This window comes from Pseudomonas sp. FYR_2 (assembly GCF_043106425.1).
Lineage (GTDB): Bacteria > Pseudomonadota > Gammaproteobacteria > Pseudomonadales > Pseudomonadaceae > Aquipseudomonas > Aquipseudomonas monteilii.
The window spans coordinates 229,504-286,271 of record NZ_JBICMM010000048.1; the positions used below are offsets into that span (position 1 = coordinate 229,504).

At 63.3% G+C, this 56,768-nt stretch carries 50 protein-coding genes, 2 tRNA genes, 1 pseudogene and 1 riboswitch (2 of these 54 only partly in view); of the genes and pseudogenes, 17 read left to right on the forward strand and 36 right to left on the reverse strand.

All coding sequences use genetic code 11. The features are described 5' to 3' along the window. Positions 1 to 345, reverse strand: partial view of a ribonuclease R gene (gene rnr / locus ACF8R4_RS21980; protein ID WP_060500392.1) — the 5' end (the start) only. The gene continues 2,241 nt to the left of window position 1, outside the view; only the first 345 of its 2,586 coding nucleotides appear in the window; its start codon is at positions 343 to 345; its stop codon lies off the left edge, out of view. Positions 346 to 616: 271 nt separating this feature from the next. On the opposite strand from rnr, the gene ACF8R4_RS21985 reads away from it, so the two are divergent. The 4 genes from ACF8R4_RS21985 (at position 617) to ACF8R4_RS22000 (ending at position 3,676) form a co-directional block, all read left to right on the forward strand. Then, positions 617 to 703 (forward strand) — tRNA-Leu (locus tag ACF8R4_RS21985). An 87-nt stretch (positions 704 to 790) separates the two neighbouring features. Beyond that, positions 791 to 877, forward strand: a tRNA-Leu gene (locus tag ACF8R4_RS21990). A gap of 220 nt (positions 878 to 1,097) precedes the next feature. Beyond that, complete coding sequence (locus ACF8R4_RS21995) at positions 1,098 to 2,111, forward strand: extracellular solute-binding protein (RefSeq protein ID WP_164525133.1); 1,014 nt, start codon at positions 1,098 to 1,100, stop codon at positions 2,109 to 2,111. Next, positions 2,111 to 3,676 carry an iron ABC transporter permease gene (locus ACF8R4_RS22000; RefSeq protein ID WP_060500388.1) on the forward strand — a complete coding sequence of 522 codons (1,566 nt, stop codon included), beginning with the start codon at positions 2,111 to 2,113 and terminating at the stop codon, positions 3,674 to 3,676. The genes ACF8R4_RS21995 and ACF8R4_RS22000 overlap by 1 nt, the downstream gene beginning before the upstream one ends. Positions 3,677 to 3,788: 112 nt before the next feature. Here the strand turns inward: ACF8R4_RS22000 and ACF8R4_RS22005 are convergent, their stop codons facing one another. From ACF8R4_RS22005 to ACF8R4_RS22070, 14 genes and pseudogenes are all read right to left on the reverse strand, one after another. After that, on the reverse strand, positions 3,789 to 4,259 hold the full coding sequence (locus tag ACF8R4_RS22005; protein WP_060500386.1) for a DUF2867 domain-containing protein: 471 nt from the start codon (positions 4,257 to 4,259) through the stop codon (positions 3,789 to 3,791). A gap of 58 nt (positions 4,260 to 4,317) precedes the next feature. Then, positions 4,318 to 5,202, reverse strand: coding sequence for a methyl-accepting chemotaxis protein (locus ACF8R4_RS22010; protein ID WP_371257696.1), 885 nt, complete (start codon positions 5,200 to 5,202; stop codon positions 4,318 to 4,320). A gap of 21 nt (positions 5,203 to 5,223) precedes the next feature. Further along, positions 5,224 to 6,342 (reverse strand): annotated as a pseudogene (locus ACF8R4_RS22015) (methyl-accepting chemotaxis protein); the annotation flags it as partial. A gap of 106 nt (positions 6,343 to 6,448) precedes the next feature. Then, a complete protein-coding gene (locus tag ACF8R4_RS22020; protein WP_016712316.1) occupies positions 6,449 to 7,741 on the reverse strand; it encodes an adenylosuccinate synthase in 1,293 nt (430 codons plus the stop codon). A 56-nt stretch (positions 7,742 to 7,797) separates the two neighbouring features. Next, entirely contained in the window at positions 7,798 to 8,985 is a 1,188-nt protein-coding gene (locus ACF8R4_RS22025) for an ATP phosphoribosyltransferase regulatory subunit (RefSeq protein ID WP_003249540.1), read from the reverse strand. A 301-nt stretch (positions 8,986 to 9,286) separates the two neighbouring features. Then, entirely contained in the window at positions 9,287 to 10,156 is an 870-nt protein-coding gene (gene hflC / locus ACF8R4_RS22030) for a protease modulator HflC (protein WP_060500380.1), read from the reverse strand. Beyond that, positions 10,156 to 11,337 carry an FtsH protease activity modulator HflK gene (gene hflK / locus ACF8R4_RS22035; RefSeq protein WP_060500378.1) on the reverse strand — a complete coding sequence of 394 codons (1,182 nt, stop codon included), beginning with the start codon at positions 11,335 to 11,337 and terminating at the stop codon, positions 10,156 to 10,158. The genes hflC and hflK overlap by 1 nt, the downstream gene beginning before the upstream one ends. 96 nt (positions 11,338 to 11,433) lie before the next feature. After that, a complete protein-coding gene (hflX, locus tag ACF8R4_RS22040) occupies positions 11,434 to 12,735 on the reverse strand; it encodes a ribosome rescue GTPase HflX (RefSeq protein WP_016712319.1) in 1,302 nt (433 codons plus the stop codon). A 12-nt stretch (positions 12,736 to 12,747) separates the two neighbouring features. Next, positions 12,748 to 13,008 carry an RNA chaperone Hfq gene (gene hfq / locus ACF8R4_RS22045; protein WP_003258160.1) on the reverse strand — a complete coding sequence of 87 codons (261 nt, stop codon included), beginning with the start codon at positions 13,006 to 13,008 and terminating at the stop codon, positions 12,748 to 12,750. 94 nt (positions 13,009 to 13,102) lie between these two features. Beyond that, on the reverse strand, positions 13,103 to 14,074 hold the full coding sequence (gene miaA / locus ACF8R4_RS22050) for a tRNA (adenosine(37)-N6)-dimethylallyltransferase MiaA (protein WP_060500376.1): 972 nt from the start codon (positions 14,072 to 14,074) through the stop codon (positions 13,103 to 13,105). Between the two features lies 1 nt (position 14,075). Continuing rightward, positions 14,076 to 15,974, reverse strand: a complete 1,899-nt coding sequence (mutL, locus tag ACF8R4_RS22055) for a DNA mismatch repair endonuclease MutL (protein WP_392493449.1) — start codon at positions 15,972 to 15,974, stop codon at positions 14,076 to 14,078. After that, the gene (locus tag ACF8R4_RS22060) at positions 15,971 to 17,401 is read right to left on the reverse strand and encodes an N-acetylmuramoyl-L-alanine amidase (protein ID WP_016712322.1); all 1,431 of its coding nucleotides are present in this window, start codon (positions 17,399 to 17,401) and stop codon (positions 15,971 to 15,973) included. Before ACF8R4_RS22060 ends, mutL begins: the two co-directional genes overlap by 4 nt. A gap of 11 nt (positions 17,402 to 17,412) precedes the next feature. Continuing rightward, entirely contained in the window at positions 17,413 to 17,877 is a 465-nt protein-coding gene (gene tsaE / locus ACF8R4_RS22065) for a tRNA (adenosine(37)-N6)-threonylcarbamoyltransferase complex ATPase subunit type 1 TsaE (RefSeq protein ID WP_373690385.1), read from the reverse strand. After that, positions 17,874 to 18,734, reverse strand: coding sequence for an NAD(P)H-hydrate dehydratase (locus ACF8R4_RS22070; protein WP_392493450.1), 861 nt, complete (start codon positions 18,732 to 18,734; stop codon positions 17,874 to 17,876). Before ACF8R4_RS22070 ends, tsaE begins: the two co-directional genes overlap by 4 nt. 64 nt (positions 18,735 to 18,798) lie before the next feature. Here ACF8R4_RS22070 and queG point away from each other — a divergent pair, with 64 nt between their 5' ends. Continuing rightward, a complete protein-coding gene (gene queG / locus ACF8R4_RS22075; protein WP_392493452.1) occupies positions 18,799 to 19,863 on the forward strand; it encodes a tRNA epoxyqueuosine(34) reductase QueG in 1,065 nt (354 codons plus the stop codon). A gap of 45 nt (positions 19,864 to 19,908) precedes the next feature. On the opposite strand, the gene ACF8R4_RS22080 is transcribed toward queG, so the two are convergent. Then, positions 19,909 to 20,520, reverse strand: coding sequence for a trimeric intracellular cation channel family protein (locus tag ACF8R4_RS22080; protein WP_020193322.1), 612 nt, complete (start codon positions 20,518 to 20,520; stop codon positions 19,909 to 19,911). A 91-nt stretch (positions 20,521 to 20,611) separates the two neighbouring features. After that, positions 20,612 to 21,154 (reverse strand): oligoribonuclease, encoded by a 543-nt coding sequence (gene orn, locus ACF8R4_RS22085; RefSeq protein ID WP_392493454.1) that lies wholly within the window; start codon positions 21,152 to 21,154, stop codon positions 20,612 to 20,614. 152 nt (positions 21,155 to 21,306) lie between these two features. Between orn and rsgA the strand changes: the two genes are divergently transcribed. Further along, the gene (gene rsgA, locus ACF8R4_RS22090) at positions 21,307 to 22,338 is read left to right on the forward strand and encodes a small ribosomal subunit biogenesis GTPase RsgA (RefSeq protein WP_060500365.1); all 1,032 of its coding nucleotides are present in this window, start codon (positions 21,307 to 21,309) and stop codon (positions 22,336 to 22,338) included. Between the two features lie 119 nt (positions 22,339 to 22,457). Here rsgA and motB read toward each other — a convergent pair whose 3' ends face one another. Continuing rightward, positions 22,458 to 23,492 carry a flagellar motor protein MotB gene (motB, locus tag ACF8R4_RS22095; protein WP_060500363.1) on the reverse strand — a complete coding sequence of 345 codons (1,035 nt, stop codon included), beginning with the start codon at positions 23,490 to 23,492 and terminating at the stop codon, positions 22,458 to 22,460. 3 nt (positions 23,493 to 23,495) lie between these two features. Beyond that, positions 23,496 to 24,347, reverse strand: coding sequence for a flagellar motor stator protein MotA (gene motA, locus ACF8R4_RS22100; protein WP_016712329.1), 852 nt, complete (start codon positions 24,345 to 24,347; stop codon positions 23,496 to 23,498). 130 nt (positions 24,348 to 24,477) lie between these two features. Between motA and ACF8R4_RS22105 the strand changes: the two genes are divergently transcribed. From ACF8R4_RS22105 to asd, 3 genes are read left to right on the forward strand one after another with little or no spacing between them, the layout of a single operon-like run. Next, positions 24,478 to 26,013: an HDOD domain-containing protein gene (locus ACF8R4_RS22105; protein ID WP_392493457.1), complete on the forward strand. Its 1,536-nt coding sequence runs from the start codon at positions 24,478 to 24,480 to the stop codon at positions 26,011 to 26,013. Positions 26,014 to 26,057: 44 nt separating this feature from the next. Next, on the forward strand, positions 26,058 to 26,867 hold the full coding sequence (locus ACF8R4_RS22110) for a rhodanese-like domain-containing protein (protein ID WP_060500359.1): 810 nt from the start codon (positions 26,058 to 26,060) through the stop codon (positions 26,865 to 26,867). Positions 26,868 to 26,876: 9 nt separating this feature from the next. Then, on the forward strand, positions 26,877 to 27,740 hold the full coding sequence (asd, locus tag ACF8R4_RS22115) for an archaetidylserine decarboxylase (RefSeq protein WP_016712332.1): 864 nt from the start codon (positions 26,877 to 26,879) through the stop codon (positions 27,738 to 27,740). A gap of 72 nt (positions 27,741 to 27,812) precedes the next feature. Here asd and serB read toward each other — a convergent pair whose 3' ends face one another. Next, complete coding sequence (gene serB, locus ACF8R4_RS22120; protein WP_060500357.1) at positions 27,813 to 29,027, reverse strand: phosphoserine phosphatase SerB; 1,215 nt, start codon at positions 29,025 to 29,027, stop codon at positions 27,813 to 27,815. Positions 29,028 to 29,161: 134 nt separating this feature from the next. Between serB and ACF8R4_RS22125 the strand changes: the two genes are divergently transcribed. Further along, entirely contained in the window at positions 29,162 to 30,619 is a 1,458-nt protein-coding gene (locus ACF8R4_RS22125; protein WP_164525138.1) for an AhpA/YtjB family protein, read from the forward strand. An 85-nt stretch (positions 30,620 to 30,704) separates the two neighbouring features. Here the strand turns inward: ACF8R4_RS22125 and ACF8R4_RS22130 are convergent, their stop codons facing one another. From ACF8R4_RS22130 to ACF8R4_RS22170, 9 genes are all read right to left on the reverse strand, one after another. Beyond that, positions 30,705 to 31,415: a membrane integrity-associated transporter subunit PqiC gene (locus ACF8R4_RS22130; protein ID WP_060500352.1), complete on the reverse strand. Its 711-nt coding sequence runs from the start codon at positions 31,413 to 31,415 to the stop codon at positions 30,705 to 30,707. 172 nt (positions 31,416 to 31,587) lie between these two features. Continuing rightward, a complete protein-coding gene (gene parC, locus ACF8R4_RS22135; RefSeq protein WP_016712337.1) occupies positions 31,588 to 33,846 on the reverse strand; it encodes a DNA topoisomerase IV subunit A in 2,259 nt (752 codons plus the stop codon). A gap of 10 nt (positions 33,847 to 33,856) precedes the next feature. Then, entirely contained in the window at positions 33,857 to 34,375 is a 519-nt protein-coding gene (locus ACF8R4_RS22140; RefSeq protein ID WP_019097697.1) for a TIGR02281 family clan AA aspartic protease, read from the reverse strand. Further along, on the reverse strand, positions 34,372 to 35,358 hold the full coding sequence (locus ACF8R4_RS22145; RefSeq protein WP_019097696.1) for an esterase-like activity of phytase family protein: 987 nt from the start codon (positions 35,356 to 35,358) through the stop codon (positions 34,372 to 34,374). The genes ACF8R4_RS22140 and ACF8R4_RS22145 overlap by 4 nt, the downstream gene beginning before the upstream one ends. Beyond that, on the reverse strand, positions 35,355 to 37,259 hold the full coding sequence (gene parE, locus ACF8R4_RS22150; protein ID WP_104833857.1) for a DNA topoisomerase IV subunit B: 1,905 nt from the start codon (positions 37,257 to 37,259) through the stop codon (positions 35,355 to 35,357). Before parE ends, ACF8R4_RS22145 begins: the two co-directional genes overlap by 4 nt. A 35-nt stretch (positions 37,260 to 37,294) precedes the next feature. Beyond that, on the reverse strand, positions 37,295 to 37,903 hold the full coding sequence (locus ACF8R4_RS22155; RefSeq protein ID WP_060500346.1) for a YqiA/YcfP family alpha/beta fold hydrolase: 609 nt from the start codon (positions 37,901 to 37,903) through the stop codon (positions 37,295 to 37,297). 166 nt (positions 37,904 to 38,069) lie between these two features. Further along, positions 38,070 to 38,867, reverse strand: a complete 798-nt coding sequence (gene cpdA, locus ACF8R4_RS22160; protein ID WP_060500344.1) for a 3',5'-cyclic-AMP phosphodiesterase — start codon at positions 38,865 to 38,867, stop codon at positions 38,070 to 38,072. A gap of 1 nt (position 38,868) precedes the next feature. Continuing rightward, entirely contained in the window at positions 38,869 to 39,321 is a 453-nt protein-coding gene (locus ACF8R4_RS22165) for a DUF1249 domain-containing protein (RefSeq protein WP_016501905.1), read from the reverse strand. Further along, positions 39,312 to 39,929, reverse strand: coding sequence for an NUDIX domain-containing protein (locus ACF8R4_RS22170; RefSeq protein WP_060500343.1), 618 nt, complete (start codon positions 39,927 to 39,929; stop codon positions 39,312 to 39,314). Before ACF8R4_RS22170 ends, ACF8R4_RS22165 begins: the two co-directional genes overlap by 10 nt. 196 nt (positions 39,930 to 40,125) lie before the next feature. Here ACF8R4_RS22170 and ACF8R4_RS22175 point away from each other — a divergent pair, with 196 nt between their 5' ends. Next, positions 40,126 to 40,872 carry an RsiV family protein gene (locus ACF8R4_RS22175; RefSeq protein ID WP_060500340.1) on the forward strand — a complete coding sequence of 249 codons (747 nt, stop codon included), beginning with the start codon at positions 40,126 to 40,128 and terminating at the stop codon, positions 40,870 to 40,872. On the opposite strand, the gene cytX is transcribed toward ACF8R4_RS22175, so the two are convergent. Continuing rightward, entirely contained in the window at positions 40,841 to 42,124 is a 1,284-nt protein-coding gene (cytX, locus tag ACF8R4_RS22180; RefSeq protein WP_104833855.1) for a putative hydroxymethylpyrimidine transporter CytX, read from the reverse strand. The two genes, ACF8R4_RS22175 and cytX, sit on opposite strands and share 32 nt — an antisense overlap. Before the next feature lie 144 nt (positions 42,125 to 42,268). Next, positions 42,269 to 44,149, reverse strand: a complete 1,881-nt coding sequence (gene thiC / locus ACF8R4_RS22185) for a phosphomethylpyrimidine synthase ThiC (RefSeq protein ID WP_060500337.1) — start codon at positions 44,147 to 44,149, stop codon at positions 42,269 to 42,271. Between the two features lie 154 nt (positions 44,150 to 44,303). Beyond that, positions 44,304 to 44,410, reverse strand: a riboswitch (TPP riboswitch). 160 nt (positions 44,411 to 44,570) lie between these two features. On the opposite strand from thiC, the gene ACF8R4_RS22190 reads away from it, so the two are divergent. After that, positions 44,571 to 46,004, forward strand: a complete 1,434-nt coding sequence (locus tag ACF8R4_RS22190; RefSeq protein ID WP_060500335.1) for a TolC family outer membrane protein — start codon at positions 44,571 to 44,573, stop codon at positions 46,002 to 46,004. A gap of 114 nt (positions 46,005 to 46,118) precedes the next feature. Here ACF8R4_RS22190 and waaA read toward each other — a convergent pair whose 3' ends face one another. Next, positions 46,119 to 47,390, reverse strand: a complete 1,272-nt coding sequence (gene waaA / locus ACF8R4_RS22195; protein WP_060500332.1) for a lipid IV(A) 3-deoxy-D-manno-octulosonic acid transferase — start codon at positions 47,388 to 47,390, stop codon at positions 46,119 to 46,121. 11 nt (positions 47,391 to 47,401) lie between these two features. Beyond that, positions 47,402 to 48,292: a LysR family transcriptional regulator gene (locus tag ACF8R4_RS22200; RefSeq protein WP_104833853.1), complete on the reverse strand. Its 891-nt coding sequence runs from the start codon at positions 48,290 to 48,292 to the stop codon at positions 47,402 to 47,404. A gap of 87 nt (positions 48,293 to 48,379) precedes the next feature. Here ACF8R4_RS22200 and ACF8R4_RS22205 point away from each other — a divergent pair, with 87 nt between their 5' ends. The 4 genes from ACF8R4_RS22205 to ACF8R4_RS22220 are packed head-to-tail and all read left to right on the forward strand — an operon-like array spanning position 48,380 to position 51,764. Further along, positions 48,380 to 48,712, forward strand: a complete 333-nt coding sequence (locus ACF8R4_RS22205) for a multidrug efflux SMR transporter (RefSeq protein WP_008095055.1) — start codon at positions 48,380 to 48,382, stop codon at positions 48,710 to 48,712. A 46-nt stretch (positions 48,713 to 48,758) separates the two neighbouring features. Continuing rightward, positions 48,759 to 49,934, forward strand: coding sequence for an FAD-binding oxidoreductase (locus ACF8R4_RS22210; RefSeq protein ID WP_060500328.1), 1,176 nt, complete (start codon positions 48,759 to 48,761; stop codon positions 49,932 to 49,934). Beyond that, complete coding sequence (locus tag ACF8R4_RS22215; RefSeq protein WP_186722959.1) at positions 49,931 to 50,743, forward strand: aldo/keto reductase; 813 nt, start codon at positions 49,931 to 49,933, stop codon at positions 50,741 to 50,743. The genes ACF8R4_RS22210 and ACF8R4_RS22215 overlap by 4 nt, the downstream gene beginning before the upstream one ends. Before the next feature lie 52 nt (positions 50,744 to 50,795). Next, positions 50,796 to 51,764, forward strand: a complete 969-nt coding sequence (locus tag ACF8R4_RS22220; protein ID WP_060500324.1) for a hypothetical protein — start codon at positions 50,796 to 50,798, stop codon at positions 51,762 to 51,764. A 126-nt stretch (positions 51,765 to 51,890) separates the two neighbouring features. Here the strand turns inward: ACF8R4_RS22220 and hldE are convergent, their stop codons facing one another. The 3 genes from hldE to ACF8R4_RS22235 all read right to left on the reverse strand — a co-directional run bounded on the left by hldE (position 51,891) and on the right by ACF8R4_RS22235 (position 56,442). Further along, the gene (hldE, locus tag ACF8R4_RS22225) at positions 51,891 to 53,312 is read right to left on the reverse strand and encodes a bifunctional D-glycero-beta-D-manno-heptose-7-phosphate kinase/D-glycero-beta-D-manno-heptose 1-phosphate adenylyltransferase HldE (protein WP_019097686.1); all 1,422 of its coding nucleotides are present in this window, start codon (positions 53,310 to 53,312) and stop codon (positions 51,891 to 51,893) included. 130 nt (positions 53,313 to 53,442) lie between these two features. After that, entirely contained in the window at positions 53,443 to 55,251 is a 1,809-nt protein-coding gene (gene msbA / locus ACF8R4_RS22230) for a lipid A export permease/ATP-binding protein MsbA (RefSeq protein ID WP_164525141.1), read from the reverse strand. Between the two features lie 15 nt (positions 55,252 to 55,266). Next, positions 55,267 to 56,442 carry an O-antigen ligase gene (locus tag ACF8R4_RS22235; protein WP_223623486.1) on the reverse strand — a complete coding sequence of 392 codons (1,176 nt, stop codon included), beginning with the start codon at positions 56,440 to 56,442 and terminating at the stop codon, positions 55,267 to 55,269. Between the two features lie 100 nt (positions 56,443 to 56,542). Here ACF8R4_RS22235 and ACF8R4_RS22240 point away from each other — a divergent pair, with 100 nt between their 5' ends. Continuing rightward, positions 56,543 to 56,768, forward strand: the 5' portion of a protein-coding gene (locus ACF8R4_RS22240; protein ID WP_016712356.1) for a hypothetical protein. Its footprint extends 380 nt past the window's final position; 226 of the gene's 606 nt are visible here — the first part of the coding sequence; it begins with the start codon at positions 56,543 to 56,545; its stop codon lies off the right edge, out of view.

The window sequence follows — 56,768 nt, forward strand, 5'->3', positions numbered from 1 at the left end:
GCTGAGGAACAGGTCTTCGCTGCCGTCATCGGGAATAAGGAAGCCAAAGCCATCGCGGTGGCCGGAGACGCGACCACAGATCAGGTCCAGTTTGTCTACCGGGGCATAAGTGCCGCGCCGGGTATAGATAAGCTGGCCGTCACGCTCCATGGCACGCAGGCGGCGGCGCAGGGCTTCGATCTGGTCTTCTTCGTACAGACCGAACTCGGCCGCCAGCTCCTCACGCGCGGCCGGTTCGCCACGGTCGGCGAGGCGCTGCAGGATCAGCTCACGGCTGGGGATAGGGTTGTCGTATTTTTCCGCTTCGCGAGCGGCCTCGGGATCGAGGGATTGCCAATCGGCCATCAGAAGGGGTTCACCTTGGGGTATATAGATAGGAATTCTGGCATAGGCGTATTGAAACCGGAAATGTCAGCCTTGGACAGCCCCACCGGCGCTTCCGGCGAACAGGAATAGGCCTGCGGAATCAACAAGTTGAATTTTTTGAAATTTTTTTCGCTTGGGGGGTTTACAGCCCCCCGGACCGTCCGTATAGTGCGCACCACAACGACGGACAACCCCGAAGTTGTAGTAGAGATGAACGACGCTGTAAAGCATCAAGTAACCTCAAATGTGTGCCCAGGTGGCGGAATTGGTAGACGCGCTGGTTTCAGGTATCAGTGGCTTAACGGCCGTGGAAGTTCGAGTCTTCTCCTGGGCACCAAATATTTTCAAGTAATAGATGACCAAGGATCTGTTACTACTGTGTGAAGCTGACAATAGTCGCCTTCTGCAGATGATGTAAAGCTTTGCCCAGGTGGCGGAATTGGTAGACGCGCTGGTTTCAGGTATCAGTGACTTAACGGTCGTGGAAGTTCGAGTCTTCTCCTGGGCACCATACAAAAACCCACTAGCTTGCTAGTGGGTTTTTTCTTGCCTGCGATTTTTGCATCCCTCCTCTTTCGGTCATAGGTACAAACCTTTGCCGGCCTCTTCGCGGCTAAATCATCCTCTTGCACCATGGTCTGACCATGAATTTCTCGTCACCCGGCCACTTGAGAAACGATTTCGTTTACCATTGTTTCCAAATATGTAGCCGTAAGCGAGGAAGTACCCGCATGACGATCCGCCCGCAACCGCTGATGCGTACCTTGGCCGCCGCCGTGCTGAGCCTGGTCATCGGCGCTCCGGCCGCCATGGCAGACGCACCGGTCACCCTGACCATGTACAACGGTCAGCACAAGGAAATCGGCGAAGCCATCGCCAAGGCCTACGAGGCCAAGACCGGTATCCACATCGATATCCGCAAGGGCAGCAGCAACCAGCTGGCCAGCCAGATCATCGAGGAGGGCGACCGTTCGCCAGCCGACCTCATCTACACCGAAGAGTCCCCGCCCCTGAACAACCTGGGCGAACTGGGCCTGCTGGCGAAGATCGACGACGCCACCGCAAACATGATGCCCAAGGAGTACGTAGGCGCCAACGGTACCTGGATGGGTATCACCGCGCGCACGCGCATCGTGGTGTACAACCCGAAGAAGGTCGATGAAAAAGACCTGCCGACCACGGTGATGGACTTCGCCAACCCTGAGTGGGAAGGCCGCGTCGGCTACGTACCCACCAGCGGTGCATTCCAGGAGCAGGCCGTGGCCATCCTGAAGATGCACGGCCGTGAAGCCACCGAAGAATGGCTGACTGGCCTGAAAGCCTTCGGCAAAACCTACACCAACAACATGGTCGCCCTCAAAGCCGTGGAAAGAGGTGAAGTGGCTGCGGTACTGGTGAACAACTACTACTGGTATGCACTTGAACGCGAACGCGGCAAGCTCGACACCAAGCTCTACTACCTGGCCGATGGCGATGCCGGCAACCTGGTGACCATCTCTGGCGCTGCTGTAGTCAAGGCCAGCAAGCACCCGAAAGAAGCCCAGGCCCTGCTCAACTGGATGGCCAGCGAAGAAGGCCAGCGGGTGATCACCCAGACCACCGCCGAGTACCCGCTGCACAAGGGCATGGTTTCCGACCGGGGCCTGAAGCCGTTCGAAGATCTGCGCCCGCCGAAAATCTCGCCGGCCGACCTGGGCAATGCCGAGGAAGCCATCGAGCTTGAACGCGAGGTCGGCCTGCTCTGATGACCGCTGCCTTGACCGAGCCGGTGCCGGTACGCTTCGTGCCGCGCCGCAAGCGCCCCTCCATCTGGGTGGTGCTGCCTGTGCTGTTCCTGGTGGCGATGAGCTTGCTGCCGCTGCTGTATGTCGCCATCAAAGCCTGGGAAGCCGGCTGGCGTGAAGCCTTGCACCTGCTGTGGCGCCCCTTTGTCTGGGGACTGATGCGCAATACCCTGATGCTTATGGTCGGGGTGACGCTGGCCTGCATGGTGGTCGGCCTGGCCCTGGCCTGGCTGCTGGAGCGCAGCAACCTGGCTGGCCGACGCCTGTGGGGCGTGGTGCTTTGCCTGCCCTTCGCGGTACCGTCGTTCGTCAGCAGTTTCACCTGGGTATCGCTGAGCTCGGACTTCGAAGGGCTGGGCGGGGCCATCCTGGTCATGGCCCTGTCCAAGTACCCATTGGTGTTTCTGCCGGTGGCCGCCACCCTGCGCAACCTCGACACCTCGCTGGAGGAGTCGGCGCGCACCCTGGGTTGCAGCCGCTGGGGTGTGTTCATCAAGGTCACCTTGCCGCTGCTGTGGCCCTCGATGCTCGGCGGAGCGCTATTGATCGCACTGCACATGCTGGTGGAGTTCGGGGCGCTGTCGATCCTCGGCCTGCAGACCTTCACCACGGCGATCTACCAGCAGTTCGAACTGGAATTCAGCAATGCCAACGCGGCCATGCTGTCTGCCGTGCTGTTGGCGATGTGCCTGGTGATGCTGTGGCTGGAATTGCGTGTACGCGGCAAAGCCCGCCATGTGCGCATCGGCCAAGGCGTGGCACGCCGCGCGCAACCCGTGCGGCTGCGTGGCTGGGCCGTACCGGCGCAGCTACTCTGCGTGGCTCTGGCAGTGCTGGGCAGCGGTATCCCGCTGGCCATGCTCGGCTACTGGCTGAGCGTGGGTTCGTCGGCAGCATTCCCGGTGGGGGCTATCTCCAAGGCGCTGTTCACTTCGCTGTCGGTGTCGCTTGGCGGTGCCGGTTTCTGTGTGCTGCTGGCGCTACCGATCAGCTTCCTGGTGGTGCGCTACAAAGGCCGCCTGGCGATCTGGGCCGAGCGCTTGCCGTACCTGCTACACGCCCTGCCCGGCCTGGTGATTGCCCTGACGCTGGTGTTCTTCGCCCTGCACTACGTGCCGGCGCTGTACCAGACCACGGCGTTGCTGCTGTTGGCGTATGCGCTGCTGTTCCTGCCATTGGCGCAGTCACCGGTGCGCACCGCGCTGAACAAGGCCTCGCCAACACTGGAGGAAGCCGCGCGCACCCTGGGCGCCAGCAGCTTCACGGCATTCTGCCGGGTGACCCTGCCGATCATCTTCCCGGCCATGGCGGCAGCGTTTGCGCTGGTGTTCCTGGATGCCATGAAAGAGCTGACAGCTACCCTGCTGCTCAGCCCGACCGGGATGACCACCCTGGCTACCGAGGTGTGGGCGCATACGGCCAACGTCGAGTTCGCCGCAGCGGCGCCTTACGCGGCATTGCTGATCGTGGTGTCGGGGCTGCCGGTTTATCTGCTGACTACGCGGATGTACCTGAACAAGGCATAAAGCGCGAAGCCCTCATCGCCGGCAAGCCAGCTCCCACAGGTACCGCGTCGCCTTCAAGGCCTGCGCAGTACCTGTGGGAGCTGGCTTGCCGGCGATGAGGCCATCACAGACATCACGCGATGTTGCGCAGCATACGCCGCACGATTGGCCCATGTGCCTTGCCAACCGGCAGCATGTAGAGCCGGCCAAAACGGTTGAAGCACTGCACCGACGTGGTGACGCTCAAGTGCTGCCGGCCCTGCCCCTCTTCATCCAGATCCATGCTCACCATGACCGCAAGGTGCGTGTCACGCGAAGTCAGGACCAGTTGCTGGTCGCTGATAGCCTCGACGGCAAAGAAATCCAGACGCTCACCCACTGCCGGAACCCGCTCAGGATTACGCGATGAGAAACCGTCAATAGTGGCAACGTTGAACCAGCGAGAGATGAAGTCGCGTAGGCGAAAGGCCATGGCCAGCCAGCCCGGAACGTCCGAAGTCATGGCACAATAGGCCTGCAGGGCGGTCATGGGCGCAGTGACGGAAATGCCATCGCGATGAAGAAAGTCCAGTTCAGCCGGAGCGGCGACCAGTCGGGCGGACATGAGCAACTCCCTTTGTCATGTTTCTCCGCCATCATAGCACCGCCCCACACGATTCGCGTCAGGCCCTGAACTGCCCCAGGCTCGCCCGAAGCTGTGCAGCCAGATCATCCAGCACCTTGCTACTGGCCGTGGTCTGCATCACCACCTCGGCCGAGCGCTCGGCCTGGGCATGGATAGTCTCCACCCGCCCACGCACCGCCTGCGCGCCGCTCGCCTGCTGCTCGGCCGCGCGGGTAGCCAGGCCGATAGCTGCGTGAACTTGCTCCACCGCCGCCTGCACAGACTGCTGACGGCGCTCGTTGTCACGCAGCACCAGCAGCCCTTCACTGGCCTTCAGCCCGGCCTGGCTGATCGTCGCCACAGCCTCCTTGGCGCCCTTCTGCAGCGCAGCGATATGCGCCTGGATATCCCCTGTGGAGCTTTGCGTCTTGCTCGCCAACGCCCGCACCTCATCCGCCACCACGGCAAAGCCGCGCCCGGTCTCACCGGCCCGGGCCGCTTCGATGGCCGCATTCAAAGCCAGCAGGTTGGTCTGCTCGGCGATGCCGTGGATCACCGTCAGCACCACTTCGATCTGCTCACTCTGCTTGGCCAGGCGCTCGATCACCTGAGAACCTGTCTCCACCTGGCCAGCCAGGTTTTCGATCAGCCCTGCGAGCTGGGTCGAGGTGCGGCTGTTTTCGTCGGTGGCCTGGCGGATATCCACCACCTGTTTCAAGGCCGCCTGCATCGCATGGCTTTCGGCCTGGGCTTCATCGGCCATGCTCGAAAGGTCGCGCAGGCTGGCTGCCACTTCATCGCGCTGTAGCGCAGCAGCAGCATCGGCACCGGCATTGCGCTGGGCCATCGCGCCAATTTCCACACCGGTACGCTGGGCCACCTCGCCCGCTTCGCGCACAATCGGTTGCAACTTGTCGACAAAGCGGTTCACGGCCGAAGCCATGTCGCCGATCTCGTCTCGGCTGTCGAGGGGCACACGCTTGGTCAGGTCGCCCTCGCCTGCCGCCAGGTCGTCAAGGGCAGTAATCAGCAGGCGCAGCTTGCTCAGCACACGACGACCTAGCACCATGGCCACCACCAGCAACACACCCAGACCAACCAGCACCAGGCCCAGACCAATGCGCCAGCGCAGCTCGCCGGCAGCATCGCGAACGGTTTGCGCGGTGTTGGCCTGCATGGCAGCGGCACTGCCCTGAGCTTTTTCCAGCCGCTCACGCAGGGTTTTGCCGCTGTCAGCAGCAGCGCCGACTAGGCTGTCGCCTACCAGTTGCTCGCCACTGGCGATCAGGGCCGCGAAGCGCTGATCGAGGGCCTTCAGTTCCTGCTCGATACCCGCTGTGGAAACCCCCATCACCACCTTGCCGATTTCTGCGCCATTGGGGCTGATCGAAGCCTCGACGAAGTAAACGGCAGGATCGCGCCGGGCTGCATCGATCACTTTGTCCAGCGCTCGCTCGCCCTGGCCTTTTTCCATCAACGCCTGGTTGATCGGGTTTTGCCGGTTCAGATAGCGGGTCAGGTGCTGGCCCTGGGCGTCGTCGTACACCACGAATAGCACGTTGGGATTGCGCTGGGCACGCCGTGCAAAGTCTGAAAGCACAGGCACATCGTTGTCCCAGATGGCACGCGGGGCAACCGAGGCCAACAGCTCTGCCATATCGTTGGCGGAGTCCTTCAGGTTCTTTTCCAGGGTGCCGCGCAGTTGCTCCTGTTCGCTTTGCAGCCGTGCCGACAACCCTGCGCTCAGGCGCTGACGGGTGCTGCTGGATAGACCGTCCAGGCCCGAGCGCACATCCTGCCCGGCTTGCTCCAGTTCGCCGGCCAACTGACGGCTGTCATTGCCCAAGCGCTCGCCAAGGTCGGCCTCCAGGGCAGTGACCGTGCTTCGGGTAAGCGCAACGGCAACCAGCACCTGCACCAAAAGAGCGATACCAAGGGCAACAAACACAGGCCGCAAAAGGCGGCTTCGTAACAGTGAGAGGATGGCAGACACGGTGTAACCCTCGTGTATTCTGGCGCCACTATTTTGATGGCATCTACAGAAACTTCTTACAGCAAGGGTTGTGCCGGAGACAGCAGGCATAAACGCCAAGGTTCAGCCAGGTGGTTGACTGATCTCGCTCGACGCAGAAATGAAAACGCCGCAGCCCCTTTCAGGGCCACGGCGTCAGATCAGCCTGGAGGGCAGATCAGGCGAACGGATGACGCAGTACGATGGTCTCGTTGCGGTCCGGGCCGGTCGAAATGATGTCGATCGGCGCGCCGATCAGGTCTTCGATGCGCTTGATGTAGGCGCGAGCGTTGGCCGGCAGCTCTTCCAGGGTTTTAACGCCCACGGTCGACTCGCTCCAGCCTGGCATCTCTTCGTACACCGGCTCCAGGCCGATGTAGCTGTCGGCATCGGAAGGCGCGTCGATGACGGCACCGTTCTCGTTCTTGTAGCCAACGCAGATGTTGATGGTTTCCAGGCCGTCCAGTACGTCCAGCTTGGTCAGGCAGATACCCGAGATGCTGTTGACGTCGATAGCGCGACGCAGGATCACGGCATCGAACCAGCCGCAACGACGGGCACGGCCAGTGGTGGAACCGAACTCGTGGCCACGCTTGGCCAGGGTGGCGCCGGTTTCGTCGAACAGTTCGGTCGGGAACGGACCGGAGCCTACGCGCGTGGTGTAGGCCTTGGTGATACCCAGGATGTAGTCCAGGTACATCGGGCCAACGCCGGAGCCGGTGGAGATACCGCCAGCAGTGGTGTTGGAGCTGGTGACGTACGGGTAGGTACCGTGGTCGATGTCCAGCAGCGAGCCCTGGGCGCCTTCGAACATGATGTCCTTGCCGGCGCGACGCAGGTTGTGCAGCTCGGCGGTGACGTCGAGCATCATCGGTTTGAGCTGTTCAGCGTAGGCCATGCACTCGTCCAGGGTTTGCTGGAAGTCGATGGCCGGCTCTTTGTAGTAGTTCACCAGCTGGAAGTTGTGGTAGTCCAGCAGCTCACCCAGCTTGGCCGCGAAACGCTCGCGGTGGAACAGGTCGCCTACGCGCAGGCCGCGGCGCGCAACCTTGTCTTCGTAGGCTGGGCCGATACCACGGCCGGTGGTGCCGATCTTGGCTTCGCCACGGGCTTTTTCGCGGGCCTGGTCCAGGGCCACGTGGTACGACAGGATCAGCGGCGCAGCCGGGGAGATGCGCAGGCGCTCGCGCACCGGTACGCCCTTCTCTTCCAGCTTGGTGATTTCACGCATCAGCGCATCCGGGGCAACGACCACGCCGTTGCCGATCAGGCACTGTACGCCTTCACGCAGGATGCCGGACGGAATCAGGTGCAGAACAGTTTTTTCACCGTTGATCACCAGGGTGTGACCCGCGTTGTGGCCACCCTGGTAGCGCACTACGGCGGCAGCATGTTCGGTCAGCAGATCGACGATCTTGCCTTTGCCCTCATCACCCCACTGGGTGCCCAGGACGACGACATTCTTACCCATTACATTGGTCCTCATTCACGCAAACTTGGTTGCCGGCCTACTGCCGACGCAGAAACTCACTGGGCCAGCGGCAGAACCTGCCAGCGCCCGTCTTGCTGAATCAATTGCCGATCACAATCCGCCTCGAGAGCAGCACTCAACGGCTGGCCAGGCAGGGCCTGGACCACACGCTGGCCCTCGTTGCGCAACTGGCAGACTTGCTGCCAGAGGGCCGCATCACCACTGTCCGGCATCCAGATGCCGCCCGTTGGCAATACGACCTCCGCTCGCCCCAGTGTGACCAGGGTCTTCAAATCCGTGGAGAAACCGGTGGCCGGGCGCGCCCGGCCAAAGTCGGCGCCGATGTCGTCGTAACGCCCGCCCTGGGCGATCGACTGACCTTCGCCTGGCACGAACACGGCGAACACCACGCCCGTGTGATAGTGGTAACCGCGCAATTCGCCGAGGTCGAAGTACAGCGGCAGGTCCGGGTAGCGCGACGCCAGGCGGTCAGCGATCGCCAGCAGGTCGTCCAGCGCTGCCAGCACGCTGGCCGGGGCACGGCCCAGGCGCACGCGGGCTTCGGCCAGCACTTCACGGCCACCGCACAGCTCGACCAGGGCGCGCAGCATGTTGCCCAGGTCTTTCGGCAAGTCGGCGGTCAGCGCCTGCACTTCATCGACAGCCTTGCGTTGCATGGCGTCGAACAACTGCTGCTCCACCGCACCGGACAGGCCAGCGGCACGGGCCAGGCCACGGTAGATACCAACGTGGCCCAGGTCCATGTGCACATCCGGCACATCGGCCAGCTGCAGCGTGGCGAGCATCAGGCTGATGACTTCGACATCACTGGTAGGGCTGGCATCGCCATACAGCTCGGCACCCAGCTGGATCGGGCTGCGCGAGGTCGACAGTGCACGCGGCTGGGCGTGCAGCACGCTACCGGCATAGCACAGGCGGCTCGGGCCTTCACGGCGCAGGGTGTGGGCGTCGATGCGCGCCACTTGCGGGGTGAAGTCGGCGCGGAAGCCCATCAGGCGGCCGGACTGCGGGTCCACCACCTTGAAGGTGCGCTGATCCAGGTCCTGGCCGGCGCCGGTGAGCAGCGACTCCAGGTACTCGATATGCGGGGTGACGACCAGCTCGTAGCCCCAACTCTGGAACAGGTCCAACACCTGGCGGCGCGCGATCTCGATGCGCGCAGCTTCAGGTGGCAGTACTTCCTCGATGCCATCTGGCAGCAGCCAGCGGTCTACCGTTGCCATTACGCCATTTCCCCTCTGGTCCGGGCGGCTTGCCAGCAGGCGAGCCGTCAGTAAAGCCGGTATCGCGCACAGCAGCGGGCAGCACTGATCCCAGCGCAGCCACCGTACCCGATACCCTCAAATTGCCTTGCGACCTGACCAAACCGTCAACTGGCGCGTTGCCAATCAACCTTGCAGACGCAAAAAAGCCGGGAAATTTCCCGGCTGCCTCATCATACACCCCTTTTCATTCAGGATGCACCCCGCCTGGTGTTTTAGCTGCCAGGCGGGGCGCCGCTGCATGAAGATCAGGGCCTGAGCATCACGGCTTGCTCTTGTCCAGGAAGCGGAAGAACTCGTTCTTCGGGTCCAGGACCAGCACGTCGCTCTTGTTCGAGAAGCTCTCGCGGTACGCCTGCAGGCTACGGTAGAACGCGTAGAAATCGGCGTCCTGGGTGTAGGCCTTGGCATAGATGGCGGCCGACTGGGCGTCGCCGTCACCGCGGGTTTCTTCTGCTTCGCGATAAGCTTCGGCCAGCAGTACACGGCGCTGACGGTCGGCATCGGCACGGATACCTTCAGCCAGTTCGTTACCTTTGGCGCGGTGCTCACGAGCCTCACGCTCACGCTCGGTGCTCATGCGGTCGAACACGCTGCGGTTGACTTCCTTCGGCAGGTCGATGGCTTTGACGCGCACATCAACCACCTCGATACCCAGCTCCTTGTTGGCCATGCGGTTCAGCGATGCGGTGATGTCAGCCATCAGCGCGTCACGTTCACCGGAAACCACCTCGTGCAGGGTACGTTTACCGAACTGGTCACGCAGTCCGCTTTCCAGACGACGTGAGAGACGCTCGTCGGCGATCTGCTTCATGCCGGAGGTGGCGGTGTAGAAGCGCTCGGCATCCTTGACGCGCCACTTGGCATAGGCGTCGACCATCACCGCTTTCTTCTCCAGGGTCAGGAACCGCTGGGTCGGGGCGTCGAGGGTCATCAGGCGGGCGTCGAACTTGCGTACCTGGTTCACGTACGGAATCTTCACGTGCAGGCCTGGCTGAACATCCGCCTGGACTACCTTACCGAAACGCAGCAGTACCGCACGCTCGGTCTGGGACACGATGTAGAAGCTGTTCCAGGCCACGATGGCCAGCACCACGGCGGCGATCAGGGCGATCAGCGATCTGTTGCTCATCAGCGGCTCTCCCTAGTGCGCAGCGGCTGCTGTTGCTGTTGCAGGTCCTGCGCCGCACGTGCGGCCGCATCGTTGACCGATGGCGACACGCTGCCAGTTGGCGCGGACGGGTTGCGGCTGCCTTCGACCATCTTGTCCAGTGGCAGGTAGAGCAGGTTGTTCTGCCCGTCCTTGGTGGCCACCATGACCTTGCTGGTGTTGCTGTAGACCTCTTGCATGGTCTCCAGGTACAGGCGCTGACGGGTCACGTCAGGTGCCTTGCGGTACTCGGCGACCAGCTTGGTGAAGCGGTCGGCCTCACCCTTGGCCCGGGCGATGACTTCGTCGCGGTAACCGTTGGCGTCCTCGATGATGCGCTGGGCCTGACCACGGGCTTCCGGCACCACGCCATTGGCGTAGGACTCGGCCTGGTTGCGGGCACGCTGCTCGTCTTCGCGGGCACGGATCACGTCGTCGAAGGCTTCCTGCACTTCACGCGGGGCTGCCGCGCTCTGTACGTTGACCTGGGTAACGGTGATACCGGTACGGTAGTTGTCGAGGAAGCGCTGCAGGCGTTCGCGGATATCCACGGCCATCTGCTCACGGCCTTCGGTGAGCACCTGGTCCATCGAGGTGGAACCCACCACGTGGCGCAGGGCACTGTCGGTCGCGTGCTGCAGGCTTACCTCAGGCTGGTCGACGTTGAGCACGAAGTCCTGCAGGTTGCTGATCTTGTACTGGACGGTCAGCGGCACCTCGACGATGTTCTCGTCTTCGGTCAGCATCTGGCCCTGCTTGGTGTAGGCACGCTCACGCGTGACGTTTTCCATGTACTTGCGATCGATCGGCGGGAAGTAGATGTTCAGGCCGGGACCGACCGTCTCATAGTACTTGCCGAAGCGCAGCACCACGGCCTGCTCCTGCTCGTCGACCACGTACACGGCGCTGTACAGCCAGATGGCAGCCAGCACCGCCAGGCCAATGCCCAGCAGGCCAAGGCCACCGCCCTTGCCGACATTGCGGTCACCGCCGCCACGTTTCTTGCCACTGCCGAACATGCCATTCAGGCTGTCCTGCAATTTGCGGAAGGCCTCGTCCAGATCCGGCGGACCTTTCTTGTCACCACCACCGCCACCGCCACCACGGCGGCCGCCCCAGGGATCCTGATTGTTCGAGTTGCCACCCGGCTCGTTCCAAGCCATAGCGCTCTCCATCTGATAAAGCAAAGACGCGCCCACGGCGCGCCGTCCAATGCTACAGAATGCCTGTCACTGCTGCCCGGCGACCTCGACGAGCATTTATTGCAAAGTGTGTTGCTCGACAAACACTTGCGGCTCCATGCCTTCGCGGCTGACCAGGCGATTCAGTTCGACCATGGGCAGTCGCACGCTCAGCAGGCTGCGCCCTTCTTCATCATGCTCTTCACTCTGCACGGCACCCAAGGCAAAGAATTGCGCGCGCAAGCGGGCAAAACGCTGCTCCAGGCACAGGGTACCGACAAACAGATCATCCCCCAGCAACTCGGCAATTGCCTGGCCGACCAGCTCCAGGCCACGCCCATCGCGTGCCGATACCCAGACCCGTTCCGGCTTGCCATCGGCATTACGCTGGATCTGCGGCTCGACATCTTCGAGCAAGTCGAGTTTGTTATACACCTCGAGGATCGGCAACCCTTCGGCACCAATCTCACCCAAAACCGCGAGCACCTGCTCAATCTGCTCCATGCGCTCTGGCTCATGGGCGTCGATCACATGCAGCAACAGGTCGGAGTTGCTCGACTCTTCGAGCGTAGCCCGAAATGCCTCGACCAGCTTGTGCGGCAGGTGGCGAATGAAGCCCACGGTGTCGGCCAGCACGATCGGCCCCAGGTCGTTCAGCTCAAGCCGGCGCAAGGTCGGGTCGAGCGTGGCGAACAACTGGTCTGCGGCGTACACCTCGGATTCGGTGAGCGCGTTGAACAGCGTGGACTTGCCGGCGTTGGTGTAACCCACCAACGACACCGACGGGATGTCTGCGCGCTTGCGCCCACGGCGCGCCTGCTCACGCTGGCTGCGTACCTTTTCCAGGCGTGACTTGATCTGGCGTATGCGCACCCGCAACAGGCGGCGATCGGTTTCCAGCTGGGTTTCACCCGGGCCGCGCAGACCGATACCACCCTTTTGTCGCTCAAGGTGGGTCCAGCCGCGCACCAGCCGCGTGCTCATGTGCTCCAGCTGGGCCAGTTCGACCTGCAGCTTGCCTTCATGGGTACGCGCCCGTTGGGCGAAGATATCGAGGATCAGCCCGGTACGGTCAAGCACACGACACTCGAACACACGTTCAAGGTTGCGCTCCTGACTGGGCGTGAGGGTGTGATTGAAAATCACCAGGTCTACCTGCTCGGCATGGACCAGGTCGTGCAATTCCTCGACCTTGCCACTGCCAATCAGGTATTTGGCGGAAGGCTGATGCCTTGACACCGTGACCAACGAGACGATGTCGGCACCGGCCGACAATGCCAGCTCCTGAAACTCCTGCGGGTCTTCGCGCGCCTCAGGGTTCTGACCTTCCAAGTGAACGAGCAACGCCCGCTCACCACCACCGTGGCGCTCAAAGAACAATGCAGGCTCCTATCAGGCGTTGCCTGGCTCGCTGTCGCCGTGTTCGGAATCGGACGGGCTTGGCAGACGAACCGGACGGGCAGGCACGACAGTCGAAATGGCGTGCTTGTAGACCATCTGGCTGACGGTGTTCTTCAGCAGTACCACGAACTGGTCGAATGATTCGATCGAGCCCTGCAGCTTGATACCGTTGACCAGGTAGATGGATACCGGGACCTTTTCTTTTCTCAAGGTGTTCAAGTAAGGGTCTTGTAGCGAATGCCCTTTTGACATATGCCGCACTCCTGTAAGGATAAATAATAGAAAATCAATAAAATCGATAAATTAGGCCGCCCCTTCGCAAGAATAGACGGCAATCAGCAGGGACTCAGCCCAATATGGCGATGGCCCCAAGGTATTTCAAGGTGCGGGACAGATTGTCGCAGGCCAGGCTGTCAAGCCAGTGTACGTCAGGCCAGCCACGCAACCAGGTGAACTGCCGCTTGGCCAGCTGCCTGGTTGCAATGATACCGCGTTCACGCATCTCATTCTCAGTCAGCTTGCCATCCAGGTAATCCCAGACCTGCCGATACCCCACTGCCCGTATAGACGGTAGCCCGGCGTGCAAGTCACTTCTGGCTCGCAGCGATCGGACCTCGTCAACGAAGCCCTGTTCCAGCATCTGCGAAAATCGTAACGCAATTCGCTGATGCAAAATGTGACGATCTGTAGGAGCAATCGCCAAACTGGCGACAGTATAGGGCAAATGTCCGTCAGCGCCTGCGTCTGCGCCGCGACTTTCCGCGAATTGACGTTGGCGATGAGCCGTCATGCTCTCGCCACTCACCCGGTACACTTCCAGCGCCCGGATCAGCCGCTGCGGGTCGTTGGGGTGGATGCGCGCCGCTGACACCGGGTCAACCTCGGCCAGCTGGCGGTGCAGCTCGGCCAGGCCCAGCGCTTCGGCCTGAGCCTCCAGCTCGGCGCGCACGGCAGCGTCAGCCGCCGGCATGTCTGCCAGGCCCTCGATCAACGCCTTGTAGTAGAGCATGGTGCCGCCCACCAGCAGCGGTATCTTGCCGCGTGCAGTGATCTCGGCCATGGCCTCCAGGGCGTCAGCACGGAACTGCGCGGCCGAATAGCTCTCGGCCGGGTCGCGGATGTCAATCAGCCGGTGCGGGTGGGCAGCGAGGATTGCTTTCGACGGCTTGGCCGAACCGATGTCCATGCCACGATAGACCAGCGCCGAATCGACGCTGATCAGCTCGCAAGGCAGCACTTTGGTCAACTCGATAGCCAGGTCGGTCTTGCCGGCCGCCGTCGGGCCCATCAGGAATATTGCAGGGGGCTTGCCGCTCATTTCATCGACCGCGCAGGAAGAGTTTGTCCAGGTCGTCCAGGCCCATCTGGGTCCATGTGGGACGGCCATGGTTGCACTGGCCGCTGCGCTCGGTGTTTTCCATGTCGCGCAGCAGGGCGTTCATCTCGGGAATGGCCAGGCGCCGGTTGGCGCGCACGGCGCCGTGGCAGGCCATGGTGCCGAGCAGTTCGTTGAGGTGCGCCTGGATACGGTCGCTGGTGCCGTATTCCATCAGGTCGGCGAGCACATCCTGCACCAGCCGGTTGGCCTCCGCCTGCTTGAGCAAGGCCGGGATCTGGCGGATCGCCAGGGTCTCCGGGCCCAGGCGCTGAAGCTCGAAGCCCAGGCGCTGGAACCACTGCGCGTGTTCTTCGGCGCAGTCCGCTTCGCGCTGGCTCAGGGCCAGGGTTTCAGGCACCAGCAGCGGCTGGCCGCTCAGGCCTTCGCTGGCCATGGCCACCTTCAGGCGCTCGTACATGATGCGCTCGTGGGCGGCGTGCATGTCCACCAGCACCAGGCCAACGGCGTTCTCGGCGAGGATGTAGATGCCCTTGAGCTGCGCCAGCGCATAGCCCAGCGGGGGAATGTCACCCTGGCTCTCGGGAAGGGCCGTCGCCGGCGCCGCACCGTTTTCCAACGGTTTGTAAAACTCGCGGTACACCGCCTGCGCTTCGGCAGCCGGCACCGGCTGTGACGGGCGTGGGGTGTACTGATACTGGTAGCCCGCACCACTGCCGCCATTGGAGAACGACTGCTGCGGGGCACGCGGCTGTTCAAGCACCGGCGAAGCCAGGCGCATTTCGCCCTGCGGGCCGAACTCACCGGCCTGCTGGCCAGTCGGGCGAATGGCCTCTGGCACGGCGGCAGGCGCGGCCAGCTGGTCTTCCGGGCGCACATCGGCCAGGGCACGGTGCAGGGTGCCGTACAGGAAATCGTGCACCGACCGCCCTTCGCGGAAGCGCACTTCGTGCTTGGTCGGGTGCACGTTGACGTCCACGCCGTTGGGCTCCAGCTCCAGGAACAGCACGAAGGTCGGGTGCCGGCCATTGAACAGCACGTCGCGGTAGGCCTGACGCACGGCGTGGGCGACCAGCTTGTCGCGCACTGCGCGGCCATTGACGAAGAAGTATTGCAAGTCTGCCTGGCTGCGCGAGAAGGTCGGCAGGCCGACCCAGCCCCACAGGCGCAGGCCGTTGCGCTCGACGTCGATCGGCAGCGCCTGCTCCATGAAGCCCGGGCCGCAGATGGCACCTACCCGCCGGGCACGCCCTGTTTCGTCGTGGGCCTCGTGCAGGCTGAGGATGCTCTTGCCGTTATGCCGCAGGTGGAAGCCGACATCGAAACGTGCCAGCGCCAGCCGGCGGATCACTTCCTGCAAGTGATCGAATTCGGTTTTCTCGGCCTTGAGGAACTTGCGCCGCGCCGGGGTATTGAAGAACAGGTCGCGCACTTCCACCGAAGTACCCACCGGGTGCGCCGCCGGCTGTACGCGCGGGAGCATGTCCCGGCCTTCGGTTTCCACCTGCCAGGCCTCGGTAGCGCTGGCGGTACGCGACGTCAGGGTCAGCCGCGCCACGGAGCTGATCGAAGCCAGGGCCTCGCCACGGAAGCCCAGGCTCAACACCCCTTCCAGGTCTTCCAGCTCGCGAATCTTGCTGGTGGCATGACGGGCCAGGGCCAGCGGCAGGTCGTCGGCAGAAATGCCGCTGCCATCGTCGCGCACCTTCAGCAGCTTGACGCCGCCCTGCTCCACTTCCACGTCAATGCGTCGGGCACCGGAGTCCAGGCTGTTTTCCAGCAGTTCCTTGGCGACCGAGGCTGGCCGCTCGACAACCTCGCCAGCGGCAATCTGGTTGGCCAGCCGCGGGCTGAGCAGCTGGATGCGCGAACCGCCACTCATTGCGAGGCCAATGTGGTGGCGGGGATGTCGAGACGCTGGCCAACCTTCAGCTCATCGGTCTTGAGGCTGTTGGTGCTGCGCAGGCTGGCCACGCTGACCTGGTAACGCACGGCGAGCATCGCCAGGGTTTCACCAGGGCGTACCGTGTGCTCACGCGGGCCAGCGGCAATCTTGCCGGTGTCACGCAGCCAGGCGATATAAGTGCCAGGCGGCGGGTTTTGCTGGAAGTACTGGCGCACACCGGTGTGGATCGAACGGGCCAACGCCTGCTGGTGGCTGGCGGTGGCCAGCTTGGCGGCTTCATTGTTGTTCGAGATAAACCCGGTTTCAACGAGAATCGATGGAATGTCCGGCGATTTCAGCACCATGAAGCCGGCCTGTTCCACGCGCTGTTTGTGCAGCGAGGTGACGCGACCCATGTTACCCAGCACCTTCTGCCCCACGTTGAGGCTGGAACTGAGGGTGGCGGTCATCGACAGGTCCAGCAGCACGCCCGCGAGCATGCGGTCCTTGTCATCCAGGCTGACGTTGCCGGCACCACCGATCAGGTCGGAACGGTTTTCCGTGTCGGCCAGCCAGCGCGCGGTCTCAGAGGTAGCGCCACGGTCAGACAGGGCGAACACAGAGGCACCAAAGGCGGCGCGTGACGGCGCGGCGTCGGCATGGATCGAGATGAACAGGTCGGCGCCCTTCTTGCGGGCGATTTCCGTGCGTTTGCGCAGAGGAATGAAGTAGTCGCCAGTACGGGTGAGCTCGGCACGGAAGCCTTTTTCGCTGTTGATCTGGCGCTGCAGCTCTTTGGCGATCTGCAGCACGATGTCTTTTTCGTGCTGGCCGCGCGAGCCGGAGGCCCCCGGGTCTTCGCCGCCGTGGCCGGCGTCGATGGCCACCACGATGTCACGCTTGCCGCTCGGTACCGGTGGCAGCTTGATGGCGGGCTGGGCCGGGCTTACCGGCACCGCCGGCGTGGTCGCAGGCGTCTGCACCGGCGCCGGGGCCGGTGGCGGCGCGCTGGCCGCAATGGCGTCGGCTTCCTGGTCGTACAGGTCGACCACCAGGCGGTTGCCGTACTGGGCATTCGGCGCCAGGGTGAAGCTTTTCGGGGTGACCGACTTTTTCAGGTCGACCACCACGCGCAGGTCGGTCGGGGTACGCTGGGCCGAACGCACGCTGCTGATCGGCGTGTTGGAGGTGGCCACGTTCAACGGCGCGGCCAGGGTCGCACCATTGATGTCGATAACCAGGCGGTCCGGCGCGCTCAGGGTGAAGACGCTGTGCTGCACGGGGCCAGACAGGTCGAAGACCAGCCGCGTGTTGTCTGGCGCGCGCCACAGGCGCACGCTCTTGACTTGAGTGACGGCCAGAGCGTCAACGGTCACCGTTGTCAGCAGCAGACCAACGATGGCGACCAGTGCGCGTATGCGCATACCTACCCCACTTACTGTTTATAGTGTTTGGCCAGTGCCACGCACCAGGCCTCGCCGCGAGCCCCCTGCGGCGAAAGGATCAGCGAGCGTCCGCCCGCTTGGGGGCTTATGGTAATGGTCAGGTCAGGCTTTGGCAAAACGCCCGCACCCTTTTGTGGCCACTCGAACAGGCACAGCGGGTCGCCCTCGAAATAGTCACGAATCCCCATGAACTCCAGCTCCTCCGGATCGACCAGGCGATACAGGTCGAAGTGGAATGCTCGGACCTCACCGATCTCGTAGGGTTCGACCACGGTGAAGGTCGGGCTTTTCACTGCACCCGTATGGCCCAGGCCGCGGATCAGCCCACGGGAAAGCGTAGTCTTGCCAGCCCCCAGATCGCCTTCCAGGAAGATCACGCCGCGACCACCGGTCACCTCGGCCATTTTTGCACCGAAGTCGACCGTAGCCGCTTCATCGGCCAGAAACAGGGTTATGCCAGACACGCAGAATGCTCCTCCAACAACGCTCGAATGACCGGCGCCAGATCACTGGCCGCCAGGCCTCTACCTTTTACACCCAGCCGCTCGCCCGCACAGGCGTGCAGCCACACCCCCAGCCCGGCAGCCTGCCAGGCATCCAGCCCCTGGGCCAGCAACGCCGCCAGCACACCGGTCAGCACATCGCCAAAGCCAGCACCGGCCATGGCCGGGTGGCCACGCTCGCACAGCATCAACTGCCCGGCAGGGTCGGCCACCAGGGTACCGGCCCCTTTAAGCACGCACACGCTGTTATACCGGCGCGCCAGCTTGCGCGCAGCACCCGGGCGGTCGGCCTGCACCGCCTCGGTGGAAATGCCCAGCAACCGCGCTGCCTCGCCCGGGTGCGGGGTGAGGATGCTGCCACTGGGCAGGGCCAGCGGGGTACGCGCCAGCAAATTCAGGGCATCGGCGTCCCACACTTGCGGCCGCTCGGCATTGGCCACCGCCGACAGCAAGCTGCGGCCCCATGCCGCCTGCCCCAACCCCGGGCCGACCACCAGCACCGAGGCTCGCTCCAGCACACCCATCAACTGATTGGCCGAACTGACGCCCAGGCACATTATCTCGGGCAAGCGCACCAGGCTGGCCGGGACATGTTCGGGCCGGGTTGCCACGCTGACCAGCCCGGCACCGCAACGCAGCGCGGCTTCGGCGCTGAGCAGCACGGCGCCGCCGGTGCCAAGGTCACCGCCGACCACCAGCGCATGGCCAAAGTCGCCTTTATGGGCATGCGCATGCCGGGCCGGCAGGTGCGCGACGGTCACGCTGCTGAGCAGTTGAGGGGCATGGCTGGGGTGTTTGGTCTGCGGCATGGGGTCAAAGGCTCCAATGTCTGGCAGAATTATACGCACCTGAACCCGTATTGCCTGCCCATCCATGTCCGTCTGTACGCCTGACCTCGTCCAACTGGCCCAATCGATCAAGATTTGGGGCCAAGAACTCGGTTTTGCCCACGTTGGCATCGCCGGGGTCGACCTTGGCGAACACGAACATCACCTGCAACGCTGGCTGGATGCCGGCTACCAGGGTGAAATGGACTACCTGGGCGCGCATGGCAGCAAGCGCTCGCACCCCGATCAGCTGATCCCCGGGACCGTGCGCGTGGTGTCGCTGCGCATGGACTACCTGTCCGGCGACACGCAGATGGCACAGCGCCTGGCACAGCCTGAAAAAGCCTACATCTCGCGCTACGCGCTGGGCCGGGACTATCACAAACTGGTGCGCAAGCGCGTGCAGTTCCTGGCCGACCGCATCCAGGAGGCTATCGGCCCGTTCGGTTACCGCGCCTTCGTCGACAGCGCCCCGGTGCTGGAAAAGGCCCTGGCCGAACAGGCCGGCCTGGGCTGGATCGGCAAGAATACCCTGCTGCTCAACCGCAAGGCGGGCAGCTACTTCTTCCTCGCAGAGCTGTTTGTCGACCTGCCAATACCGGTGGACGAAGCCACCACCAGCGAACACTGCGGCCGCTGCCAGGCCTGCCTGGACATCTGCCCGACCCAGGCCTTCGTCGGGCCCTATGTACTGGATGCGCGGCGCTGCATTTCATACCTGACCATCGAACTGAGGGGCGCGATCCCTGTCGAGCTGCGCGCGAAGATGGGCAACCGGGTGTTCGGTTGCGACGACTGCCAGATCGTCTGCCCGTGGAACCGCTTTGCCAAGCACAGCCAGGAGCAGGACTTCCAGCCACGGCATGGGCTGGAAAATGCCGAACTGGCGGACATGTTCCTGTGGGATGAGCGGACGTTCCTGCGCAAGACCGAGGGTGGGCCGTTGCGGCGGGCGGGGTATGAGCGATTCTTGCGCAACCTGGCGGTGGGGCTGGGCAATGCGCCGTCCACAATTCCTGTGATCGAGGCGCTGAAGGCCCGGCGAGAGGATGCATCGGAGCTGGTGCGCGAACATGTGGAGTGGGCGCTGGCCCAACACAACGCTCAATAGCAGCCAGCGCGCTCTCACAGGGTCCGCGCCGCGCCGACAATTCCCTTATTGCTGGTCGTTGTAGTGGAACTTGGGCATTTCCCAGTGAAAACGGATTGCCAGCAACCGCAGCAGGAACCCGCCAAACAAGGTCAGCAGCATCGCCTGCTCTGCCGGCACCTTGAAATACACACACCCCAGGTAGAACCACGCAGCCGCGAACGACACGCTGGCATAGAGCTCGCGCCGGAACACCAGCGGAATGTCGTTACAGAAGATATCCCGCAAGATCCCGCCAAATACTCCGGTGATCACCCCGCTGATCGACGCCACCAGCATGCCCTGCCCCATCTCCAGCGCGGTCATGCAGCCAATCAAGGTAAAGGCCACCAGCCCCAGGGCATCGAGCACCAGAAACAGCGAGCGCAGGCGGCGCATCATCGGCGCAATGAAGATGGTCAGCAGCGCCGCGAAGCTGGTCAGCACCAGGTATTCCGGGTGTTTCACCCAGGTCAGCGGGTAATGCCCGAGCAGCACGTCGCGCACCGAGCCGCCACCCAGGGCGGTGACGCAGGCGATCAGCACCACGCCGAACCAGTCCATGCCGCGGCGCCCGGCAGACAGCGCGCCAGTCATGGCTTCGGCAGTGATGGCGATGAGGTAGAGCATCAACAACATGGTGCGGGTCCGTGCGAGAAAGGCGCGCAGTCTAACCAGTTGCTCGAAGCACCAAAAGGGGTCGCAGATACAATATCTGCGCCGTTTCAGCTCACACCTTGATGAAGTGCTCGCGGTAGTGGCGCAGCTCGGCGATCGATTCGCGAATGTCGTCGAGCGCCAGATGGGTATTGCCCTTCTTGAAGCTGTCACGCACATTCGGCGCCCAGCGCGCGGCCAGCTCCTTCAGGGTGGAGACATCCAGGTTGCGGTAGTGGAAGTAGTTTTCCAGGTTGCGCATGTGGCGATAGAGGAAGCGGCGGTCCTGGCAGATGCTATTGCCGCAGATGGGCGACTTGCCCTTTGGCACCCACTGTTCGAGGAAGGCGATGGTCTGCGCCTCGGCTTCAGCCATGCTGACCTTGCTCTCGCGCACGCGCTGGGTCAGGCCCGAAGCACCGTGAGTGCGGATGTTCCATTCGTCCATACGCGCCAGCACTTCGTCACTGTGATGGATAGCGATCACCGGCCCTTCGGCCAGGGTGTTCAGCTCACTGTCGGTGACGATGGTGGCCATCTCGATGATGACGTCGCTGTCCGGATCCAGGCCGGTCATTTCCAGGTCGATCCAGATCAGGTTCTGTGGGTTTTGCATGCAGGTGCTCCTCGTATAGGCCGTCATAGTAGCCTAGTGGCCAGGGCGCGCCCATTCATTGCACAAAGGTAAGCGGAAAAGTCCAACGCCTGGCGTGCTAAACTGCCTGCCGTTTTCAATGCCCCTCACCGGGCCTCTCTCACGGTACCTTCATGGCCAAACGCCAGCTCAATCGCCGCCAGAACTGGCGGATCGAAAAAATCCAGGGCGAGCGCGCCGCTCGCGCCGCCAAACGCGAGCAGCACGTGCTGCAAGAACTGGAAGGCGGCGATTTGGGGCCTGAGCAACTGGGCCTGGTGATCGCGCACTTCGGTGTGCAGGTAGAGGTGGAAGCCCAGGACGGCGAATCCGCAGGCCAGGTGTTCCGCTGTCACCTGCGCGCCAACCTGCCAGCACTGGTCACCGGCGACCGCGTGGTATGGCGTGCGGGCAACCAGGGCATTGGCGTGATCGTGGCGCAGATGCCGCGCAGCACCGAGCTGTGCCGGCCGAACAATCACGGGCAGCTGAAGCCTGTGGCAGCCAACGTCGACCTGATCGTGATCGTGTTCGCCCCGGCCCCGGAGCCGCACCCGAACCTGATCGACCGCTACCTGGTCGCTGCCGAGCACGCGGGGCTGCGCCCGCTGCTACTGCTGAACAAGGCCGACCTGATCAACGACGAGAACGGCCCTGGCCTGCATGCGTTGCTGGAGGTTTACCGCGAACTGGGCTACCCGCTACTGGAAGTGTCGGCGCACCACGGTGACGGCATGCAGCGCCTGCAACAGCAGCTCGACGGCCACATCAGCGTATTCGTCGGCCAGTCGGGCGTGGGCAAGTCGTCGCTGGTCAACAGCCTGCTCCCAGACGCCGGCACCCGAGTCGGCGACCTGTCGGAATGGTCTGGCCAGGGCACCCACACCACTACCACGGCGCGGCTGTACCACTTCCCCAACGGCGGCGACCTGATCGACTCGCCGGGCATCCGCGAGTTCGGCCTTGGCCATGTCAGCCGCGACGATGTGGAAGATGGCTTCATCGAGTTCCGCGACCTGTTCGGCACCTGCCGCTTCCGCGACTGCAAGCATGACCGCGAACCGGGCTGTGCGCTGCTCAAGGCGCTGGACGAAGGGCGCATCAAGCCGCAGCGCATGAACAGCTACCGCTCGATCATCGCCAGCCTGACGGAAGACAGCTACTGACCTGTCCGCTCCCACAGGCTCTGCCCCAGGCTCAAGGGCTACGCGAATCCTGTGGGAGCGGGCGCGCCCGCTCCCACAAGTTACGCGCTGGCTTCAGCTACAACGCAATCCTTTAGGGATTACTGCTCCTTGGCGTCATCCATCTTCAGCGTGCCATCTTCAAAGATGTTCAGCTTCTGGCGCAGCTCACGCGGCTGCATCGGCGCTTGTTCGGTATCCCCCGGTGCAGCCGGCGCCGCAGCCCCTGGCGCAGCACCACTGGCGGGTGGTGCAGCAGGATCGGGGGCCGGCGCTTCCGGCGCACCCTGCTCACCCTCGATATTGCGCTGTGCCTTCTTGGTCAGCACGATGATGTCGATGCGGCGGTTGACCGGGTTGAACGGGTCCTTGCGGTCGAACAGCGACGACGAAGCGTAGCCCACCACCCGCGCCACCTGCCCGTCCGGGTAACCACCGGCCACCAGCGCACGGCGTGCGGCGTTGGCGCGGTTGGCCGACAGCTCCCAGTTGCCGAACTCGCCAGTGCCGGCATACGGCTTGGCATCGGTGTGACCACTGATGCTGATCTTGTTCGGCACCGCCTTGATGGTGTCGGCCATGGCCAGCAGGATATCTTCGAAGTACGGCTGCAGACGCGCGCTGCCGATGTCGAACATCGGCCGGTTCTCGGCATCCATGATCTGGATGCGCAGGCCATCCTGGGTGATCTCGAACAGGATCTGGTCCTTGAACTTCTGCAGTTGCGGGTTCTCTTCCACCTTGTTCTGCAGCTCTTGCAGCAGCAACTCCAGACGCTCACGCTCGACCTGCTCGGCCATGGTCTCGACCTGGTCTTTGTTCAGCTGGGTCGTGGTCTCGGGCACCGGCTCGGATTTGGCTTCCGGGTTGATGGTTTTTTCCGGTGCCAGCTCAGGCGAACCACCCAGGTCGATGACATAAGGCGTGCCGCTTTCCGAAAAGCCGATCGGGTCCTTGAAGTAGCCGGCGATGGCGATCTTCTGCTCCGGCGTGGCCGTGGACATCAACCACAGCACAAGGAAGAACGCCATCATTGCCGTAGCAAAGTCGGCAAAGGCGATTTTCCAGGCGCCACCGTGGTGGCCGCCGCCAAAGCGCTTGACGCGCTTGACGATGATGGGCTGATTGTTCTCCATGACTCAGCGACCGCGAACCGCTTGTTCCAGCTCGGAGAAGCTTGGGCGGTGCTTGGGGTAAAGCACCTTGCGCCCGAACTCGACCGCCAGCGAAGGTGGCATGCCCGAGGCCGACGCAACCAGAGAAGCCTTGATCGACTCGTAAAGGTTCAGCTCTTCCTTGGCATCGTGCTCCAGGCACTTGGCCAACGGGCCAAAGAAGCCGTACGCCGCCAGAATACCGAAGAAGGTACCGACCAGTGCCGCACCTACGTGCATGCCGATGGCTGCCTGGTCACCCTCGCCCAGCGAGGCCATGGTCACCACGATACCCAGTACCGCCGCAACGATACCGAAACCGGGCATGCCGTCTGCGATGCCGGTCACCGCATGGGAGGGGTGCTCCAGCTCTTCCTTCATGCTCAGCAGTTCCATGTCGAACAGGCCTTCAAGCTCGTGCGGAGCCATGTTGCCGGTGGACATGATGCGCAGGTAATCACAGACAAACGCTGTCATGCGCTCATCGGCCAGCACCGTCGGGTACTTGGCGAAGATCGGGCTGGCTGCTGCGTCCTCAATGTCGGCCTCGATGGCCATCATGCCTTCGCGACGGCTCTTGTTGAGGATCTCGTACACCAGGCCCAGCACCTCCAGGTAGTAGGCGTGGGTGAAGCGCGAGCCGAACATCTTCATCGACTTCTTGATGACGTGCATGGTCATGTGGCCAGGGTTAGCCTGCAGGAATGCACCAAAGGCCGCACCGCCGATGATCAGTACTTCGAACGGCTGGATCAGCGCCGCGATCTTGCCGTGGGAGAGCACGTACCCGCCGAGCACGCTCGCGAATACGACGATGATGCCGATAATTTTAGCCATAGGTTCAAAGCACTTGCTGTCGTGGTCAGGGGAAGAGACGGGAGCTTTAAAACTCTTCTTCTACTTATCGGCAGAACTGCGCCAGACTATAGCCACTCAATGCGAAAAGCCAGTTCGGACTGATGTCAAAATGCCAATTGAAACCAAGGTGCCCGCTCAGGCCCCACGTACGCTAGAGGCCTGGGTAAAGCTGCTAGAGAGTGTTCGCATCCCCGTGCCGAAGCACAGCTACGACCGGGTCATGGCCGCCATCAACGATAGCCGCCGCTCGCTGCGTGATATCGCCGAACTGATGCAGGATAGCCCGGCACTGGTGCTGTCGGTGATGCGCGAAGCCAATCACCCCACCAATGCCAGCCAGGCCGAACCCGCCGAAAGCCTGGAAGTGGCCCTTAATCGCCTGGGCCTGGCGCGCATCGAACAACTGCTCAAGCGCCTGCCCTCGGTGCCTGCGGAAGAAATCCCGCCCGTATTCAGCCAGTTCCAGTTGATCAGCCAGCACGCCTCGCAACAGGCCAGCGGCCTGTTCGCCAGCCGCCTGGCACGGCTGTGGCAGGAGATTCACTGGGGCAGCCTGCTGTTTCTGTCACCCCTCTGGCCACTGGCGTTGGCCTACCCCAAACTGCTAGACACCTGGGAGCTACGGGTTATCCACAAGGGCGAAGACGCCGCCCATGTCGAGGAAGAGCTGTTTGGCGTGCGGATCATGGCGCTGTGCCAGACCATGGCGGAGTACTGGCGCCTGCCGCAGTGGGTGACTCAGGGCTACCGCCTGTTGCTGGAAGAGCGCGAGCAGCTGGCTCAGGTGCTGAGTATCGCCCGCGACGAAGACCTGCTCAGCCAACAACACCGCCTGGACGCCGAGCCTGGCCTGCGCCGCTGGTTCAACCAACCGGCCAACACCGTGCTGCTGGCCAACAACCTGGCCCTGGCCGCACAAGTTGGCTGGGACAACCCGCACCTGCTGCGCTGGCAGTTGCTGACCGCGCTGTACCTGCAAACCTCGCTGGAAGATGTGCAGCAGCAAGTGCACCAACAGGCCGCCGCCAGTGCCCGCCGCCACGCCCGGCACGCGTTGTTCCACCCGGCGGAGGCGTTGATCTGGCCCTGGCACCAGCGCCGCCCGCACCCGGACATGCTCGCCCCCCCACCCCCCAGCAGCGACGACCTGGCGCGCTGGCGCAAGCTGTGCCAGCACCTGCTGGCCCAGCCTAGCCCGTTCACCAACACCGTGCACCTGGCCACCCAGGCCCTCGAAGCCCTGCAGGCCTGCGGCATGCAACGCATCCTGCTACTGAGCCTGGACAAAGCCAGCGACTACCTGCGCGTGCAGCAACTTGCCGGCCTGCCCAGGGAGGCTGGCGCCCTGACCCTCCAAGTGTCGCAGAACAAACTGCTGCAAAAGCTGTTGGCCCAGGCAGGGCAATTGCGCATCACCCCGGAAAACCACACCCAGTTCTCGGCACTGTTACCCGCCCCGCTGCGGGCGCTGTTCCGCAGCGAGCATGTGCTGCTACGCTCGCTGGCGGTGAACGACCAGGTGCTGATGCTGATGGTGGCCGACCAAGGCTGCCGGCCTTTGGCCGACATCAGCGTGCAGGCCTTCGGCAAGACCGCGCAATGTACCGAGCGGGCGCTGTCGGTGTTTGCCAACCGCAAGGGCTGAGCCTTGCGCTACAATCGCCCCTCTTTCCACACTGGAGACCGTGGATGACTGACTTTTCCGGCCTGCCCCTGGTGATCGAAGCCGCGGACCTGCTGCCACGCCTGGATTCGCCCCAGCTGATCCTGGTCGATCTGAGCAGCGCCAACCGCTATGTCAGCGGGCATATCCCCGGTGCACGCTTTGTCGAAGGCAAGCGTACCCAGCTTGGCCAGCCTCCTGCACCCGGCCTGCTGCCTACGCTGGGTGACCTGGAAAAACTGTTCAGCGAACTCGGCCACCGCAACGACGCCGTGTATGTGGTGTATGACGATGAAGGCGGCGGCTGGGCCGGGCGTTTCATCTGGCTGCTCGACGTGATCGGCCATAAGCATTACCACTATCTCAATGGCGGCATCCAGGCCTGGCCAGCAGACAAGCTGACCACCGAAGTGCCCGCCAGCGGCAACCATCCGGTGCACCTGCGTATCGACAACGCGCCCACCGCCACCCGCGAGTACCTGCAAAGCCGCCTGGGCGCCGATGACCTGGTCATCTGGGACGCGCGCGGCCCGCAGGAATTCAACGGCGAGAAAGTGCTGGCAGCCAAGGGTGGCCATATCCCCGGCGCGATCAACTTCGAGTGGACCGCAGGCATGGATCTGAACGACCACCTGCGCATTCGCAAGGACATCAAAGCAGTCCTCGAGCAACTGGGCATCACCCCTGACAAGGAAGTGATCACCCACTGCCAGACCCATCGCCGCTCCGGTTTCACTTATCTGGTGGCCAAGGCCCTCGGCTACCCACGCGTCAAGGCCTATGCCGGCTCGTGGAGCGAATGGGGCAACCACCCGGACACGCCTGTAGAAGTTTAAGGAACCTGCATGAAATCCCGTCTGTTCATCATCAGCCAGTACCTGCTGCCGCACCACCTGCTGTCGCGGTTGGCCGGCTGCGTTGCCGAGTGCCGCGCGCGCTGGTTCAAAAACGCCTTTACCGCCTGGTTCGCCAAGCGCTACCAGGTGAACATGTCCGAGGCCCTGGTCGAGGACTTGAGCGCCTACGAGCACTTCAATGCATTCTTCACCCGCGCCCTGAAGCCAGGTGCCCGCCCACTGGACGAAACCCCGGGCGCAATCCTGTGCCCCGCCGACGGCGCCGTCAGCCAGCTCGGCCCGATCGAGCACGGTCGCATCTTCCAGGCCAAGGGCCACGGTTTCAGCGCGCAAGAGCTGCTGGGCGGCGATCCGGCCATGGCCGCGCCGTTCATGGGCGGCGAGTTCGCCACCATCTACCTGTCGCCCAAGGATTACCACCGCGTGCACATGCCGCTGGCCGGTACCCTGCGCGAAATGGTCTACGTGCCGGGCCGCCTGTTCTCGGTCAACCAGACCACCGCAGAGAACGTTCCCGAGCTGTTCGCCCGCAACGAGCGCGTGGTCTGCCTGTTCGACACCGAACGCGGGCCGATGGCCGTGGTGTTGGTGGGTGCAATGATCGTGGCCTCGATCGAGACCGTGTGGGCCGGGCTGGTGACGCCGCCCAAGCGTGAGCTGAAGACTTTCCGTTACGACGAAGCCAGTCGTGCGCCGATCCACCTGGAGAAAGGTGCCGAGCTGGGCCGCTTCAAGCTGGGCTCGACCGCCATCGTGCTGTTCGGGCCAGAGCAGGTGAAATGGGCTGAAAATCTGGGCGCTGGTTCCGCAGTGCGCATGGGGCAGCTGTTGGCAGAGCCTGCACAGGCTTGATTCAGCCGCATGAAAAAGGCCCTGCATGAGCAAGGCCTTTTTTTGGGGGCTTTGCAGCCCCAGACACCCAGGTCAACCGCGGGCTTCGCGGTCGCGCAGGCCCAGCAGGTACAGCACACCATCCAGCCCCAGGGTGGAAATGGCCTGCTTGGCCGACTGGCGCACCAGCGGCTTGGCGCGGAACGCCACGCCCAACCCGGCCAGCGACAGCATCGGCAGGTCGTTGGCACCGTCACCCACGGCAATGGTCTGCTCCAGCTGCAAACCTTCTTCACTGGCCAGCTTCTGCAACAGCTCGGCCTTGCGCTGGGCATCGACGATCGGCTCGACCGCCACGCCGGTCACCTTGCCGTCGACCACTTCCAGCTCGTTCGCAAATACGTAGTCGATACCCAGACGCGCCTGCACCTGGCGGGCAAAGTAGGTAAAGCCGCCCGACAGGATCGCCGTCTTGTAACCCAGGCGCTTGAGTTCGGCGAACAGGTTTTCGGCGCCCTCGGTCAGGCGCAGCGAAGCCCCGATTTCGTCCAGCACGCCCACATCCAGGCCCTTGAGCAGCGCCATGCGCTCCTTGAAGCTGGCGCGGAAGTCCAGCTCGCCGCGCATGGCACGCTCGGTGATGGCCGCCACCTGCTCACCCACGCCGGCCGCCTTAGCCAATTCATCAATGACTTCGGCCTCGATCAGTGTGGAGTCCATGTCGAACACCGCCAGACGGCGGTTGCGACGGAACAGGTCGTCCTTCTGGAAGGCGATGTCGACGCTCAGCGCTTCAGCCAGGGCGAAGAAGTCAGCCCGCAGGGCCTGGGCGTCGCTCGGCACGCCGCGCACGGAAATCTCGATGGCCGCCTTGCCCTTTTTGGTTTCGGCGTCCAGCGCTACCCGGGCCGACAGGCGTTCGATGCGCTCGATAGTCAGGCCGTATTGGCTGATCACCGCACTCACACGCTGCAATTGCTCGGGGGTGATCTTGCGGCTGAGCAGGGTCACGATGTGGCGCGCTTCACCCTGGCCGTCGGCCCAGTGCTGGTAGTCCGCCTCGGAAATCGGCGTGTAGCGGGCCTGCAAGTTCAGCTCGTGAGCCTTGGCCTGCACGCTTTGCAGCAGCGCGGTAGCCACTTCGTTGTCCGGGATATCGACCAGAATGCCGAACGACAAGGTGCCGTGCATGACCGCCAGGCCGATGTCGAGGATGCTCACACCGCCCTGCAGCAGGACGCCGGTGATAGCCGCAGTGAGACCGGGACGGTCCTCACCGGTGATGTTGATCAGGACGATTTCGCGCACAACCTGGCTCCGACTTCGATGAAAAATGCGCATTCTACCGATTTTCCGTGACCATCGGGCGCCAACGATACTTTGCCGACAAAACCCGGGTCGCTATACTCCCCCCACTTTCATGCCATTAAGAGCCGAGCTCAGTGAACCGGCCCACGCCCGTCAAACCAGACAACTTCTTCCTGATGATCTATCGTGCCCTGAGTCAACGTCGCGTGCCGCTGGCACTGCGTATCGCCTGCACCAACATCTTCCTGGTGGCGCTGGCGCTGGTGATCTATGCCTGCGTCATGGGCCTGCAGTTCAAGCAGGCCATGCATCAGCAGGCCGACGCCTTGGGCCAGAGCCTGACCACCCAGACGGCCACGTCGGCAACCGAGCTGCTGGTGTCAAACGACATCCTCAGCCTCAACGTGCTGCTGGGTAACCTGGTGAAAAACCCGCTGGTGGCCCATGCGGCAATCTACAGTGTGGACAACCGCATCCTCGCCGAAGCCGGCCAGCGCCCGCGCAACAGCCTGCTGGGTGAGGCCGAGGGCTTGTACCAGACCAAGATCACCTTCCAGGACGTCACTGCCGGGCAACTGCGCATAAGCCTGGACATGAGCCAGTTCCAGCAGCCGATGCTGATCAGCCTGCAGAGCATGGGTATCCTGGCCGCCATCCTGCTGGTACTCGCGTTGACCCTGAGCCTGCGCCAGGGCCGTTTCATTACCCTGCCGCTGCTGCAGTTACGGGTATGGCTGCGCGACCCGCAACCCTACACCCCGGCCACCAACCGCCAGGACGAGATCGGCGATATCGCCCGCCAGCTGCATGCGCGCCTGGCCCCGCCGCCGCCGCCAGAGCCCGAGCTGGAGGAAGAGGACGACGCGCAATACGACGACCTGCACGAGCCTTCACCGGCCCCCAAGGCCGCACCACGCGCCAGGGTTGCCGCGGTAGAAGACGAGGACGACGACGCCTTCGCCGGCCTGCTGGACGACGACAGTGCACCCAAGGCCGCTGCCGTGGTCGGGTCTGACGAACCGCAGTACAGCGCCGTCCTTGCCGTGCAACTGGGCTCGCAGGAGCAGTTGCGCCGTTTGCCACGCACACGCCTCACCGAGCTGACCGAACGCTACCGCGATTGCCTGGAGCACGCGGCTTCGCTCTACGACGGTGAAACCCACACGCTGAACGATGGCAGCACCCTGGTGCTGTTCCACAGCCGCGAGTGCGGCGAAGACTACCTGACCAATGCCATCTGCTGCGGCGAGCTGTTGCGCGCCCTGGGCCACGCCCTGCAGATTGAAGTGGCCGACAGCGGCATCACCCTGCAGCTACAGCTGGGCCTGGCCTTGGGCAACGACCTGCAAGGGTTGGAGATGGTGGACCTGCTGATGGCCGAAAAGGCCCAGGATGCCCTGGCACTGTCGCAACACAGCCGCAACCTGTTGCTGGTAGAGCGGCAGATCAGCGATGACGCGCTGATTCGCCAGCGTGCGCGTATTCGCCCGATTGCCAGCCCTGAGGGTGCCTGCTGCGTGGAGCGTTTGATGGAGCCTTATCCGTCGATGCTGGAGCGGCAGTTGGCGCGGATGCACGAGCGCAGGGCCTGATAGCGTCTCCCACAAAGTCCGCGTCAACCTTGCAGACATGAAAAAGCCCGCAAACATGCGGGCTTTTTTGTGGCTGGCGGCTTGATCAGAACCGATACACTTCCATATCGGTACGAATCGGCGAAGCCATCGGGATCTTGGACTTCTCCGGCGCCTTCTTCACTTGCACCGGCGCTGCGGGCTTTTTAGGCGACTCTTCGGCAATTGCCGGCTGGTTGGCCAGTGGCTTCACCGCCGTGCTCAGCTGTTCAGCCAGCTTCTGCAGCAGTTGGCCCTGGGCCTGCACCTGCGACGACTCGCTCCCCTCGTGCGGCTGCTCAAGGTGAACGATGCGGTTGTCACGCACATGGCCACGGCGGTCCAACAGGCGCCACTGAGCATCCAGGATTGCCGGCTGGTTTTTGCCCGAGTCCAGGCGGGTGATCGACAACAGCACTTGTACATCCGGGCTGAAACCAGCGGTTGCCGGGGCCAGCACCACGCGCTGGCTGTCCAGGCGCCAGGCAAGCTGACGCACCAGCAGCTGGTCGATATCCGACGAAAGGCTGCCCGCCCAGCGACCGTCGGTCGCCGCGCTCAGGCTGCCATCGGCCTGACGTTGCAGGAACGTCTCGCGCTGCAGGTAATCGGCCACCGATACCGGGCCGAGTACCACGGCCATGCCTGCACTTTGCGAAGGCTGGCCAGGATCACCACTGTCGAGCTGGTACAGGGCAACCGGCTGATGCATGGTGCACCCGCCAAGGCCCAGCAGGCCAGTCATCAACAGCGCAAATGGAAGGCGCAGAAATTTCATCATCCCATCCAGGCGGTCGCCTACAGGCAGACCGCAGTGATACATAGAGATTCAAACGGGCACACGACTACGTCGGCACCGCAAGGGCCATATCATCCGCGAAATAATCGTCCGACTCCAGCATTTCTGCCCGGAACGGCGCTGAAATTGCCGTTCCAGACATTTCTACCGGTTAAGCCGGTACTTCCACCTGCAACCCATCGACGCGCTGGAAGCCGCGCGGCAGCTTGCTGCCCCGCCGTCCGCGCTCGCCCTTGTAATGCTCCAGGTCGTCCGCTTTCAGAGATAGGGTACGCTTGCCGGCTTGCAATACAAGGGTTGCACCTTCGGGGATCACCGCCAGATCGGTGACAAATTCTTCACGGCTGGCCACCCGGTCGCCCGGCACGCCAATGATCTTGTTGCCCTTGCCTTTACCCAGCTGTGGCAAGTCACTGACCTTGAATACCAACAACCGGCCCTCGGTGGTGACTGCCGCCAGCCAGTCCTGCTCGCGGTCGGCCACCGGGCGCGGGGTCATGACCTTGGCGCCGTTGGGCAGGCTGAGCAGGCCCTTGCCGGCCTTGTTCTTGGCCTGCAGGTCTTCGCCCTTGACCACAAAGCCGTAACCGGCATCCGATGCCACCACATACAGTGCATCGTCATCCGGCAGCAGCACGCATTCGAAGGTCGCACCCGGTGGCGGCGTCAGGCGGCCCGTCAACGGCTCGCCCTGGCCACGCGCCGATGGCAGGCTGTGAGCGGCCAGCGAGTAGCTGCGGCCGGTGGAGTCGATGAGCACGGCAAACTGGTTGGAACGCCCGGCCGCAGCGGCCTTGAAGCCGTCGCCGGCCTTGTAGGAAAGGCCTGTAGCGTCGATATCGTGGCCTTTGGCACAACGCACCCAGCCCTTCTCCGACAGCACCACGGTAACCGGCTCGGTCGGCATCAGTTCGTTTTCCGACAGCGCCTTGGCTTCGGCGCGCTCGACAATCGGCGAGCGGCGGTCGTCGCCGTAGGTTTCGGCATCCTTGATCAGTTCGCTACGCACCAGCTTGCGCAGTTTGGCCTCGCTACCCAGCAAGGCCTGCAGCTTGGCTTGCTCCTTCAGCAACTCGTCCTGCTCGCCGCGGATCTTCATCTCTTCAAGGCGTGCCAGCTGCCGCAGGCGGGTCTCGAGGATGTAGTCAGCCTGAATCTCGGTGAGCTCGAAGCGTTCGATCAGCGCCTGCTTGGGGTGCTCCTCGGTACGGATGATATGGATCACTTCATCCAGGTTGAGGAACGCGGTGAGCAAACCGTCCAACAGGTGCAGACGCTTCTCGACCTTGTCCAGGCGGTGCTGCAAGCGGCGGCGAACCGTGTTGGTACGGAACTCCAGCCACTCCACCAGGATGGCACGCAGGTTCTTCAACTGCGGCCGACCGTCGAGGCCGATGATGTTCACGTTCACCCGGTAGCTGCTTTCCAGGTCGGTGGTGGCGAACAGGTGCTGCATCAGTTCGTCGGCATCCACGCGGTTGGAACGCGGGATGATGACGATGCGGCACGGGTTTTCGTGGTCCGACTCGTCACGCAGGTCGGCGACCATCGGCAGCTTCTTGGCCTGCATCTGCGCGGCGATCTGCTCCAGCACCTTGGCCCCGGAAACCTGATGCGGCAGCGCGGTGACGACGATATCGCCATCTTCGACGCGGTACACGGCACGCATGCGGATCGAGCCACGGCCGCTCTCGTACATTTTGAGGATTTCCGCCCGAGGCGTGACAATCTCGGCCTCTGTCGGGTAGTCCGGCCCCTGGATGTGCTCGCACAGCTGCTCGATGGTGGCCTTTGGCTCGTCGAGCAGGCGCACACAGGCGCTGGCCACTTCACGCAGGTTGTGCGGCGGTACGTCGGTGGCCATGCCCACGGCGATACCGGTGGTGCCGTTGAGCAGGATGTTGGGCAGGCGCGCGGGCAGCACGGCCGGCTCCTGCAGGGTGCCGTCAAAGTTCGGCACCCAGTCGACGGTGCCCTGGCCGACTTCGCTCAGCAGCACTTCGGCGTAGCGCGACAAGCGCGCCTCGGTGTAACGCATGGCGGCGAACGACTTCGGATCGTCCGGCGCACCCCAGTTGCCCTGGCCGTCGACCAGGGTGTAGCGGTAGCTGAACGGCTGCGCCATCAGCACCATGGCCTCGTAGCAGGCCGAGTCGCCGTGGGGGTGGAACTTACCGAGCACGTCACCGACGGTACGCGCCGATTTCTTGTGCTTGGCATCGGCATCGAGCCCCAACTCGCTCATGGCGTAGACGATGCGTCGCTGCACCGGCTTCAAGCCGTCGCCGATGTGCGGCAAGGCGCGGTCCATGATCACGTACATGGAATAGTTGAGGTAGGCCTGTTCGGTGAAGTCAGCCAGCGAGCGGCGTTCTACGCCGTCCAGGCTGAGTTCCAGTGAGTCGCTCATGCGGGCCTCGTCATTTCAGGTTCTGGCGCAGCAGCATGGTGCCGCCGCGCTGGGTAAATTCAAGTTGTTTCAGGGCACTCATGCCCAGCAATACGGTTGGCCCGTCTAGGCCTGGCACCACGATTGCGCGTACGCCCTGCAGGCGGATGTCCCCCAGTTGCAGGCTGGCCAGGCGTGTGCGGTAGCCCTCGGTGCGCCCGTTGGCGGTGCTGAGCAGTACCGGGCTGCCCCGCTCCAGGTTCAGGTCCCGAGCCAATGCCTCGGGGATGGCCACGTCGGTAGCGCCGGTGTCGAGCATGAAATGCACCACCTGGCCATTGATGGCACCATCCACCACGAAATGGCCCTGGCCATTGCTCAGCAGCCGCACCTCGATAAAGCCTTCGCCATGCTCGGACTGCACCTGGGTGTTGGGGTTACGCTGGCTGTCTTCCCACTGGCCGAAAAAACGCGTGGCAAGAAACAGTGCCGCCGCCCAGGCGACGACCATCAGCACCCTGCCCGCGCGCTTGCCCGGCGTCTGGCTCATGGTTTGGCGCTCCAGCCACCTTCCGGCGCGTCGAAGCGCCAGACGATCGGGCGTGTTTCACCATCGGCGCGGGCGCCGTTGTTGTTGTCCAGGCCAATCCAGGCGCCCTTGGCATCGATGACAAGCGCTTCGGCCAGGCCGAACGGTTGCGCGTAGCGGCGCGACTCCACCAGGGCATCTGCTGCAAACGACCAGCAACGCTCGACCTTGCCGCTGTCGACATCACGCCGGCACACCCGGTAGGCGTTGCGTTCGAGCGTGAACAGCTTGCCCTCGAACCAGGCCAGGTCGGAAAAATCACGCGAAAGCGCTCGGGCATCGGGCATTTGCGCAGGCTGCATCTCGACCCCGGCCTCGCTCAACAGCACACAGCTGCGCCCGCAAGTCCACACCGATTGCTGCCGCTCGATGGCTACCAGGCCACGCCGTTCGCGCTCGGCGGCCAGCCACAGGCGGTCGCCCGCCGGGTTGATCGCCAGGCCTTCGAACAGTGCATTGAAGTTCAGCAGCATGCCGCTGGCGCGGGCCTGGCGAACCATGGCCGGGTCGATTTTCAACCAGTCCGGTTCGCCGTCCACGGGCAACTGCAACACGGCGGCATGGGCCTCACTGGCCAGGTAGAGGTTACCCGCCTGATCACAGGTGATGCCCTCGAAGTCCAGCTCGCCTCCGCGAATGTAAGACGCCGCCCAGTTGCGCGACTTCAGGCCCCAAGGCAGGCCGCTTTCCGGTGGCGATGGCGGGGTGAAGGTCAGCGGTTGCGCACGCCAGGTCGGGTTTTGCTGGTCGAAGCGGTAGATACGGTCGTCGTCGCGATCGGACACGCCCCACAGCCCGCCCCGGCACTCCACCAGGCCCGAAAGGTTGCCACCGCGCATGCCGTCGATCGGGTGTTCGGCACTGAGCTTCAGCTCGGGCCAGTTGCCCGCCAGGCTTGGCAGGGCAACCAGCGCAAGGCAAACGGCAAGAAACTGCCGAATCAAACCATGACCTCGGCCAGGTTGCCTTTGGTTTCCAACCAGCTCTTGCGGTCGCCGGCGCGCTTCTTGGCTAGCAGCTTGTCCATCAGCTCGCAGGTGGCCTGCACGTCATCCAGGGTCAGCTGCACCAGGCGCCGGGTGTTCGGGTCCATGGTGGTTTCGCGCAGCTGTGGCGGGTTCATCTCGCCCAGGCCCTTGAAGCGGGTGACCTGCGGCTTGCCGCGCTTCTTCTCGGCCACCAGGCGGTCGAGGATGCCGTCACGCTCGGCTTCGTCGAGGGCGTAGTAGATTTCCTTGCCCAGATCGATGCGGTACAGCGGCGGCATGGCCACATACACGTGCCCGGCCTCGACCAACGCCCGGAAGTGCTGAACGAACAGCGCGCACAGCAGCGTGGCAATGTGCAGGCCGTCAGAGTCGGCGTCGGCGAGGATGCAGATTTTACCGTAGCGCAGCTGCGCAAGGTCGGTGGCACCGGGGTCAACGCCAATGGCCACGGCAATGTTGTGTACTTCCTGGCTGGCCAGGACTTCGCCACCGTCCACTTCCCAGGTGTTGAGGATCTTGCCGCGCAGCGGCAGGATCGCCTGGAACTCCTTGTCCCGCGCCTGCTTGGCCGAGCCACCGGCCGAGTCACCCTCGACCAGGAACAGCTCTGCACGCATCGGGTCCTGGCCCGCACAATCGGCCAGCTTGCCGGGCAATGCCGGGCCCTGAGTGATGCGCTTGCGTTCGACCTTCTTGCTGGCCTTGAGGCGGCGTCCGGCATTGCTGATGGCCAGCTCGGCCAGCTGCATGCCCAGCTCGGGGTGGGCGTTGAGCCACAGGCTGAAGGCGTCCTTGACCACGCCGGAAACGAACGCTGCCGCTTCACGCGAAGACAGGCGCTCTTTGGTCTGCCCGGAGAACTGCGGGTCCTGCATCTTCATCGACAGCACGAAGGTGATGCGTTCCCAGACGTCCTCCGGTGCCAGCTTCACCCCGCGCGGCAGCAGGTTGCGGAACTCGCAGAACTCGCGCATGGCATCCAGCAGCCCTTGGCGCAGGCCGTTGACGTGGGTACCGCCCTGGGCGGTCGGAATCAGGTTGACATAGCTTTCCTGGATGCTGTCGCCGCCCTCTGGCAGCCACAGCAGTGCCCAGTCAACGGCTTCCTTGTTACCGGCAAGGCTGCCGCAGAACGGCTCGTCGGGCAGGCGCTGGAACGCGTTGACCGAATCGACCAGGTAAGAGCGCAAACCGTCTTCATAGTGCCACTCGACCTTTTCACCGCTGGCCTTGTCCTCGAAGCTGACCAGCAGGCCCGGGCACAGCACGGCCTTGGCCTTGAGCACATGCTTGAGGCGGCTGATGGAGAACTTGGGCGAGTCGAAGTACTTCGGGTCGGGGCTGAAGTAGACGCTGGTGCCGGTGTTGCGCTTGCCGACCGAACCGACCACTTCCAGCTCGCTGGCCTTGAAGCCATCGGCAAAGGTCATCTGGTATTCGTTGCCGTCGCGCTTGACGCGCACACGCACCTGGGTCGACAGGGCGTTGACCACCGAAATACCCACACCGTGCAAACCACCGGAGAACTGGTAGTTCTTGTTGGAGAACTTGCCGCCGGCGTGCAGCTTGGTGAGGATCAGCTCAACCCCGGACACACCCTCTTCCGGGTGGATGTCCACGGGCATGCCGCGGCCATCGTCGCTGACTTCAAGCGAGTGGTCCGCATGCAGGATGACCTGCACCGAACGGGCGTGGCCAGCCAGGGCTTCGTCGACGCTGTTGTCGATGACTTCCTGGGCCAGGTGGTTGGGGCGGCTGGTATCGGTGTACATGCCCGGCCGCTTGCGGACCGGGTCAAGGCCCGAGAGGACTTCGATGGCGTCTGCGTTATAGGCGCTAGCGCTGGGATTGGCCATAGGGTCTCTTCGTCAGTCTGGTGAGTGCAAAAAAGTCAAAATACAGAAAAGTCGAGCGCCGCATACTGCCCGCGGGCAATGCCGGCGAAGGCCAGCAGTGCCGGCAGGTGCTGGGCGAAGCCCTGGAAGCTGTGGTCGCCACCGGCCTGGATGCGCAGGGCACATGCACGGTAATAGTGTTCGGCGTGGCGATAGTCCAGGGTTTCATCGGCGGTCTGCAGCCACACTTGATAGCGGCTGGCATCGACCGGGGCCGGTACTTCCAGCTCGGCCAGGGCCTTCACGTGATCGTGGGTCAGCTCCCAGGTTTCACCACTGTAATGATTGCGCTGGGTGCCCAGGTAACCGTCGAAATGCTTGTGCGGGGTTACCGCCGGGTTGACCAGCAGCGCTTTCAGGCCATAGCGCTCGGCCAGATGGGTGGCATAGTAGCCGCCGAGCGAGCTGCCCACCAGTAATGGCGCACCGAGTTCTGCGATAGCCGCTTCGAGCTGGGCGATGGCCTGGCGCGGGTGGTGGTGCAAGGCAGGCACGCGTAGCTGGGCCGACAGCCCCAGGTGCTGCATCACGGCTTCGAGCTGGCGCGCCTTGGTGGAAAGCGGCGAGCTGTTGAAGCCATGGATATAAAGGATGGAACCCGACATGCTGCCCCCGGAAACTGTGGCGTTGCGCCTGATGATGCGGGCGCAGGGACGCGCAGTGTAGCGCGTTCGCCGGGTTTTGACGCAGTACAACGGGCATCGCAATAATTTCTTCAAATTGCCAGTACCAGCTCCTGTGCAATCCCTGTGGGAACAGCCCTGAATTCCTCTAATAACCTGGGCTATCGAAGTCGAGTTTCACCTCAAAGTCCGTGGCCCGCTCAACCCCGGTCTCCAGCCGCCCATCGGCATGCAGGCGCAACCAGCGGTAACCTGGGTGTTCCTCGCTCACCTGGAAATCCTCACTGCGCGCCGCGAACTGAATGCAGGTCGACGGCGTGGCCAGCAGGCGCCGGCCATCGCGTACTTCATCCCATTCCTGATGCACATGCCCCCACAGCAACGCCCGCACCTGTGGATAAGCCTCGACGATATCGAACAGTGCCTGGGCGTTGCACAAGCCGATCGGCGCGATCCAGGCGCAGCCGATGTCCACCGGCTGATGGTGGAAGCACACCAGGCAATACCGCTCACCTGCGCCTTCCAAGGCGGCTTTCAGCACCGCCAGCTGGTCATCTTCAAGAAACCCGTGGTTTGCACCGCGCACGGCGGTGTTAAGCATGACCACGCGCCACGCGCCAATATCGGTCACCGCCTGCACAAGCTCCGGTGCCACTTCGGCCATGACCCGGGCTTCGTCATGGTTGCCCGGCAACCAGCGGGTGGGCACGGCAAATGGCGTGGTCAGCTCACGAAACGCTTCATAAGAGGCAACACTGGCATCCTGGGACAGGTCCCCCGTGCACAGCAGCAAGTCGACAAGCGGTTGCTCACGCTGCACCTGGGCCACCACATGGCGCAGGCTGTCACGGGTTTTAAGGCCCAACATGCTGCCGGCAGGATCGGCGAAAAGGTGAGCGTCGGTCAGTTGCACCACATGCACAGGGCGCATCAGGTCTGGCCGCATGTCAGCGAACACTTGCCAGTTCGTGACCGCAAGCCAGGCAATGGCTCAGCCATTCACCGAGGAACAGGTTGAGCTGGGCCTTTTCGTCCGGTTGATGCATGGCCTCGTTCGGGTACGGATAGATGCTGCGCAGGCGCCGCGTGTGTTCGGCACTGACCACTTCGGCCATGCGCGCATCGTGATAAACCTGCACCTCAAGATGCGGTACCGGCAACCACGGCAGGCTGTGTTCCTGGCGTACATGCAGGGTGGTGGTGTACGGGCAGGCCAGCACCACGTCGAGCACCAGCACACCGAGCATCTGGTCACCCTGCGTCATGCCGATACGGCGCGAGCTCTGGGTGGTGCGCATGTCGGGCAACAGGCGCATCAGCCGGGCGTAGTTGGCCTCGCAGGCTGCCTGCAGCCCGACCAGATCGACTCGATAGCGCTCGCGCAGCAGGTTCACTTCCACATACCTCGTACTTCGTCGCGGTTCAGCGCCAGCCATTGCAGGCCGATGATGGTCGCCGCGTTGCAGATACGCCCGTCGCGCACAGCCTGCAAGGCGTCCTCGAACGACCACACGCGCACGCGAATGTCTTCGCCCTCTTCTTCCAGGCCATGAAGGCCGCCCGCACCCTCGCTGCTGCACCGGCCAAGGAACAGATGAACGTATTCGTCACTGCCACCAGGCGACGGAAAGTAGCGGGTCATCGGCCACAGTGCACTGAACGTCAGGCCTGCTTCTTCTTCGGCTTCGCGGTGGGCAACTTCCTCGGGTTGTTCGTCCTTGTCGATCAGCCCGGCGACCATCTCGATCAGCCAGGGGTTATCGATCTTGCCCATGGCGCCCACGCGAAACTGCTCGATCAGCACCACTTCATCACGCAACGGGTCGTAAGGCAGTACACACACTGCATCGTGGCGCACGAACAGTTCGCGGCTGATCTCGCGGCCCATGCCTCCGGCAAACAGTTCGTGGCGCAGGTGCACCTTGTCGAGCTTGTAGAAGCCCTGGAAACAGTTGGCCCGCTTGACGATCTCGACCGCCTTGGGCACCGAATTCAATGTGTCTGACATGGAAATCCTCGTTGCTACATCAACCGCCTGGTTACTGCATCGCGCCATCCTACTCTGCACGCCTGCCGGTTTCATCCCTTTCCGCCAACCGCTGGCGCACTCGGGACAGCAGGTCTTCACTCTGTTAGCTTAGTGGCGAACTGAAGGCCGCGCAGACGGTCAAAGGCCGACTTTTCCCTGTTCTGCAAGGATCATCATGACACTTGTCAAACTGACATCCGTGGCCGTGCTGGCACTCGCTCTGGGCGCCTGCCAGAGCCTGTTCACGCCCAACTACCGGACCCCGCTCGAGGTCAAGCGCGACGCCTGGGAGCACGTGAAACCCGGCTGCAGCGAAAGCGACTGCCCGCTGGTGAACATCGACATGGTCCACTTCCCGGCCTTGCCAAAGCTGGACGCCATCGTCGAAAAACGCCTGCTGCAACTGACCGAAGACAATCAGCATGGCACCGCGCCGAGCACCCTGCAGGCCTACGAGCAGCAATACCTGGCCAGCGCCGACAAACGTAACAGCAGCTACCTGCAAGCCAAAGTACGCGAGCAGCATGACGGGCTGGTGATCATCGAATTGTCCAGTTACCTGGACAGCGGTGGCGCCCACGGCATGCCGGGGCGCGGTTTCATCAACTATTCGCGCAAGCTGGACAAGGTACTGACCCTGCAGGACATGCTGGTGCCCGGCCAGGAAGACACCTTCTGGAAAACCGTCGAAGAGTCGCACCGGGCCTGGCTGATGAGCGTGGGCATGGACAAGGACGCCGAGTTCGTCAAAACCTGGCCGTTCAAGAAATCGCCGCACATCGCCCTGACGTACGGCGCAGTCGTGGTCAAGTATGAGGTCTACGCCATCGCGCCCTATTCCATGGGCCACGTAGAGCTGAAGATCCCTTACCCGCGCCTGAATGGCGTGCTCAAGCCTGAACTGTTTCCCGGCCGCGGCTGAGGCTCAACAGCCCGTGCAGTAGCCCTGCCAGCACCAGTGCCGGCAGGGTCGCCCCGAAGTCCGGCGCTTGTGTAGCGATGACATGGTAAGCCGCCACACCCACCACCCAGGCCAGCAGCGCCTGCCAGTGCAAACCACCCACCTGGGCCGGCAGACGACGGCGACGCACCACGTAGTGGTCCATCAGCACCACGCCGAACAGCGGCGCGAACACCGAGCCGATCAGTAGCAGGAAGTTTTCGTACTGGGCCAGCGGCGCCAGCAAAGCGATCAGGGTGCACAGCACACCAATGGCCAAGGCCAGGTGCTCGACCTTCACCGGCACCAGCACACCCGTGGACACGGCCGCCGAATGAATGTCGGCAAAGGCCTTTTCCGACTCGTCCAGCAAAATCAGCAACAGCGGAATACCCATACCGGCGGCCGCCAGGGCCAGCAGCAGGGCATTGACCTCGCCATTGGCAGCGAAGGCCAGGGTGTAAGCCACGCCCAGGCTCATCAGCCAGGTGTTGCCGATGAAGTAGCCCACTACCGTACCGCCAAATACATGCTTGCCGTTGCGGGCGAAGCGCGAGTAGTCGGCGATCAGCGGAAGCCACGAAAGGGGCATGGCAATGACGATGTCGAAGCCCACCGCCAGCGACATCGAGCCGTCCCCGGCGCGGTTCCACAGATCAGCCAGGTCAGCTTTGGCGAACAGGTTCCAGGTCAGCCAGACGCAAGCACCCAGCAGCAACCAGATACCCCAGGCGCGCAGTACCTTGCGCACGAAGGCCAGTGGCCCGCTCACTGCCAGCAAGGTGGCCAGGGCACCGAAGCACAGGGTCCACAGCATCGGGCTGTTCCAGGCACTGTCTTCGCCGAAGGCGCGCGCGCCCAGCAGGCTGGCGGCATCGCGCATGACAATGATCTCGAACGCGCCCCAGCCGACCAGTTGCAGCAGGTTGAGCAGCGCCGGCAGGCGCGCGCCGTGGCTGCCCAGGCTGAGTTTCAGGGTACCCATAGCCGACAGGCCGGTGTCGCTGCCGATCACACCGGCAGCCCCCAGCAACAGTACGCCCACGCCGGTGCCCAGTGCGATGGCCAGCACGGCGCCCGCCAGGCCCAGACCGGGGGCCAGCATGGCGCCGACCTGCAGCACCATCAGGCCGATGCCGAGAGAGAACCAGAGCGAGAACAGGTCGCGGGCACCGAAGATGCGCTGGTGGGTAGGGACCGGGTGGTCGGGGGAAAACTGGCTGGGGGTGGTCATTGTTATGTTCGCCAAAAGAATTAGGGGTTGCACACAGCACCCTGTGGGAGCGGGCGTGCCTGCGAAGCAAGCACCGCGGTGCCTGGCAAGGGCTTCGCCCTTGTTCGCAGGCACGCCCGCTCCCACAGGGTAAGGCGCTGCGACTTAGACTTTGTGGTACAGCTGGCTGCCTTCCTGGCGGAACCGCTCGGCCTGCTCGCGCATGCCTTCTTCGACCGACACGTCCACGGTCTCGATCTTGGCGGCGTATTCACGCACTTCCTGGGTGATCTTCATCGAGCAGAACTTCGGCCCGCACATCGAGCAGAAGTGCGCGACCTTGGCCGATTCCTTCGGCAGGGTCTCGTCGTGGAAGGCACGGGCAGTGTCCGGGTCCAGGCCGAGGTTGAACTGGTCTTCCCAGCGGAACTCGAAACGCGCCTTGGACAGGGCGTTGTCGCGAATCTGCGCGCCCGGGTGGCCCTTGGCAAGGTCGGCCGCGTGCGCGGCGATCTTGTAGGTGATGATGCCGGTTTTCACGTCGTCCTTGTTCGGCAGGCCCAGGTGCTCCTTGGGCGTGACGTAGCACAGCATGGCGCAACCGAACCAGCCGATCATCGCCGCACCAATGCCCGACGTGATGTGGTCGTAACCCGGGGCAATGTCGGTGGTCAGCGGGCCGAGGGTGTAGAACGGCGCCTCGTCGCAGCACTCCAGCTGCTTGTCCATGTTCTCCTTGATCAACTGCATCGGTACGTGGCCCGGGCCTTCGATCATGCACTGCACGTCGTGCTTCCAGGCGATCTTGGTCAGCTCGCCGAGGGTTTCCAGCTCACCGAACTGCGCGGCGTCGTTGGCATCGGCAATCGAGCCAGGGCGCAGGCCGTCGCCCAGCGAGAAGCTGACGTCGTAGGCCTTCATGATTTCGCAGATTTCGTCGAAGTGGGTGTACAGGAAGTTTTCCTTGTGGTGCGCCAGGCACCACTTGGCCATGATCGAGCCACCACGGCTGACGATGCCGGTAACACGTTTGGCGGTCAGCGGCACATAGCGCAGCAGCACGCCGGCGTGGATGGTGAAGTAGTCCACGCCCTGTTCAGCCTGCTCGATCAGGGTGTCGCGGAACAGCTCCCAGGTCAGGTCTTCGGCCACGCCGTTGACCTTCTCCAGCGCCTGGTAGATTGGCACGGTACCGATCGGCACCGGCGAGTTGCGGATGATCCACTCGCGGGTTTCGTGGATGTGCTTGCCGGTGGACAGGTCCATGACCGTGTCCGAACCCCAGCGGATGCCCCAGGTCAGCTTGGCCACTTCTTCCTCGATCGAGGACCCTAGTGCGCTGTTGCCGATGTTGCCGTTGATCTTCACCAGGAAGTTGCGGCCGATGATCATCGGCTCCACTTCCGGGTGGTTGATGTTGGCCGGGATGATCGCGCGGCCACGGGCGATTTCCTGGCGGACGAATTCGGGGGTGATTTCTTTCGGGATGTTGGCGCCGAAGCTGTGGCCGGCGTGCTGCTCCTTGAGCAGGCCAGCGGCGCGGGCCTCTTGCAGCTTCATGTTTTCGCGGATGGCCACGTATTCCATCTCGGCGGTGATGATGCCTTGGCGGGCATAGTGCATCTGCGAGACGTTGGCGCCGGCCTTGGCGCGGCGCGGGTTGCGCACGTGGGCAAAGCGCAGCTTGGCCAGTTCGGCATCGTTCAGGCGCTGCTGGCCGAAATCGGAGCTCAGGCCGTCCAGGCGCTCGGTGTCACCACGGGCGTCGATCCACGCCGAACGCACGTCGGCCAGGCCCTTGCGCACGTCGATGATCACGTTGGGGTCGGTGTACGGGCCAGAGGTGTCGTAGACCAGCACCGGGGCATTGGTTTCGCCACCGAAATCGGTCGGGGTGTCGTCCAGGCTGATTTCACGCATGGGCACGCGGATGTCCGGGCGCGAGCCTTCGACATACACCTTGCGCGAGCGCGGGAACGGTTGCACGGACTGCTGATCGACTTGTGCCGATTCGCTGAGGTTGATCGCTTTTTCTTGTTTGGTCATCACAGGCTCTCCAGACGGCTTCCTAGCAGTGGAATGTCGGGGTGAACCTGAATGGCGCGGACGCACCCATGATGGGTGCAGTGCCGGATATGGGGGTGCCTGAAGCTGCATGCAGCTGCGACATTCCCGGACCTGGCACAAGAGGCTCCCCGGGAAGGCGAGCAATCTTGTTCCCTACGCAGGCGCTAACCTGATCAGGTTCAACGGGATCCGCACCTCTGCGATCTCAGCCTTTGCTTCAAGGCACCCCGACAAGAACATGCGCAGTCTAGACTGGAGTGGTCGGCAAAGCCAAGCGGGTAAATGCGCGGTTGATGAAAGGCACACCAGGCGATTGTTGCCGGGGGCGCATGGCACTACACTGGCCCGTCATCCGATACTCAACAGTTCAGTAATTAAATTTCGTACAAGGATTGCCTCTATGCTGCGCAAACTCTCACTGGCGATAGCCGTGTCTTGTGCGTCCAACGGAGTGGTCTGGGCAGCGGACGTGCCCCCGACAGTGAAGACCGACCTGGTCAGCGTCTACCAGGAAGCGGTGGACAACAACGCCGACCTGGCCGCCGCCCGCGCCGATTACGGCGCCCGCCGCGAAGTGGTGCCACAGGCCCGCGCCGGGTTGCTGCCCAACCTGTCGGCTGGCGCCGAGATGATGAACACCCGCACCAAGCTGGACGAGCCTTCCATCACCTCCAACCGCAGCGGTAACTCATGGAGCGCGACGCTGGCCCAGCCCATCTTCCGCGCCGACCGCTGGTTCCAGTTGCAGGCAGCCGAGGCCGTCAACGAACAGGCGGCGCTGGAGCTGTCGGCCACTGAACAGAACCTGATCCTGCAAACTGCGCAGAACTACTTCGCCGTGCTGCGTGCCCAGGACAACCTGGCCGCCACCAAAGCCGAAGAGGCCGCGTTCAAGCGCCAGCTCGACCAGTCCAACGAGCGTTTCGATGTGGGCCTGTCGGACAAGACCGACGTGCTGCAATCACAGGCCAGCTACGACACGGCCCGGGCCAACCGGATCATTGCCGAGCGCCAGGTGCAGGATGCCTTTGAAGCACTGGTCACCCTGACCAACCGTGAATACACCTCGATTCAGGGTGTGGTGCATAGCCTGCCGGTGCAGGTGCCAACGCCCAACGACGCCAAGGCCTGGGTCGAAACTGCCGGGCGCCAGAACCTCAACCTGCTGGCCACCAACTACGCGGTGTCCGCCGCTGAAGAAACCCTGCGCCAGCGCAAGGCCGGCCATGCGCCGACCCTGGATGCAGTGGCCAAGTACCAGAAGGGTGACAACGACAGCCTGGGCTTCACCAACCCTTCGCAACTAGGCGTGCGTTACAGCGGCGATGTGGAACAGACCAGCGTGGGCCTGCAACTGAACATTCCGATCTACAGCGGCGGCCTGACCAGCTCGCAGGTACGCGAGGCTTACCAGCGCCTGAGCCAGAGCGAGCAGCAGCGCGAAAGCCTGCGCCGCCAGGTGGTGGAAAACACCCGCAACCTGCACCGCGCGGTGAACACCGACGTGGAACAGGTGCAGGCGCGCAAGCAGTCGATCATCTCCAACCAGAGTGCGCTGGAGGCTACTGAAATCGGCTACCAGGTCGGTACCCGCAACATCGTCGACGTGCTCGATGCCCAGCGCCAGCTGTATACCTCGGTGAGGGATTACAACAACAGCCGCTATGACTACATTCTGGACAACCTGAGCCTGAAGCAAGCGGCGGGTACGTTGAGCCCGCAAGACCTGGCGGACCTCAAGCGTTACCTGAAGCCGGACTACAACCCGGACAAGGACTTCCTGCCACCGGACCTGGCGGCTGCAGCGGCCAAGAACTTCGAGCGCAGGCCTTGAGATAGGTGTTGGACCATTCGCGGGCAAGCCCGCTCCCACAGGGGCTGTGCAGTTTTCTACGTATGCATCAATCCTGTGGGAGCGGGCTTGCCCGCGAAAAAGCCAACACAAAAATCAGCGGATGAGCGCGCCAAGGCCATCAAGCAAGCGCCGCAAAGCGCCCTGATTGGCCCGCATCACCGCCCTACCCGCCTCGCCCATGCGCTGGGCATCCTGCGGCAACTCGACCAGCCGCCGCACCGCCCCGGCCAGCCCGTCGGCATCGTCCACCTGCTGCAACGCCCCCGCCTCACGCAGCATCGCGCTGATTTCAAGGAAGTTGAACACATGCGGCCCCATCAGCACCGGCAACGCCAGCGCTGCCGGCTCCAGCGGGTTGTGCCCACCGGTTGCCACCAGGCTACCGCCGACAAAGGCAATGTCGGCCAGCGCATACAGGAACAACAGCTCACCCATCGTATCGCCAAGCAATACCTGGGTTTGCGCCTCGACGGGCGTGCCAGCAGAACGCCGTACGGTAGCGAATTGCTCGCAGCACAGCACATGTACCGCATTGAATCGCTCGGGATGGCGCGGCACCAGGATCAGCAACGCATCGCCATGCACCTGCAACAACTGCCGGTGCGCCTGCAAAATCAGCGCATCCTCGCCTTCATGGGTACTGGCCGCAATCCACACCGGGCGCTGCTCAGCCCCCCATTGCGCACGCAGCGCCTGGGCGCGCGGAAGCAGTTGCTCATCAATCTTCAGGTCGAACTTGATCGAACCGGTGACCTGCACGCACTCAGCGCGCGCGCCCAAATCACGGAAGCGCTGGGCCTCGGTTTCGGTCTGCACGGCAATCAGGCTCATCTGCGCCAGCATTGGCCGTGTCAGCTTGGCAAAGCGCCCATAGCCACGGGCCGAGCGCTCGGACAAGCGCGCATTGGCCAGCGCCACCGGGATGCCGCGTTTGGCGCACTGGTGAATGTGATTGGGCCACAGCTCGGTTTCCATGATGATGCCCAGCTTGGGCTGCACATGGTCGAGAAAACGCCCGGCCGCCCAGGGCAGGTCGTAGGGCAGGTAGCAATGCTGCACGCGCGGTTCGTCGGCGAACATGGCGCGAATGCGCTCGGAACCGGTCGGCGTCATGCAGGTAAGCGTGATTGGCAGTTCCGGGTAGGCCTTCAGCAAGGCCCGCACCATTGGCGCGGCGGCGATGCTTTCGCCCACCGACACCGCATGCACCCAGATGCCTGCCCTGCGCATGGCCGGCAGCTTGAAGGCAAAGCGCTCGCCGATGCGCTGGCCATAGGCCGGCGCCTTGCGTGCGCGCAGGTACAGGCGCAGCGCAACCAATGGCAGGCCCAGGTGAAACAGCAAGGTATAGAGTGTTCTGTTCATGGCGGCGGAGTTTACCCGATCGCACGCAAGTGCACTGCAAAGCGCTCGGCCAGCCACTGCGCCGCAGGCCCCAGTGGCTCATCACGGCGCCAGGCCAGCTCTGCCACCAGTGCAGGCGGGCGCCACTCGCTGTCCAGCTCGACCATATGCGCCTGATAAGTCGGGTACTGCACCACATGCCGCGGCAACCAGGCCCAGCCCAGGCCGCGCATCAGCAATTCGGCCATGGCGTAGAAGCTGTCGGCACGCCACACCTGCGGGCTGACTGCCTCGCCGCCGGGGTAACCGCTTTGCTGTGGCGTGATGAGGAGTTGCCGGTGGCGGGCCAGTTGCTGGCGGGTGACCCGACCCTCACCTGCAAGCGGATGGCCGACGGCGCACACCGTGACCATCTCCACACTGCCCAAGGCGCGCCGCTCCAGTGATGTCGGCATGCTTTCGTGGTGAAAGAACAGGCCCAGGTCGGCGCGGCGTTCCACCAGCTTGCGCGCCACATCACCTTGCGCACCACTGGCCAGTTGCACCTCCAGATAGGGGTAGCGGCTGGCGAGCTCATCGAGGCTGTCTATCACCGGCTGATAAGGCATGGCTTCGTCCTGCGCCACCCGCAGCAAAGCCTCCTGCCCGCGCATCAACGCAAGGGCGCGGCCATCCAGACGTTCGCACTGTCGCAGCAGTTCGCGGGCATCTTCCAGTAACGCACTGCCGTTCTCGGTCAGCTTAGGCTGCCGGCCACTGCTGCGCTCGAACAGGGTGACCCCCAGGTCGGTTTCAAGCAGGGCAATCGCGCTGCTGATGGCCGACTGCGCCTTGCGCTGCTCCCGGGCCACGGCAGAAAACGAGCGCAGTTCAGCGACGCGCAGGAAGGTGCGCAGTTGCTCAAGGTTCCATTGCTCGGCCATCAACCTATCTCCCCAACTGATAGGTAATGACTTTACCCCATCCAGGTAGGGTCTAGAATGCCCGACCAGTTATCGGAGGATCCTGCCATGAATGCCTACACCTACCTCGCCATCGCCATCTGCGCCGAAGTCATTGCCACCGCTTCGATGAAAGCAGTGAAAGGCCTGAGCACGCCATTGCCGTTGCTGCTGATGGTGGTTGGCTATGGCATCGCGTTCTGGATGCTGACCCTGGTGGTGCGCAGCATTCCGGTGGGCATTGCCTATGCCATCTGGTCGGGGCTGGGGATTGTGCTGATCAGTGTGGCGGCGCTGGTGATCTACGGGCAGAAGCTGGATGTGCCGGCAATGCTGGGGATGGCGATGATCGTGGGTGGGGTGGTGGTGATTCAGCTGTTCTCCAAGACTGCCGGGCACTGAAGCTGCCTGTATACTTGCCAGCTGTCCCAGTCTTCGAGGTACCGCCATGCCATCTGCCATTTCCACTGACGTGCTGATCGTCGGCGCCGGGGTCGCAGGCCTCTGGCTCAATGCCCGCCTGCGCCGCCTGGGGTATTCGACAGTGCTGGTGGAGCGCGCCAGCCTTGGCGGCGAGCAGACCATCAAGTCTCAAGGCATCATTCACGGCGGTACCAAGTACGCCCTGCAAGGCGCCCTCACCGGTGCTTCGGAAGCCATTGCCGACATGCCGCGCCGCTGGCGCGAAGCCTTGAGCGGCAGCGGCGAGCTGAACCTGAGCAACACCCGTCTGCTGTCCGAGGCCCACTACCTGTGGTCGCCAGGCACCCTGGCAGGCAACCTCACCAGCTTCTTCGCGAGCAAGGCCGTGCGCGGCCGGGTCGACCAGGTAAAAGGCGAACAACTGCCGCCGGCCCTGCAAGACCGTGCCTTCAAGGGCAAGGTCTATCGCCTGGCCGAACTGGTCATCGACGTACCCAGCCTGCTGGCCAACCTGGCCGACCTGGCGGGCGACAGCCTGTTGGCCGGGGAACGCATCGAGCCGCTGCGCGAAAGCGACGAACTGGTAGGCCTGCGCGTCGATGGCCGCGACATCCGCGCCCAGCGTATCGTGCTCAGCGCCGGTGCCGGCACCGAGGACCTGCTGCATGCCTTGGGCCTGAAGCAGCCGGCGATGCAAACCCGCCCGCTGCACATGGTCATGGCCAAGGGCCCTGACCTCAAGCCGCTGTATGCGCACTGCCTGGGCGGCGGCCCCAAGCCACGGGTAACAGTCACGACTCACCCGGCTGCTGATGGCCAATGGGTCTGGTACCTGGGCGGCGATCTGGCTGAAGCCGATGGCGTGGCACGTGAGCCGGCAGCACAGATTGCGGCGGCGCAGAAGGAAATAGCCAGCCTGTTGCCATGGGTAGATCAAAGCCAGGTCCGTTGGGCCACCTTGCGCGTCGACCGCGCCGAACCTGCGCAGTCCGGCCTGGTGCGCCCGGACAACGCCTTCCTCGCCGACCAGCAACGCCTGTTGGTGGGCTGGCCGACCAAGCTGGCCTTGGCGCCAGACTTCAGCGACCGGGTCATCAGCCACCTGGAGCGCGACGGCATCCGCCCACAGGCACAAGCCGACCTGGCCGGCCTGCCACGCCCACCGCTGGGTGTTCCTGCCTGGGAGCAACTGCTGCCATGACACTGCCCACCCTGCACGACTTCCATCGCCCGCTGGGCAGCACCGGTTTCAAGGTTTCACCGCTGGGCCTGGGCACCGTCAAACTGGGCCGCGACCAAGGCGTGAAGTACCCCACCGGCTTCACCATCCCCAGTGACGACGAAGCCCGCCTGCTGCTGGCCCAGGCCCGCGAGCTGGGCATCAACCTGATCGACACCGCCCCGGCCTATGGCCGCAGCGAAGAACGCCTGGGCCCCCTGCTGCGCGGCCAACGCAACGAGTGGGTGATCGTGAGCAAGGTCGGTGAAGAATTCGACAACGGCCAGTCGCACTTCGACTTCAGTGCCGCCCACACCCGCAGCTCGGTGGAGCGCAGCCTGCGCCGCCTGGAGACCGACCGCATCGAACTGGTGCTGGTGCATTCCGACGGCAATGACCTGGCAATCCTCGAACAGCAGGAGGTCTACCAGACCCTGGCTGAACTGAAGCAGGAGGGCAAGATCCTCGGCTTCGGCCTGTCCGGCAAGACCGTGGCCGGCGGCCTGAAAGCACTGGAACAGGGCGACTGCGCCATGGTCACCTACAACCTCAACGAGCAGGCAGAACGCCCGGTGCTGGACTACGCTGCCGAACACGGCAAGGCCATCCTGGTAAAGAAGGCCCTGGCCAGTGGACATGTCTGCCTGGCCCCGGGCGTTGACCCGGTGCAGGCCAGCTTCGAACTGCTGTTCGCCCACCCGGGCGTCAGCAGTGCTATCGTCGGCACCATCAACCCGCTGCACCTGGCCCACAATGTGGCCACCGTCGCCCGTATCCTGGGCCAGCATTGAGTTACCCCAGGCCCAAGGGCCTGGCGACTGACCCGACGCAAGGAGGAGCCTCGTGGCGCGAACGCTGATCCGCAAGAACCCGAGCAACTTCAAGACACTGCCGCTGCATGTGGAGGCCACGCCCGATGGGCTGATTTATCAAAGTATCGGCATGCCGCTCAACTTTGCCCAGACCCAGCAGCGGCGCAAGGCCATCCAGCTACCCGACACGCAGCACTTCGTGGCCGAACTGGCCAACCTGGGTGTGTCGGTGCGCCTTACCCTGCATTGGCAAAACCGTGATTACTGGGTGCTGGTGCGCCAGCGCCGGCAAGACCGGGGCGATGTGGTGCTGAAACTGATTTCCGGCTATGTACCGGCACAGGAGCTGAACCTGCCGTTGCACACGGCGGTGCAGGAAGTTGCTGAGGAATGCCTGCTGGAAACCCCGGAAGGCTGGCTGGGCGGGCGCTTCAATGATACCTGGCTGCCCGTGCCGTACGCCGCCGCCCTGCACTATCGCGAAACACCGCACTTCCTGCTGACCCCGCAGTCCGGCGCCGCCCGCCCCGTGCACTGCGGCAACCTGATGCTACTGGAGCGGCCACGGGCCTATGTGCACTTGCCCACCGCCTCGCTGCAACTGATCTACGATATGCGTCTGCAGGTGCCCCGTGAAGCCAAAAAGCTCAGCCTGTTCCACGTCGATGAGCGACTGGAGAGCGGCCAGCTGGTGGCGCGACTCAACCGCAAACGGCCAGACCTGTACCTGATGCCGTTGAAGGACGGCCAACCGCTGGCGGAGCTGTATACGCTGAAGAAGGATGAACTGGTACCGGCGAGTACGCGTGGGCTGTACCTGGCAGAGAGTTTTGCCCGGCAGGAAGGTTGGGTGGTGAAGGACGAGCGAGTGCGCTGGAAGGACTGGGTGAAGCAACAGGGGTTGGTGGAGCCCAAGCCGTTGCGGGCATCGCACTTGCAGCGGTTTGGTGACAAGGCGCGGGCGCTGCTGGAGCGGGCTCGGACCTCATTGCACAAGTGACATCCTGGGGCTGCTTTGCAGCCCTTCGCGGGCAAGCCCGCTCCCACAGGACCTGCACAGTTCTCAAGACCTGCGCTGTACCTGTGGGAGCGGGCTTGCCCGCGAAGGGCCGCAAAGCGGCCCCAATCAATTTTTGCGGATTTTCTCGACAATCGCCGTGGTCGAGCTGTTCTCGACCAGACCCAGCACCTTCACGGTACCGCCATAGGCCTTGACGATATCGGCGCCCACCACCTGGTCGATGCCATAGTCGCCACCCTTGACCAGCACATCCGGCTTGACCTGGCTCAGCAGGTTTTCCGGCGTGCCCTCAGGGAAACTGATCACCCAATCCACCGCCCCCAGGCCGGCCAGAACGGCCATGCGCCGGTCGACGCTGTTGATCGGCCGGCCAGGCCCTTTCAGGCGGCTGACCGAGGCATCGTCGTTGACCGCGACGATCAGGCGATCGCCCTGGGCCCGCGCCTGCTCAAGGTAGGTGACATGCCCGGCGTGAAGAATGTCGAAGCAGCCATTGGTGAAGACGATCTTCTCTTTGTGCGCCCGCGCATCATCGATGGCCAGCAGCAACTGCTCAAGGCCCAGCACACCGCGCTCGGAGCCTTCTTCGCGCTGGATGGCCCGGCGCAGTTCAGGGGCGCTGATCGCAGCCGTACCCAGCTTGCCAACCACGATGCCTGCCGCCAGGTTGGCCAGCGCCACCGCGTGGGGCAGGTCCTCGCCAGCCGCAATGGCCGCCGCAAGGGTGGAGATGACAGTATCACCGGCACCGGTCACATCGAACACTTCGCGCGCCCGCGCCGGCAGGTGCAGCGCTGGCTGCCCCGTGCGCAGCAGGGTCATGCCGTGCTCACCACGGGTAACCAACAAGGCGCCCAGGTCCAGGTCCTGCAGCAGTTGCACGCCTTTGGCAACCAGCTCGGCCTCATCGGCACAACGGCCAACGATGGTCTCGAACTCGCTGAGGTTCGGGGTGATCAGGCTGGCACCGCGGTAGATGGAAAAATCCTTGCCCTTGGGGTCGGCCAGCACCGGAATACCCTTGGCTCGCGCCGCCTGGATCAGGCTCTGGTGGTTTTTCAGTGCGCCCTTGCCGTAGTCGGAAAGGACCAGCACCTTGACGCCTTCAAGCAAGCTGTCGACTTCCGCGCCCAGCGACAGCGGGTCGGTGGCGAACGGCTCTTCGAAATCGATACGCAGCAACTGCTGGTGACGGCTCATGACCCGCAGCTTGACGATGGTCGGCTGATGCGCGATGCGCTGGAACACCGAACGCACACCGGCAGCCTGCAGGCTATTGGCCAGGCTGTCGGCAGCTTCATCCTGGCCGGTGACGCCGATCAGCGACGCCGGCGCGCCCAACGCAGCGATGTTCAAGGCAACGTTGGCCGCACCGCCTGGGCGATCTTCGATCTGATCGACCTTGACCACCGGGACTGGCGCCTCAGGCGAAATACGCGAAGTACCGCCATGCCAGTAGCGGTCGAGCATGACATCGCCGACCACCAGTACCGGGGCTTGATCGAAACGCGGCATGGACAACTTCATGGGCAACCCATATGGAAATAATGAACAGGGGCAGGATATTAGCACAGGGTAGACGACGGCTTTATGGCCAGATCGTCCCCGGAAAATTCCCGTGACAATCGGGGCCGTTAAGGCCCCGATCAGGGAGGACTCAGGTGATATCGGCCTTGACCGGCTCATCCAGGCCCATGGCGTGCAGGCGGGCATAATGGCCATTAGCCGCAAGCAGTTCGGCATGGGTGCCACGCTCCACCAGGCGACCCTGGTCCATGACCAGGATCTGATCGGCCTTCTCGATGGTCGACAGGCGGTGGGCGATCACCAGCGTGGTGCGGCCTTGCATTACATGGTCCAGGGCGGCCTGGATGTGCCGCTCGGACTCGGTATCCAGTGCCGAAGTGGCTTCATCGAGGATCAGCAGCGGTGCGTTTTTCAGCAGCGCCCGGGCAATCGCCAGGCGCTGGCGTTGGCCGCCGGAAAGCAGCACGCCGTTCTCACCCACTTCGGTATCGAAGCCCTTCGGCAACCGGTCGACGAACTCCTTGGCGTAGGCATCGGCTGCAGCGGCTTCGATATCTGCGCGCGGGGCGCCAGCCAGGTCGCCGTAAGCGATGTTATTGGCCACGGTGTCGTTGAACAGGGTGACGTGCTGAGTCACCTGCGAAACATGGCGGCGCAGGTTGCGCAGGCGATAGTTCTCGATTTCCACGCCATCGAGCAGAATTTGCCCTTGTTCGTGGTGATAGAAGCGCGGGATCAGCGCGGCCAGGGTCGACTTGCCGCTGCCGGAACGGCCCACCAGGGCGATCATTTGCCCTGGCTCGGCGACAAAGCTGATGTCGCTTAGTACTTCGCGCTCGGTACCCGGGTAGGTGAAGCTCAGGTTGCGCACTTCCAGGCGCCCTTCCACCCGCTCCTTCTCGACAGTACCGGTGTCCAGCTCAGGCTCTTCGTCCAGTTGCTCGAAGATGCTTTCTGCACCGGCCAGGCCCTTCTGGATGGTCGAGCTGACTTCCGAAAGCTGGCGAATCGGCTTGGGCAGCAGGCCGGCGGCGGTGATATAGGCAACCAGGTCGCCCGCCGTGGACTCACCGCGCAGGAACAGCACCAGGAACATGAGCGCGGCCATGGCGCTGTAGATCACCAGCTGCAGCATCGGCGTGTAGAGCGAGCCGGTCTTGGTCATGCGCAATTGCTTGTCGGTATTGCTCTGGCTGGCCTTGCCGAAACGCTGCTCCTCATAGGCCTCGCCACCGAAGCTGCGCACCACGCGGTAGCCCTGGATGGTTTCCGAGGCAACGTGGGTGACATCACCCATGGCCACCTGGATCTTCTTGCTCTGTTTGCGGAATTTCTTGCTGGCAACGCTGACCATCACCGCAATTACCGGCAGGATGGCGACCATCACCAAGGTCAGGTGCCAGTTCATCCACAGCAGATAGGCGAACAGGAACACCACGGTCAGGCCTTCGCGGATCACCACCTTGATGGCATCGGTCGCCGCGCCGGTGACCATGGTCACGTTGAAGGTAATGCGCGAAATCAGGTGCCCGGAGTTATGGTTGTCGAAATAGCGGTTGGGCAACACCAGCAGCTTGTTGAACAACTCCACCCGCAGGTCATGCACCAGGCACAGGGACACCTTGGCCAGGAAGTAGTTGCCGAGGAACGAACCCAGGCCCTGCCACGCGGCGATCAGGATGATCAGCAGCGGCACCGCCTGCAGCAATTGCAGGTCGCGCAGGTAGGGCACGTTGGGGAACAACACCGCTTCGGGGTTGCTCAGCCCATCGACGAAGTATTTGAGGATGCCCGCCAGCATTGGCTGGGTCGAGGCAAAGATCACGAAACCGACAATGCTCAGCAGGAAAATGCCGACATAGGGTTTCACATAGCTCAGCAGCCGGAAGTAGATCTTCAGGCTGGAGTTGTGCTCCGCCGGTCGCGGTGTTTCGGCCATTATCGAGCTCGCTGTTCAGGTTGAACCGGAAATTTTACCACAGGCGCCATTTTCGGCACGCCCCCATGGCAGCATCATGGCAAGGCCGACAGGCAGCCAGCTGATGAACCACTCGGCGCGCGGCGTACCGGTGAGGCTGGCGGCATCGAACTGCATGGCCAGGGTCGAGTACACCCAGAACCCCAGAAGGATCTTGCCAAACAGCGTGCCGCGCGCACGGACGATTTCGCCCAGGGTGAACAACCACACGATGACCCAGAGCAGCATGCCAGGGATCCCCATTTCCACGGCAACATGGGTGAACATGTTGTGGGTGTGGTCAAAGTGTTTACCCACAGCACTTACGTCGTAGGGAGCCCCCAGCCCCAGGCCGGTCCAGGGGTGTGCGGCAATCATATCGATGACGGCATTGAAGATTTCCGGCCGATAGGACGAGCCGCGCTTGGCGATCAGGTCGTATACGACGAAGAACGCCAGGCCGGTGGCAACCAGCGCCAGGATGGAAAACACCTGGCTGTGGCGATCGCGGAACCACAGCGGCGCGATCACTACGGTGATCACCAGGGCCAGAATCGCCCCGCGGCTCTGGCTGAGCATGGCAAACGCGCCCAGACAGACCAGCGCCGCCAGCCATAACAGCTGCAGACCACGCTGGCGCGGCGGGTCGTACAGCAAGAAGAGCACCGCCGAGCCAATGACATAAGCCCCCAGAATCGGGTGCGAGATCTCGCCAATGCCTGCCAGACGGGCCAGCAACGATTTGCCCTGCAAACCGTAGAAATTGATGATCGAGACCAGCGCAGCGACGGCCAACAGGCCGCTGCCAAGCAGCAACAGCTGACGAATGCGGGCCCTGCCTTGCTGCGCCAGCAGCGGGAATGCCAGCAGGAATACCAGGATGTAGACAAGGCGCTTGATCTCGCGCCCTGGGTCTTCTGCGGGCGACCAGGCCAGGCTCAGCCCGCACCACGCCAACAACAGCAGCACACTCACCCACAGCGCCGGCTGGCGCCTCCAGGCTTGCACCAGCACTTCACGGGCAGACCACGCCAGTACCAGCGTTGGCAGCCACAAAAACAACACCAGCCCCTGCTGGTAAACCTTGTTGCTCGGTGCCAGGGCAATTGCTGCCAGGAACCAGACCAGACCCAAACCTAACCAGGCCCGTGCCCAGTTTTTTTGATACAACATCCTTTCCCCCGATGAATCAAAGACACCATCCATGGTGCAACAGCATTATTTTCGGCATTATTGCCGGTCATTTTGCTCGCCAGACGACAAGGCTCTATTCATGCAATGCTCCCGGCTCACCCAGGTCGACTTCGATCAGCTGACACAAGGCGCACAGGTGCTTGAGGCAGACAGCCATGGCGCCAAAGTCTACCTGCTCAAGGATGGAAATTTCCTCAAGGTTTTTCGTAGGAAGCGGCTGATTTCATCTGCACTGTTGCGCCCCTACTCGCAGCGCTTCGTCGATAACGCCGCGCGCCTGGCGCAACTGGGCATCCCTACGCTCG

Bases quoted from the DNA above. Each gene is read 5' to 3' on its own strand.
- miaA (WP_060500376.1), bottom strand. From the start codon at position 14,074: ATGAGCGGCAAGCCCCCTGCAATATTCCTGATGGGCCCGACGGCGGCC.
- hfq (WP_003258160.1), bottom strand. From the start codon at position 13,008: ATGTCAAAAGGGCATTCGCTACAAGACCCTTACTTGAACACCTTGAGA.
- ACF8R4_RS22140 (WP_019097697.1), bottom strand. From the start codon at position 34,375: ATGAGCCAGACGCCGGGCAAGCGCGCGGGCAGGGTGCTGATGGTCGTC.
- ACF8R4_RS22105 (WP_392493457.1), top strand. From the start codon at position 24,478: ATGCCAATTGAAACCAAGGTGCCCGCTCAGGCCCCACGTACGCTAGAG.
- mutL (WP_392493449.1), bottom strand. From the start codon at position 15,974: ATGAGTGGCGGTTCGCGCATCCAGCTGCTCAGCCCGCGGCTGGCCAAC.
- ACF8R4_RS22235 (WP_223623486.1), bottom strand. From the start codon at position 56,442: ATGTTGTATCAAAAAAACTGGGCACGGGCCTGGTTAGGTTTGGGTCTG.
- cpdA (WP_060500344.1), bottom strand. From the start codon at position 38,867: ATGCGGCCAGACCTGATGCGCCCTGTGCATGTGGTGCAACTGACCGAC.
- motB (WP_060500363.1), bottom strand. From the start codon at position 23,492: ATGGAGAACAATCAGCCCATCATCGTCAAGCGCGTCAAGCGCTTTGGC.
- parC (WP_016712337.1), bottom strand. From the start codon at position 33,846: ATGAGCGACTCACTGGAACTCAGCCTGGACGGCGTAGAACGCCGCTCG.
- ACF8R4_RS22070 (WP_392493450.1), bottom strand. From the start codon at position 18,734: ATGCCGCAGACCAAACACCCCAGCCATGCCCCTCAACTGCTCAGCAGC.
- motA (WP_016712329.1), bottom strand. From the start codon at position 24,347: ATGGCTAAAATTATCGGCATCATCGTCGTATTCGCGAGCGTGCTCGGC.
- thiC (WP_060500337.1), bottom strand. From the start codon at position 44,149: ATGACCAAACAAGAAAAAGCGATCAACCTCAGCGAATCGGCACAAGTC.
- msbA (WP_164525141.1), bottom strand. From the start codon at position 55,251: ATGGCCGAAACACCGCGACCGGCGGAGCACAACTCCAGCCTGAAGATC.
- ACF8R4_RS22020 (WP_016712316.1), bottom strand. From the start codon at position 7,741: ATGGGTAAGAATGTCGTCGTCCTGGGCACCCAGTGGGGTGATGAGGGC.
- hflC (WP_060500380.1), bottom strand. From the start codon at position 10,156: ATGAGCAACAGATCGCTGATCGCCCTGATCGCCGCCGTGGTGCTGGCC.
- ACF8R4_RS22190 (WP_060500335.1), top strand. From the start codon at position 44,571: ATGCTGCGCAAACTCTCACTGGCGATAGCCGTGTCTTGTGCGTCCAAC.
- ACF8R4_RS22155 (WP_060500346.1), bottom strand. From the start codon at position 37,903: ATGTCGGGTTCCATCCTTTATATCCATGGCTTCAACAGCTCGCCGCTT.
- ACF8R4_RS22010 (WP_371257696.1), bottom strand. From the start codon at position 5,202: ATGGCTTCGGCCGTGAACCGCTTTGTCGACAAGTTGCAACCGATTGTG.
- ACF8R4_RS21995 (WP_164525133.1), top strand. From the start codon at position 1,098: ATGACGATCCGCCCGCAACCGCTGATGCGTACCTTGGCCGCCGCCGTG.
- parE (WP_104833857.1), bottom strand. From the start codon at position 37,259: ATGGCCAATCCCAGCGCTAGCGCCTATAACGCAGACGCCATCGAAGTC.
- orn (WP_392493454.1), bottom strand. From the start codon at position 21,154: ATGCAAAACCCACAGAACCTGATCTGGATCGACCTGGAAATGACCGGC.
- asd (WP_016712332.1), top strand. From the start codon at position 26,877: ATGAAATCCCGTCTGTTCATCATCAGCCAGTACCTGCTGCCGCACCAC.
- ACF8R4_RS22205 (WP_008095055.1), top strand. From the start codon at position 48,380: ATGAATGCCTACACCTACCTCGCCATCGCCATCTGCGCCGAAGTCATT.
- cytX (WP_104833855.1), bottom strand. From the start codon at position 42,124: ATGACCACCCCCAGCCAGTTTTCCCCCGACCACCCGGTCCCTACCCAC.
- ACF8R4_RS22005 (WP_060500386.1), bottom strand. From the start codon at position 4,259: ATGTCCGCCCGACTGGTCGCCGCTCCGGCTGAACTGGACTTTCTTCAT.
- ACF8R4_RS22060 (WP_016712322.1), bottom strand. From the start codon at position 17,401: ATGCGCATACGCGCACTGGTCGCCATCGTTGGTCTGCTGCTGACAACG.
- ACF8R4_RS22170 (WP_060500343.1), bottom strand. From the start codon at position 39,929: ATGTCAGACACATTGAATTCGGTGCCCAAGGCGGTCGAGATCGTCAAG.
- waaA (WP_060500332.1), bottom strand. From the start codon at position 47,390: ATGAACAGAACACTCTATACCTTGCTGTTTCACCTGGGCCTGCCATTG.
- queG (WP_392493452.1), top strand. From the start codon at position 18,799: ATGTCCGTCTGTACGCCTGACCTCGTCCAACTGGCCCAATCGATCAAG.
- ACF8R4_RS22110 (WP_060500359.1), top strand. From the start codon at position 26,058: ATGACTGACTTTTCCGGCCTGCCCCTGGTGATCGAAGCCGCGGACCTG.
- hflK (WP_060500378.1), bottom strand. From the start codon at position 11,337: ATGGCTTGGAACGAGCCGGGTGGCAACTCGAACAATCAGGATCCCTGG.
- ACF8R4_RS22130 (WP_060500352.1), bottom strand. From the start codon at position 31,415: ATGAAATTTCTGCGCCTTCCATTTGCGCTGTTGATGACTGGCCTGCTG.
- ACF8R4_RS22175 (WP_060500340.1), top strand. From the start codon at position 40,126: ATGACACTTGTCAAACTGACATCCGTGGCCGTGCTGGCACTCGCTCTG.
- rsgA (WP_060500365.1), top strand. From the start codon at position 21,307: ATGGCCAAACGCCAGCTCAATCGCCGCCAGAACTGGCGGATCGAAAAA.
- ACF8R4_RS22080 (WP_020193322.1), bottom strand. From the start codon at position 20,520: ATGTTGTTGATGCTCTACCTCATCGCCATCACTGCCGAAGCCATGACT.
- ACF8R4_RS22000 (WP_060500388.1), top strand. From the start codon at position 2,111: ATGACCGCTGCCTTGACCGAGCCGGTGCCGGTACGCTTCGTGCCGCGC.
- ACF8R4_RS22215 (WP_186722959.1), top strand. From the start codon at position 49,931: ATGACACTGCCCACCCTGCACGACTTCCATCGCCCGCTGGGCAGCACC.
- hldE (WP_019097686.1), bottom strand. From the start codon at position 53,312: ATGAAGTTGTCCATGCCGCGTTTCGATCAAGCCCCGGTACTGGTGGTC.
- ACF8R4_RS22025 (WP_003249540.1), bottom strand. From the start codon at position 8,985: ATGGCAACGGTAGACCGCTGGCTGCTGCCAGATGGCATCGAGGAAGTA.
- ACF8R4_RS22210 (WP_060500328.1), top strand. From the start codon at position 48,759: ATGCCATCTGCCATTTCCACTGACGTGCTGATCGTCGGCGCCGGGGTC.
- ACF8R4_RS22200 (WP_104833853.1), bottom strand. From the start codon at position 48,292: ATGGCCGAGCAATGGAACCTTGAGCAACTGCGCACCTTCCTGCGCGTC.